At 70.4% G+C, this 56,213-nt stretch carries 51 protein-coding genes and 3 pseudogenes (2 of these 54 running past the window's edge); 30 read left to right on the top strand and 24 right to left on the bottom strand.

Annotated elements, in window-relative coordinates; all coding sequences use genetic code 11:
• On the top strand, positions 1 to 408 hold the final stretch of the coding sequence (locus OG322_RS24630; protein WP_123471209.1) for a dihydrodipicolinate synthase family protein. Its footprint begins 738 nt before the window's first position; the window shows 408 of its 1,146 coding nt (coding positions 739–1,146); its start codon lies beyond the left edge, outside the window; the stop codon is at positions 406 to 408.
• The gene (locus OG322_RS24635; protein WP_123471208.1) at positions 405 to 1,247 is read left to right on the top strand and encodes a sugar phosphate isomerase/epimerase family protein; all 843 of its coding nucleotides are present in this window, start codon (positions 405 to 407) and stop codon (positions 1,245 to 1,247) included. Before OG322_RS24630 ends, OG322_RS24635 begins: the two co-directional genes overlap by 4 nt.
• Before the next feature lie 210 nt (positions 1,248 to 1,457).
• On the opposite strand, the gene OG322_RS24640 is transcribed toward OG322_RS24635, so the two are convergent.
• From OG322_RS24640 to OG322_RS24650, 3 genes are all read right to left on the bottom strand, one after another.
• Entirely contained in the window at positions 1,458 to 2,582 is a 1,125-nt protein-coding gene (locus OG322_RS24640) for a carotenoid oxygenase family protein (protein ID WP_329306934.1), read from the bottom strand.
• Between the two features lie 134 nt (positions 2,583 to 2,716).
• Positions 2,717 to 2,944, bottom strand: a complete 228-nt coding sequence (locus tag OG322_RS24645; protein WP_329306935.1) for a DUF397 domain-containing protein — start codon at positions 2,942 to 2,944, stop codon at positions 2,717 to 2,719.
• Positions 2,916 to 3,755 (bottom strand): helix-turn-helix domain-containing protein, encoded by an 840-nt coding sequence (locus OG322_RS24650; protein WP_329306936.1) that lies wholly within the window; start codon positions 3,753 to 3,755, stop codon positions 2,916 to 2,918. The genes OG322_RS24645 and OG322_RS24650 overlap by 29 nt, the downstream gene beginning before the upstream one ends.
• 193 nt (positions 3,756 to 3,948) lie before the next feature.
• Here OG322_RS24650 and OG322_RS24655 point away from each other — a divergent pair, with 193 nt between their 5' ends.
• Positions 3,949 to 4,251, top strand: coding sequence for a hypothetical protein (locus OG322_RS24655; protein WP_329306937.1), 303 nt, complete (start codon positions 3,949 to 3,951; stop codon positions 4,249 to 4,251).
• The gene (locus OG322_RS24660; RefSeq protein WP_329306938.1) at positions 4,248 to 4,583 is read left to right on the top strand and encodes a hypothetical protein; all 336 of its coding nucleotides are present in this window, start codon (positions 4,248 to 4,250) and stop codon (positions 4,581 to 4,583) included. The genes OG322_RS24655 and OG322_RS24660 overlap by 4 nt, the downstream gene beginning before the upstream one ends.
• Here the strand turns inward: OG322_RS24660 and OG322_RS24665 are convergent.
• Positions 4,524 to 4,946, bottom strand: a complete 423-nt coding sequence (locus OG322_RS24665) for a winged helix-turn-helix transcriptional regulator (protein ID WP_329306939.1) — start codon at positions 4,944 to 4,946, stop codon at positions 4,524 to 4,526. The two genes, OG322_RS24660 and OG322_RS24665, sit on opposite strands and share 60 nt — an antisense overlap.
• Positions 4,947 to 5,047: 101 nt before the next feature.
• Here OG322_RS24665 and OG322_RS24670 point away from each other — a divergent pair, with 101 nt between their 5' ends.
• Complete coding sequence (locus OG322_RS24670; RefSeq protein ID WP_329306940.1) at positions 5,048 to 5,704, top strand: NAD(P)-dependent oxidoreductase; 657 nt, start codon at positions 5,048 to 5,050, stop codon at positions 5,702 to 5,704.
• Between the two features lie 29 nt (positions 5,705 to 5,733).
• On the opposite strand, the gene OG322_RS24675 is transcribed toward OG322_RS24670, so the two are convergent.
• Positions 5,734 to 6,318, bottom strand: a complete 585-nt coding sequence (locus OG322_RS24675; RefSeq protein WP_329306941.1) for a choice-of-anchor C family protein — start codon at positions 6,316 to 6,318, stop codon at positions 5,734 to 5,736.
• Between the two features lie 258 nt (positions 6,319 to 6,576).
• On the opposite strand from OG322_RS24675, the gene OG322_RS24680 reads away from it, so the two are divergent.
• From OG322_RS24680 to OG322_RS24695, 4 genes are all read left to right on the top strand, one after another.
• On the top strand, positions 6,577 to 7,221 hold the full coding sequence (locus OG322_RS24680) for an RNA polymerase sigma factor (protein ID WP_329306942.1): 645 nt from the start codon (positions 6,577 to 6,579) through the stop codon (positions 7,219 to 7,221).
• Positions 7,218 to 8,240: a CU044_5270 family protein gene (locus OG322_RS24685; protein ID WP_329306943.1), complete on the top strand. Its 1,023-nt coding sequence runs from the start codon at positions 7,218 to 7,220 to the stop codon at positions 8,238 to 8,240. The genes OG322_RS24680 and OG322_RS24685 overlap by 4 nt, the downstream gene beginning before the upstream one ends.
• Before the next feature lie 85 nt (positions 8,241 to 8,325).
• Positions 8,326 to 10,626, top strand: a complete 2,301-nt coding sequence (gene recD2, locus OG322_RS24690) for an SF1B family DNA helicase RecD2 (protein ID WP_329306944.1) — start codon at positions 8,326 to 8,328, stop codon at positions 10,624 to 10,626.
• 129 nt (positions 10,627 to 10,755) lie between these two features.
• Positions 10,756 to 12,054 carry a citrate synthase gene (locus tag OG322_RS24695; RefSeq protein WP_123471197.1) on the top strand — a complete coding sequence of 433 codons (1,299 nt, stop codon included), beginning with the start codon at positions 10,756 to 10,758 and terminating at the stop codon, positions 12,052 to 12,054.
• 529 nt (positions 12,055 to 12,583) lie between these two features.
• On the opposite strand, the gene OG322_RS24700 is transcribed toward OG322_RS24695, so the two are convergent.
• The 3 genes from OG322_RS24700 to OG322_RS24710 form a co-directional block, all read right to left on the bottom strand.
• Positions 12,584 to 14,923 (bottom strand): heavy metal translocating P-type ATPase, encoded by a 2,340-nt coding sequence (locus OG322_RS24700; protein WP_329306945.1) that lies wholly within the window; start codon positions 14,921 to 14,923, stop codon positions 12,584 to 12,586.
• A 113-nt stretch (positions 14,924 to 15,036) separates the two neighbouring features.
• Complete coding sequence (locus tag OG322_RS24705; RefSeq protein WP_123471195.1) at positions 15,037 to 15,345, bottom strand: heavy-metal-associated domain-containing protein; 309 nt, start codon at positions 15,343 to 15,345, stop codon at positions 15,037 to 15,039.
• Between the two features lie 131 nt (positions 15,346 to 15,476).
• Positions 15,477 to 16,274 carry a TetR/AcrR family transcriptional regulator gene (locus tag OG322_RS24710; RefSeq protein WP_124284051.1) on the bottom strand — a complete coding sequence of 266 codons (798 nt, stop codon included), beginning with the start codon at positions 16,272 to 16,274 and terminating at the stop codon, positions 15,477 to 15,479.
• Positions 16,275 to 16,457: 183 nt separating this feature from the next.
• Between OG322_RS24710 and OG322_RS24715 the strand changes: the two genes are divergently transcribed.
• Positions 16,458 to 18,683 (top strand): MMPL family transporter, encoded by a 2,226-nt coding sequence (locus OG322_RS24715; protein WP_124284050.1) that lies wholly within the window; start codon positions 16,458 to 16,460, stop codon positions 18,681 to 18,683.
• 88 nt (positions 18,684 to 18,771) lie between these two features.
• The gene (locus OG322_RS24720; RefSeq protein ID WP_123471192.1) at positions 18,772 to 19,818 is read left to right on the top strand and encodes a zinc-dependent alcohol dehydrogenase family protein; all 1,047 of its coding nucleotides are present in this window, start codon (positions 18,772 to 18,774) and stop codon (positions 19,816 to 19,818) included.
• 112 nt (positions 19,819 to 19,930) lie between these two features.
• On the opposite strand, the gene OG322_RS24725 is transcribed toward OG322_RS24720, so the two are convergent.
• On the bottom strand, positions 19,931 to 20,128 hold the full coding sequence (locus OG322_RS24725; RefSeq protein WP_123471191.1) for a helix-turn-helix transcriptional regulator: 198 nt from the start codon (positions 20,126 to 20,128) through the stop codon (positions 19,931 to 19,933).
• Between the two features lie 308 nt (positions 20,129 to 20,436).
• On the opposite strand from OG322_RS24725, the gene OG322_RS24730 reads away from it, so the two are divergent.
• Together OG322_RS24730 and OG322_RS24735 are read left to right on the top strand one after the other, a co-directional pair.
• Positions 20,437 to 20,781: a hypothetical protein gene (locus tag OG322_RS24730; protein ID WP_123471190.1), complete on the top strand. Its 345-nt coding sequence runs from the start codon at positions 20,437 to 20,439 to the stop codon at positions 20,779 to 20,781.
• A 167-nt stretch (positions 20,782 to 20,948) separates the two neighbouring features.
• Positions 20,949 to 21,836 (top strand): DUF3626 domain-containing protein, encoded by an 888-nt coding sequence (locus tag OG322_RS24735; RefSeq protein ID WP_329307764.1) that lies wholly within the window; start codon positions 20,949 to 20,951, stop codon positions 21,834 to 21,836.
• Between the two features lie 92 nt (positions 21,837 to 21,928).
• Here OG322_RS24735 and OG322_RS24740 read toward each other — a convergent pair whose 3' ends face one another.
• Positions 21,929 to 22,300, bottom strand: coding sequence for a peptidoglycan-binding domain-containing protein (locus tag OG322_RS24740; protein ID WP_241199968.1), 372 nt, complete (start codon positions 22,298 to 22,300; stop codon positions 21,929 to 21,931).
• 124 nt (positions 22,301 to 22,424) lie between these two features.
• On the bottom strand, positions 22,425 to 23,351 hold the full coding sequence (locus tag OG322_RS24745; protein ID WP_123471504.1) for a sugar phosphate isomerase/epimerase family protein: 927 nt from the start codon (positions 23,349 to 23,351) through the stop codon (positions 22,425 to 22,427).
• 147 nt (positions 23,352 to 23,498) lie between these two features.
• Between OG322_RS24745 and iolC the strand changes: the two genes are divergently transcribed.
• From iolC to OG322_RS24770, 5 genes are read left to right on the top strand one after another with little or no spacing between them, the layout of a single operon-like run.
• Positions 23,499 to 24,629 carry a 5-dehydro-2-deoxygluconokinase gene (iolC, locus tag OG322_RS24750; RefSeq protein WP_124284047.1) on the top strand — a complete coding sequence of 377 codons (1,131 nt, stop codon included), beginning with the start codon at positions 23,499 to 23,501 and terminating at the stop codon, positions 24,627 to 24,629.
• Positions 24,626 to 25,555 carry a Cgl0159 family (beta/alpha)8-fold protein gene (locus OG322_RS24755; protein ID WP_124284046.1) on the top strand — a complete coding sequence of 310 codons (930 nt, stop codon included), beginning with the start codon at positions 24,626 to 24,628 and terminating at the stop codon, positions 25,553 to 25,555. The genes iolC and OG322_RS24755 overlap by 4 nt, the downstream gene beginning before the upstream one ends.
• Positions 25,552 to 26,433, top strand: coding sequence for a 5-deoxy-glucuronate isomerase (gene iolB, locus OG322_RS24760; RefSeq protein ID WP_124284045.1), 882 nt, complete (start codon positions 25,552 to 25,554; stop codon positions 26,431 to 26,433). Before OG322_RS24755 ends, iolB begins: the two co-directional genes overlap by 4 nt.
• Positions 26,430 to 28,310: a 3D-(3,5/4)-trihydroxycyclohexane-1,2-dione acylhydrolase (decyclizing) gene (gene iolD / locus OG322_RS24765; protein WP_329306946.1), complete on the top strand. Its 1,881-nt coding sequence runs from the start codon at positions 26,430 to 26,432 to the stop codon at positions 28,308 to 28,310. The genes iolB and iolD overlap by 4 nt, the downstream gene beginning before the upstream one ends.
• 12 nt (positions 28,311 to 28,322) lie before the next feature.
• Complete coding sequence (locus tag OG322_RS24770) at positions 28,323 to 29,822, top strand: CoA-acylating methylmalonate-semialdehyde dehydrogenase (protein ID WP_123471186.1); 1,500 nt, start codon at positions 28,323 to 28,325, stop codon at positions 29,820 to 29,822.
• A 179-nt stretch (positions 29,823 to 30,001) separates the two neighbouring features.
• Here the strand turns inward: OG322_RS24770 and OG322_RS24775 are convergent.
• A pseudogene (locus OG322_RS24775) lies at positions 30,002 to 30,496 on the bottom strand (VC0807 family protein); the annotation flags it as partial.
• A 659-nt stretch (positions 30,497 to 31,155) separates the two neighbouring features.
• Here OG322_RS24775 and OG322_RS24780 point away from each other — a divergent pair.
• The 3 genes from OG322_RS24780 to OG322_RS24790 all read left to right on the top strand — a co-directional run bounded on the left by OG322_RS24780 (position 31,156) and on the right by OG322_RS24790 (position 34,528).
• On the top strand, positions 31,156 to 32,460 hold the full coding sequence (locus OG322_RS24780) for an ice-binding family protein (RefSeq protein WP_329306947.1): 1,305 nt from the start codon (positions 31,156 to 31,158) through the stop codon (positions 32,458 to 32,460).
• Positions 32,461 to 32,577: 117 nt separating this feature from the next.
• Positions 32,578 to 33,327 (top strand): DUF5819 family protein, encoded by a 750-nt coding sequence (locus OG322_RS24785; protein WP_260147594.1) that lies wholly within the window; start codon positions 32,578 to 32,580, stop codon positions 33,325 to 33,327.
• A 103-nt stretch (positions 33,328 to 33,430) separates the two neighbouring features.
• On the top strand, positions 33,431 to 34,528 hold the full coding sequence (locus OG322_RS24790; RefSeq protein WP_123471184.1) for an HTTM domain-containing protein: 1,098 nt from the start codon (positions 33,431 to 33,433) through the stop codon (positions 34,526 to 34,528).
• Between the two features lie 210 nt (positions 34,529 to 34,738).
• Here OG322_RS24790 and OG322_RS41620 read toward each other — a convergent pair.
• Positions 34,739 to 34,927 (bottom strand): annotated as a pseudogene (locus OG322_RS41620) (hypothetical protein); the annotation flags it as partial.
• A 621-nt stretch (positions 34,928 to 35,548) separates the two neighbouring features.
• On the opposite strand from OG322_RS41620, the gene OG322_RS24800 reads away from it, so the two are divergent.
• The 8 genes and pseudogenes from OG322_RS24800 to OG322_RS24835 all read left to right on the top strand — a co-directional run bounded on the left by OG322_RS24800 (position 35,549) and on the right by OG322_RS24835 (position 43,963).
• Positions 35,549 to 35,917, top strand: coding sequence for a DUF2750 domain-containing protein (locus tag OG322_RS24800; protein ID WP_124284041.1), 369 nt, complete (start codon positions 35,549 to 35,551; stop codon positions 35,915 to 35,917).
• Positions 35,918 to 36,153: 236 nt separating this feature from the next.
• Positions 36,154 to 36,825 (top strand): hypothetical protein, encoded by a 672-nt coding sequence (locus OG322_RS24805; protein WP_185095717.1) that lies wholly within the window; start codon positions 36,154 to 36,156, stop codon positions 36,823 to 36,825.
• A 59-nt stretch (positions 36,826 to 36,884) separates the two neighbouring features.
• A pseudogene (locus OG322_RS24810) lies at positions 36,885 to 37,295 on the top strand (DUF4291 family protein); the annotation flags it as partial.
• 169 nt (positions 37,296 to 37,464) lie between these two features.
• Positions 37,465 to 37,881: a hypothetical protein gene (locus OG322_RS24815; RefSeq protein WP_123471182.1), complete on the top strand. Its 417-nt coding sequence runs from the start codon at positions 37,465 to 37,467 to the stop codon at positions 37,879 to 37,881.
• A gap of 211 nt (positions 37,882 to 38,092) precedes the next feature.
• Entirely contained in the window at positions 38,093 to 40,753 is a 2,661-nt protein-coding gene (locus OG322_RS24820) for an alpha/beta fold hydrolase (RefSeq protein WP_329306948.1), read from the top strand.
• Positions 40,750 to 41,628, top strand: a complete 879-nt coding sequence (locus OG322_RS24825) for an ABC transporter permease (RefSeq protein WP_123471179.1) — start codon at positions 40,750 to 40,752, stop codon at positions 41,626 to 41,628. The genes OG322_RS24820 and OG322_RS24825 overlap by 4 nt, the downstream gene beginning before the upstream one ends.
• A 132-nt stretch (positions 41,629 to 41,760) precedes the next feature.
• On the top strand, positions 41,761 to 43,374 hold the full coding sequence (locus OG322_RS24830; RefSeq protein ID WP_329306949.1) for a vWA domain-containing protein: 1,614 nt from the start codon (positions 41,761 to 41,763) through the stop codon (positions 43,372 to 43,374).
• Between the two features lie 103 nt (positions 43,375 to 43,477).
• Positions 43,478 to 43,963 (top strand): anthrone oxygenase family protein, encoded by a 486-nt coding sequence (locus OG322_RS24835; RefSeq protein WP_124284038.1) that lies wholly within the window; start codon positions 43,478 to 43,480, stop codon positions 43,961 to 43,963.
• On the opposite strand, the gene OG322_RS24840 is transcribed toward OG322_RS24835, so the two are convergent.
• The 9 genes from OG322_RS24840 to OG322_RS24880 all read right to left on the bottom strand — a co-directional run bounded on the left by OG322_RS24840 (position 43,960) and on the right by OG322_RS24880 (position 54,267).
• Entirely contained in the window at positions 43,960 to 45,108 is a 1,149-nt protein-coding gene (locus OG322_RS24840) for a hypothetical protein (RefSeq protein WP_124284037.1), read from the bottom strand. The genes OG322_RS24835 and OG322_RS24840 overlap by 4 nt on opposite strands.
• 227 nt (positions 45,109 to 45,335) lie before the next feature.
• Complete coding sequence (locus OG322_RS24845; protein ID WP_123471171.1) at positions 45,336 to 45,650, bottom strand: L-rhamnose mutarotase; 315 nt, start codon at positions 45,648 to 45,650, stop codon at positions 45,336 to 45,338.
• Positions 45,651 to 45,700: 50 nt separating this feature from the next.
• Entirely contained in the window at positions 45,701 to 46,786 is a 1,086-nt protein-coding gene (gene rhaS, locus OG322_RS24850) for a rhamnose ABC transporter substrate-binding protein (protein WP_123471169.1), read from the bottom strand.
• A gap of 50 nt (positions 46,787 to 46,836) precedes the next feature.
• Positions 46,837 to 47,808 carry an ABC transporter permease gene (locus tag OG322_RS24855; protein ID WP_185095743.1) on the bottom strand — a complete coding sequence of 324 codons (972 nt, stop codon included), beginning with the start codon at positions 47,806 to 47,808 and terminating at the stop codon, positions 46,837 to 46,839.
• Positions 47,809 to 47,872: 64 nt separating this feature from the next.
• The gene (locus tag OG322_RS24860) at positions 47,873 to 48,928 is read right to left on the bottom strand and encodes an ABC transporter permease (protein ID WP_073738966.1); all 1,056 of its coding nucleotides are present in this window, start codon (positions 48,926 to 48,928) and stop codon (positions 47,873 to 47,875) included.
• Complete coding sequence (locus tag OG322_RS24865) at positions 48,925 to 50,466, bottom strand: sugar ABC transporter ATP-binding protein (protein WP_123471164.1); 1,542 nt, start codon at positions 50,464 to 50,466, stop codon at positions 48,925 to 48,927. The genes OG322_RS24860 and OG322_RS24865 overlap by 4 nt, the downstream gene beginning before the upstream one ends.
• A gap of 687 nt (positions 50,467 to 51,153) precedes the next feature.
• On the bottom strand, positions 51,154 to 53,115 hold the full coding sequence (locus tag OG322_RS24870; RefSeq protein WP_123471160.1) for an FtsX-like permease family protein: 1,962 nt from the start codon (positions 53,113 to 53,115) through the stop codon (positions 51,154 to 51,156).
• Positions 53,115 to 53,882 carry an ABC transporter ATP-binding protein gene (locus OG322_RS24875; protein WP_123471158.1) on the bottom strand — a complete coding sequence of 256 codons (768 nt, stop codon included), beginning with the start codon at positions 53,880 to 53,882 and terminating at the stop codon, positions 53,115 to 53,117. The genes OG322_RS24870 and OG322_RS24875 overlap by 1 nt, the downstream gene beginning before the upstream one ends.
• A gap of 64 nt (positions 53,883 to 53,946) precedes the next feature.
• Positions 53,947 to 54,267 carry a hypothetical protein gene (locus OG322_RS24880; RefSeq protein WP_241199965.1) on the bottom strand — a complete coding sequence of 107 codons (321 nt, stop codon included), beginning with the start codon at positions 54,265 to 54,267 and terminating at the stop codon, positions 53,947 to 53,949.
• Positions 54,268 to 54,357: 90 nt separating this feature from the next.
• Here OG322_RS24880 and OG322_RS24885 point away from each other — a divergent pair, with 90 nt between their 5' ends.
• Complete coding sequence (locus OG322_RS24885; RefSeq protein ID WP_124284033.1) at positions 54,358 to 54,768, top strand: hypothetical protein; 411 nt, start codon at positions 54,358 to 54,360, stop codon at positions 54,766 to 54,768.
• A 120-nt stretch (positions 54,769 to 54,888) separates the two neighbouring features.
• On the opposite strand, the gene OG322_RS24890 is transcribed toward OG322_RS24885, so the two are convergent.
• The gene (locus OG322_RS24890) at positions 54,889 to 55,542 is read right to left on the bottom strand and encodes a DUF4097 family beta strand repeat-containing protein (protein ID WP_329306950.1); all 654 of its coding nucleotides are present in this window, start codon (positions 55,540 to 55,542) and stop codon (positions 54,889 to 54,891) included.
• A 384-nt stretch (positions 55,543 to 55,926) separates the two neighbouring features.
• On the bottom strand, positions 55,927 to 56,213 hold the final stretch of the coding sequence (locus tag OG322_RS24895; protein WP_329306951.1) for a hypothetical protein. Its footprint extends 427 nt past the window's final position; only the last 287 of its 714 coding nucleotides appear in the window; its start codon lies beyond the right edge, outside the window; it ends in the stop codon at positions 55,927 to 55,929.

Here is a 56,213-nt window from a genome sequence, read left to right on the forward strand (position 1 = left end):
GGCGACGACTTCAACTACCCCGAGCTGATCGCGGGCGACGACCGCGGCTTCAGCCACGCGCTGCTCGGCATCTTCGACCCGCTCGGCCCGCTGGCCGCCCACGCGGTCCGGGTCCTGGACACGGGCGACACCAAGGGTTTCCGTGAACTCCTCGACCCGACCGTCGAGTTGTCCCGGCACCTCTTCCAGACCCCGACCCGCTACTACAAGACGGGCGTCGTCTTCCTCGCCTGGCTGGCCGGCCACCAGGACCACTTCACGATGGTCGGCGGCCTCCAGTCGGCCCGCTCGCTGCCGCATCTGGCGAAGGCGTACGAACTCGCCGACCGGCTCGGCCTGTTCCCCGACCCCGAGCTGGCCGAATCCCGGATGCGCGCCCTGCTCACGGTCCAAGGAGGCTCCCGATGACCGATACCCGTAACGACCTCTCCCGGCTCTCCATCAACCAGGAGACCATCAAGCAGTGGTCGCTGCCCGAACTCGCCGAGGGCTGCGCGAAGGCGGGCATCGGCAAGGTCGGCCTGTGGCGGGCCCCGGTGCAGGAGTACGGCGTCGAGCGCACGGCCCGGCTCCTCGCCGACTCGGGCCTGTCCGTCACCAGCCTCTGCCGGGGCGGCTTTCTCACCGCCACCGACCCGGCCGAGCGGGCCCGCGCCCTGGACGACAACCGCGCGGCGCTCGACGAGGCGGCGGGCCTGTCCACGGACACCCTGGTCCTGGTCTCGGGCGGCCTCCCGGCCGGGAGCAAGGACCTGTACGGCGCCCGCGAGCGGATCGCGGACGCCCTGGGCGAACTGGCCCCGTACGCGGCGGAGCGCGGCGTGCGCCTGGCGATCGAACCGCTGCACCCGATGTTCGCCTCGGACCGCTGCGTGGTCTCCACCCTGTCCCAGGCCCTGGACATCGCGGAACGCTTCCCGGCCGACCGGGTCGGGGTCGTCGTCGACACCTACCACCTCTGGTGGGACGACCAGGCGCCCGACCGGATCGCCCGCGCGGGCGCGGCCGGCCGCATCCACTCCTTCCAGCTCGCCGACTGGATCACCCCGCTCCCGGCGGGCGTCCTGGTCGGCCGGGGCCAGCTCGGCGACGGCTGCGTGGACTTCCGCGCCTTCCGTACGGCAGTTGAGGCCACCGGCTTCGACGGCCCGGTCGAGGTGGAGATCTTCAACGAGGACCTGTGGGCGCGCGACGGCTCCGAGGTGCTGGCGGAGGTAGCGGCCCGCTACGTGGAACACGCCTGCTGAACCCGTATCCGGCGCGTCCTGGCCCTTGAGGCAAAGAGATTGCCAAGCCGCGCAACCCTTGGGCACCCCGGCGGGTCATATCTGCCGTCGGACGCTTCCGGGGAGGGATCCGGGGGGATTGGGAAGCTCCGGCCGAGGGGGATAGCGAGTGGGGTCCGGTCGAAAGACCGGGCCCCGTTTCGCTGTGGCCACGGGCTTTGCGCGCAGCGGTCACCACCGCTCAGGCGTCCGGAATCCAGCTTCCGCGGAAGCCGAGCGGCACCCGTCCGGGCAGCTGGATCCGGGCGACCGGCTCCACCGTTCGAGCCGCCCGGTGCCTGCCCCGTACGGCGCGCCCGAGCCGTTGCCGGCGACGAGGAAGGGCGCCGGGAACGCCGTCAGGTCGACGACGATGTCCGACCCCTCCTCATACGCGTTCAGGGTGTGCGAGTAGTAGACCGGGTCCACCTCGAACCACCGCACCGCACCGCCCGCCCGCGGCAGGACACCGACCCGCGCCGGGTGCTTCCGGTTCCAGACGTACGGCACCGGGGCGCCCCGCTCCGCCCCCGCCGGGTCGAAGGTGACCGGCATGTCGAAGACCACCACGTAGTTCTCGGTGAGCGCGAAGTCGTGGATCATCGGCGCGTCGGCGACCGGAATCCGCGTGGTGCGCGAGACCCGCCCCGCCGGGTCCACGACCAGGTGCCGCACGTGGTCCCAGGTCGGGTAGTACGTGATCGCGTGCAGTTCACCGGCGTGCGCGTCGAGCTTGGTGTGAGCGGTGAACGCGCCCTCCAGCGTGCCCCGGAAGTCATGGGTGCCCACGGTGTTCAGCTCGTCGTCGAGCTCGTACGGCAGCGGCCCGCTCTCCTGGAGCGCGAGAATCCGCCCCCGGTACGGGATGACATGGGTGTTGCTGGGGAAGTCGTCCGGCGGCACGGGCCCGGGATACGGCTCGCCCAGCTTCTCCGCGACCTGGGAGGAGCGCACCCAGCGATTGCGGTACCACTCGGCGCGTCCGTCGCGCAGCCGGACCCCGTGCACCATGCCGTCGCCGAGCATTGAGTGATGGGCGCGCGGGTCCTCAAGGCCGAGGACATTGGGCCCGTTGCGCAGATAGCGCCCGTTCAGCTCGCGCGGGATGCGCCCGGTGACCGGCAGATCGAATGCGGTCAGCTCCTCGGTGACCGGCTCGAACGCCCCCTCCAGGAACGGGAAGCGCCGCGTGGCAGTCCCGTCGGACTGTGCGGCGCCGGCGGCCGGCTGCGAGCCGGGCCCGGCGGCGACGAGCCCGCCCGCGGCGGCCAGCGCCGCCGCCCCGCGCAGTACGTCGCGCCGTGTGTGTCGCGCCATGTGCCTTACTCCTGAACGGTGTTGTCGTGAACCACGGTCATGAGTCTGCGACGGTCGGCGGCCCGGCGGAGGAGGGGTGGACACCGCCCCGGGGTGGCGTCAGGCCCCCTGTTCCTTACGTGGGCAGGGCCGGGTCAGACCGTGAACCGGCCTCCCTTGACCGCGGTGACGAAGGAGGTCCAGCCCTCTGCGGAGAAGACGACGGCCGGTCCGGACGGGCCCGCCTTGCTGTCGCGTACGGGGACGGAGGCGTAGCCGCCGGCGACCTCAAGGCAATCGCCGTTGCCGCCACCGCTGTAGCTGGACTTGAACCAACCGACCGGCGTCGTGGCATCAGCGACGGTGTGGTTGATGCGGTGCATGTTCGTGCTCCTCTGCGATGGCTCTGACGAGGGCCACAGAACTCTGTTGGGAGGCCGCCTCGCTCAGGGCGAGAGTGTAGGACGCGTGACAGGCCTCTACCAGCGCGGGATCATCCATCAGATTTCCGGTGCGAAGGGCCTCGACGTACGCGAGCGGAGCGGCGTCCGCGAAATTCAGCAGATAGAGCGAGCTCTCCAGGAGTGCGTGTGCCCCCGACGCGAAAGTCAGCACGTGCAGACGCAGACGACCCGACTCCGCCATGTCCGCTACTTTGCGCAACTGCTCTGCCATGGCCTGCGGGCCGCCGATGCACCGACGGAGCGCGGCCTCGTCAAGAAGAGTCCAGGTGACGGGAGTAGCCGACTCCGTGAGCAACCGGCCGCGTTCCATGCGGTTGACAATGAATTCGTCAAGCTCCTCCGTGCGGTAATTGGGGCGATACGCCTGGAACACGGCACGAGCGTACGCAGCCGTCTGGAGTAGACCGGGGATGAGGGACGCGCCGTACTGACGAATCTCCGTGGTCTCACGCTCCAACTCGGCCACCGCTGTGAAGTACCGGGCGAACTTCGAGTCCAGGTCGGCCAGCCAGCGGACGAAGAAACCGTCAGTGTTCAGCGCGATATCGATGCGCCGGGCGTCGTCCGGCTTCGGCAGCCGCCGCCCCGCCTCCCAATGACTGATCAGCGTGGGGGAACAGACCACCTGCTCACTCAGGGCCTCCTGCGTCAGCCCGGCGGCGATCCGCCGTAACCTCAGCTCCTCCCCGTACTTCTCCCGCGGCGTACGCGGCTTCCGGCTGATATCCATGCGGCCTCAACTCCCTGACCTGACCTGCGCTCTGTCATCCCCCACCCCCTGGCAGCGTAGCCACTTCCGACCCCACTCTGTGATGGGTTCGCTACAGAGCGCAGTGAACTCCCCATCGGGATCGAGAGACGAAGACCCCCGCGACCGATGCGATCGGTCCGGGGGCATGGCCACCCTGAGAAAGCAGGCTGACATGAAGCACGCTATCGCCCGGCTACTTGAGTCGCTGGTGCGGTGCCGAAACCGGCGCAAGCGGAAGCGGGACCTCTACCTGTACCCGTACTCCTGCGACTACGTGAGCGGGCCGACCGCGTACCGCACGGGTGAGCGTCCCCCGCGAGGCGAGGACAGTCCTCTGGTACGCCCGTACCTCGTCGCGCACGAGAGGCGCATGGCCGAGGAGCGGCGCCGGTGTGCGCGCCGCAGGGCGCTGTGGATCTCCGTGCGTGAGGCGGACGGACCCCGGTTCATCCGTGGAGCCGAGGCCACGGCATGAGCGGGGGACGGTGCGAGGGCGACGGGATCAGGCTGTTGCCCTGGACGGAGCAGGGGGGCAAGCCGTGTTACGTCATCGGGGACGGCACCGGGTACGTGTCGCGGATGGCGGACGGCATCGAGGGCGTCCAGCTCGGCATGGCGGGCGATCTGATCGGGCATGCCACCAGCCTCCTGGCGGACCGGAAGGTCACCCGGGTCGAACTCCACTTCCTCGCGAGCCGGTTGACCGAGTCGTTGCGGGAGGTCAAACGGGTCGCGGAGAGCCGGGGCTCACGGCTGGGCGCGAGGGGTCGCGACCCCGGCGTCGACCCCGGCGTCGACACCCGGTGAGCCGAGGGAGTCGTGGGCGTCCCTGGCGTCCAGCAGTGTCGGCAGATGCTCCGCCGCCCACGCGCAGCAGGCGGCCATGGGCGCGAGCAGGGTGAGGCCGAGCGGGGTCAGTTCGTAGGTGACCGGGGCCGGGACGCCCGCGTGGACGGTTCGGGTGATCAGTGCGTCCCGCTCCATCGCGCGCAGGGTCTCGGTCAGGACCTTGGGGGTGATGGAGCGCAGCGGGATCTCCAGCTCGGAGAAGCGGCGGGGTCCAGGCTCCAGGCACCTGATGATCTGCGCGGTCCATTTGCCGCCGATCCGGAACGGTGAGGCCGTGTGGGAGCACCCGGTGAACATTTCGGGATCAAGTGGTTGGCTCACCCTGGCCAGCGTACGTAACTATCGTTGCGGAAACCATGGGGTGCGGGGCTAGCGTCCGCTGCATCGGCCGGCCGTTCGCCGGCCCTGTCGAGGGGACGCTCATGAGCAGCAGCATCGTCATCTTCGGAGCGGGTGGGCGTGCGGGCCGCCGTGCGGTCGCCGAGGCCGTGTCCCGTGGGCATCAGGTCACCGCGGTGGTGCGGGACTCGGGGTCGTACCAGGATCTGGCCGGTGCCGGCGTGAGCGTGGTCTCGGGGGACGTCGCCGACGCGGACAGCGTGGCGGCGGTCTCCCAGGGGCACGATGCGGCGATCAGCGCGGCGGGGCGGATGGACATGTCCTCGGAGGAGTTCTACGTGGGCGCGGCGCACGCCCTGCTGGACGGGCTGGCCCGCGCCGGGGTCGGCCGGCTGGTGCTGATCGGCATCGGCACCACGCTGGAGATGGCGCCGGGTGTCATGGTCCATGACGCGCCCGGCTTTCCGGCGGAGGCCCGGACCTTTTCTCTCGGGCACGCCGCGGAGCTCGATGTGCTCCGCGCCGCCGAGACCGAGCTGGACTGGCTGGTGGTCGCCCCGCCGCCCGTCATCCTGGACAACGAGGCTGCCCGGACCGGCCGTTACCGCATCGGCGGCGCGCAGTTGCTCCCCGCCGGTGACGGCGGGGAGGGCTTCTCGTACGCGGATCTGGCGGTGGCGCTGGTCGACGAGATCGAGACCCCGAAGCATCACCGTTCACTGGCCGCCGTGGCCGCCTGAGATGACCGGCCCCTGCGGCTGCCGCGACGTCAGCCGCAGGAGGGGCACGGTGGGCAGGCGACGACCGTGACGTCGTCGAGTACGGGCCCGTAGGCCGTGTTGACCGAACTGGCGAACCCCAGCGTCGTGGTGGACTTGGTGGCGACGAAGTTCACCTGCCGGTAGACGTAGCCCATGTCCGTGTACGTCTTGCCGGTGATGTCGAAGGTGAAGTCCTGGAAGTTCTGGCCGTTGACGAGGACCTTGCCCGATTTCACCGTCGGCGGGCCGGCGGGGTTGCCGGCCACGGCGTACGTCACCGTGTACTTCGTTCCGGGGACGGTGGTGAAGGTCTGCGACACCGACCCCGCCCTGACACCGCTGAGGTCCACCGACTGGTCGCCCTCGGCCGCTTGCCAGGACCCCGCGCCCATCAGGTCCACCGAGCCGCTGGTGACCTGCCACGGTCCGATGGACTGTCCCGCCACAAGGTCCTTGAACCCGCCCGGCGTCGAGACGGGGTACTCGAAACTGCCGTCGTCGAAGTGACTCGGTGCGGCCGCCGCCGTACCGGTACAGGCAAGAAGGACGGACGACGCGGCGGCGGCAGCGGTGAACGTGCGGGATACGCGCATGGGATTCCCCTCCCCGGACCATCGCCCCGATGCGATGCGTCTCGTGGCCAAGGCATTCCCGCGCAAGGGAACAGGCATGTGGGGAAATAAATAGTCATTCCATCTGACTTCGTCTCAAAATCACCGATCTGGGAGCTCTGGCAGTCCGGGCACGCGGCGTGCTGGACGCCCATGGCCCCCCTGCACTTGCGCACCGCACGCGGGTGCTGTGACGTGAGTCACGGGAACCGCCCCTAGCTCCCGGACAGGTCAAAGGTCATGGAGACACAACTGCGGGCCCGGATCCGGGACGGGGACGACGACGCCTTCGCGGAGCTGTTCGACCGGTATGCACGCTCCGTGTACAACCACGCGTTCCGGCTGACGGGGGACTGGTCGACCGCTGAGGACGTGGTCTCGCTGACGTTCCTGGAGGCCTGGCGGCTGCGGGGCCGGGTGGATGCCGAAGGGGGGTCGGTGCGCCCCTGGTTGCTGGGCGTCGCGACGAACGTCGTACGCAACACCCGGCGCGCCGCCGGCCGGCACGCCGCCGCGATCGCGCGGCTGCCCCCGGGCACCCCGGTGAGCGACTTCGCCGACGAGGTCGCGAGCCGGGTCGACGACGCGGAACTGCTGGGCGCGGTGCGGCTGGCACTGGACACCCTCCGACGTGGCGAACGCGAGGTGCTCGCGCTCTGTGTGTGGTCCGGGTTCGACTACGCGGCCGCCGCCGAGGCGCTCGGGATTCCGCGGGGCACGGTCCGCTCCCGGCTCTCCAGAGCCAGAAGGAAACTCGCGAAGGCCGCCGGGAATCAGACCGCCGGGAATCAGATCACCGCAAACAGGGAACCGCTCGGCCGCCCACGACAGGTGAGAGATGGCCGCACGAACGCGGCTCAGCCCATTCAGGAGGGAAACCGATGAACGACAACACGTCGCTCCCCGAGAAGGACCTTCGGCCGGGCCGCCACCGTCATCTCAAGGAGCACCTGATGCGAGAGATCCGGCAGACCCCCGTTCCGGAGGCAGAGGAGGCGAGGACCGCCCGCCGCCGCAAGTGGCTGCGGCCCGTCGTCGCAGGTCCGGCTCTCGCGGGAGCGCTGGCACTCGCGGTCGTCGCGGGGATCGCGATGACCGGGGCGGACGGTTCCGCGACACCGGTGGGGCGGGAGGGCAAGGCGACGTACGCCTTCGCGCCCAAGGTGAACGCGGACACCACCGGCGGTGCGGCCGAACTGCTCGACCGCATCGCGACGGTCGCGGCGCACTCCCCGGCGGGCGACACCATCCGCGACGACCAGTTCGTCTACATCCGCAGCAGGGTGGCCGCCGCGACCGTGGGGGAGGGCAGCGAGACGAAGCTCGCCGCCCTGCACCGGCGCGAGGTGTGGCTCTCCGTCGACGGGACGCGCCCCGGACTGCTCCGCGAACCGGGCGGCAACCAGGACAACGAGGTGCTGGAGCGCGATCCCGCGCCGGGCGAGCTCGGCTACGGGCAGAGCACCAACTACCGGCACCTCCAGACCCTGCCCACCGATGCGGACGCGATGCTGAAGTGGCTCCGCTCCCAAGGGGACTCGGGGGACACGGAGCGGAATCCCGACCAGGACGCGTTCGTACTCGTCGAGGGCCTCCTCAAGGAGTCCCTGATGCCGCCGGACGTCAGCGCCGCACTGTTCCGCGCCGCCGCGAAGATCAAGGGGGTGGTCGTGGTGCCCGACGCCGTGAACGCCGCCGGGCACCACGGTGTGGCCGTCGCCCGCTACGACGCGTACAACCCGGGACTCCGTGACGAGCTGATCTTCGACAGCAAGAGCCTGCAACTCATCGGCAGCCGCAGCGTCGCGACACAGGCCACCGACAGCATCGAGGCGGGACAGGTACTGTCCACGGCCGCCGTCCTCGAACGCGCGGTGGTCGACGCGAAGGGGCGGCGCCCCTGAGGGAGCAGGGAGGGAAGGGCCGGCGCCCACGGGGGAGGGCGGCCGGCCCGGACCGCTTGTCCGAGGGAACCGGTAGCGTCGGAGCATGTCCAACATGGCCGTCCTCGAAGGGGTCCTTGAGCGGATCACCTACGCCAACGAGGAGAACGGGTACACGGTCGCCCGCGTCGACACCGGACGCGGCGCCAACGATCTGCTCACCGTGGTCGGCTCGCTGCTGGGCGCGCAGCCCGGCGAGTCGCTGCGGATGGAGGGGCGTTGGGGCTCGCACTCGCAGTACGGCAAGCAGTTCACCGTCGAGAACTACACGACGATCCTCCCCGCCACCATCCAGGGCATCCGCCGCTACCTCGGCTCCGGCCTGATCAAGGGCATCGGCCCCGTCATGGCCGACCGGATCACCACCCACTTCGGCGTCGACACCCTCGACATCATCGAGCAGCAGCCCAAGCGGCTGGTGGAGGTACCGGGGCTCGGCCCGAAGCGGACGAAGATGATCGCCGCAGCCTGGGAGCAGCAGAAGGCGATCAAGGAGGTCATGGTCTTCCTCCAGGGTGTCGGCGTCTCGACCTCCATCGCCGTCCGTATCTACAAGAAGTACGACGACTCCTCGATCTCCGTCGTGAAGAACCAGCCCTACCGGCTCGCCGCCGACGTCTGGGGCATCGGCTTCCTCACCGCCGACAAGATCGCCCAGGCGGTCGGCATCCCGCACGACAGCCCGGAGCGGGTCAAGGCCGGACTCCAGTACGCGCTGTCGCAGTCCACCGACCAGGGGCACTGCTTCCTCCCCGAGGAGCGGCTGATCGCCGACGCGGTGAAGCTGCTCCAGGTGGACACCGGGCTGGTCATCGAGTGCCTCGCCGAACTCGCCGAGGACCCGGAGGGCGTCGTACGGGAGAAGGTGCCCTCGCCCGAGGGCGGCGAGCCGGTCACCGCCGTCTATCTGGTGCCCTTCCACCGCGCCGAGATCGCCCTTGCCGCCCAGGTGCGGCGGCTGCTGCGGACGCCGGAGGAGCGGATGCCGGCCTTCGGCGACGTGGACTGGGACAAGGCCCTGAAATGGCTCGCGGGCCGGACGGGCGCGACGCTGGCCCCCGAGCAGGAGGCCGCCGTGCGGCTCGCGCTCAGCCGGAAGGTCGCCGTGCTGACCGGTGGGCCCGGCTGCGGGAAGTCGTTCACCGTCCGGTCCATCGTGGAGCTGGCCCGCGCCAAGAAGGCCAAGGTGGTGCTCGCCGCGCCGACCGGCCGGGCGGCGAAGCGGCTTTCCGAGCTGACCGGGGCCGAGGCCTCCACCGTGCACCGGCTGCTGGAACTGAAGCCGGGCGGCGACGCGGCGTACGACCGGGACCGCCCGCTGGACGCCGATCTGGTCGTCGTCGACGAGGCGTCGATGCTCGATCTGCTGCTCGCCAACAAGCTCGTCAAGGCGGTGGCACCCGGTGCCCATCTGCTGCTCGTCGGGGACGTCGACCAACTGCCGTCGGTCGGCGCGGGGGAGGTGCTGCGGGATCTGCTCGCCGACGGCGGACCCGTACCGGCGGTCCGGCTGACCACCATCTTCCGCCAGGCCCAGCAGTCCGGCGTCGTCACCAACGCCCACCGGATCAACTCCGGCGTACCGCCGCTCACCCAGGGGCTCAGCGACTTCTTCCTCTTCGTGGAGGACGAGACGGAGGACGCGGGCGTGCTCGCGGTCGATGTCGCGGCCCGCCGCATCCCCGCGAAGTTCGGTCTGAACCCCCGCCGTGACGTGCAGGTACTCGCTCCGATGCACCGCGGCCCGGCGGGCGCCGGCCACCTCAACGGTCTGCTCCAGCAGGCCATCACGCCCGCCCGCCCCGATCTGCCCGAAAAGCGGTTCGGCGGCCGGGTGTTCCGGGTCGGCGACAAGGTCACCCAGATCCGCAACAACTACGACAAGGGCGAGAACGGCGTCTTCAACGGCACGGTCGGCGTGGTCACCGCCCTCGACGTGGACGAGCAGAAGCTGACCGTGCTCACGGACGAGGACGAGGAGATCAGTTACGACTTCGACGAGCTCGACGAGCTGTCCCACGCGTACGCCATGACGATCCACCGCTCCCAGGGCAGCGAGTACCCGGCCGTCGTCATCCCGGTCACCAAGAGCGCCTGGATGATGCTCCAGCGGAACCTGCTCTACACCGCTGTGACGAGGGCCAAGAAGCTCGTCGTGCTGGTCGGCTCCCGGCAGGCGATCGGGCAGGCGGTCCGCACGGTTTCCGCAGGCAGACGTTGTACAGCGCTGGATTACCGGCTTCAGGGAGGTACGGAAGGAGGATCCGTCGAAAAAATGATCGATCAAATCGGTGGGAAACATCACGGAGGTCTTCCGGAACCGCAGTCAAGGGGGCAGGATGAATAAGCTCGCGGCACTCAGTGCCGCGAGTAGGTCCAATGGACGACCCCGAGTGCACTCTCCTGAGCCAAATGGGGGAGGGTGGAGACAGTCAGGGAACCTCGAAGAAGAGGCACTACGTCGGTGAGGGATGACGTGAGCGAGCACACCAACAACGCTGTGGTACTGCGGTACGGCGATGGCGAGTACACCTACCCGGTGATCGACAGCACCGTCGGCGACAAGGGCTTCGACATCGGGAAGCTCCGGGCGAACACCGGCCTGGTGACGCTGGACAGCGGATACGGCAACACCGCTGCGTATAAATCGGCCATCACCTATCTCGATGGCGAGCAGGGCATCCTGCGGTACCGCGGCTACCCGATCGAGCAGCTCGCCGAGCAATCGACGTTCCTCGAGGTCGCGTACACGCTCATCAACGGTGAGCTTCCGAAGGTCGACGAGCTGTCGGCCTTCAAGAATGAGATCACCCAGCACACGCTGCTGCACGAGGACGTCAAGCGGTTCTTCGACGGCTTCCCGCGCGACGCCCACCCGATGGCCATGCTGTCCTCGGTCGTCAGCGCGCTGTCCACGTTCTACCAGGACAGCCACAACCCGTTCGACGAGGAGCAGCGTCACCTCTCGACGATCCGGCTGCTGGCCAAGCTGCCGACCATCGCGGCGTACGCGTACAAGAAGTCGATCGGTCACCCGTTCGTCTACCCGCGCAACGACCTCGGTTACGTCGAGAACTTCCTGCGCATGACCTTCTCGGTCCCCGCCCAGGAGTACGTGCCGGACCCGGTCGTCGTCTCGGCGCTGGAGAAGCTGCTCATCCTGCACGCGGACCACGAGCAGAACTGTTCGACCTCCACCGTGCGTCTGGTCGGCTCCTCGCAGGCGAACATGTTCGCCTCGATCTCCGCCGGTATCTCGGCGCTGTGGGGCCCCCTGCACGGTGGCGCCAACCAGTCGGTGCTGGAGATGCTCGAGGGCATCCAGGCCAACGGTGGCGACGTCGACTCCTTCATCAGCAAGGTGAAGAACAGGGAGGACGGCGTCCGCCTGATGGGCTTCGGCCACCGGGTGTACAAGTCCTTCGACCCGCGCGCCAAGATCATTAAGGCCGCGGCCCACGATGTGCTGTCCTCGCTCGGCAAGTCCGACGAGCTGCTCGACATCGCGCTCAAGCTGGAGGAGCACGCGCTCTCCGACGAGTACTTCGTCTCGCGCAACCTCTACCCCAACGTGGACTTCTACACCGGTCTGATCTACCGGGCCATGGGCTTCCCGAGCGAGATGTTCACGGTGCTCTTCGCGATCGGCCGGCTGCCGGGCTGGATCGCCCAGTGGCACGAGATGATCAAGGAGCCGGGTTCCCGCATCGGCCGCCCGCGCCAGATCTACACCGGCGAGGTCCTGCGCGACTTCGTCCCGGTCGAGGGCCGCTGAGCCCCGGACCGCCCCCGCACAACTCCTGCGTCACCCCGGGCCCTCTCGGCCGGTTGCCTTCGCCCCGACTGCCGCGCTTTCGCACAGAGCGCGGTGTCCGGGGCGATTTGCTTGCCCGGACGCGTCGCCGCCTGGGCGGGATGCGTCCGGACATGCGAGAAGCGCCCCGCCATCGATCCCCCCACGGGCCGACAGCGAGGCGCTTCCCATATCCCGGAGCGGATTCCCCCCACGGGATCCGGCCGGGCGTTCAGTGGGAGCCGAAGCTCCTGGGTTTCCCTCGGTACTGCGTGTCCTGCGCTTACCTCTCGTACGGCCTGCCTGCCGGCGGTCTGCCGGGGTACGTACCGACGGGAGGGCCGCTCAAAGCTCCCCGGTGCACGTGCCCCGGCCAACGCTTGCCCGGAGCGTCCCCCAAGACCCTCCGTCGGACGTCCCCCAAGACATCCTTTGGCATCGCACTCTTAGACTCGCGAACCCACCGAATGGTTACCCTGTAATCGGTGTGATCTGGATCTCTTTGTGGAAGTTACGTGAAGGACCTCAAGCGCAGGCTGTTCGTTACGACGAAGACCGATGAGAACGCCATCGCCGCTCCCGCAATCATAGGGTTGAGCAGGCCAAATGCCGCAAGGGGTAGAGCAGCAACGTTGTAACCGAATGCCCAGAAAAGGTTGCCCCTGATGATGGCCAGGGTGCGCCGGGAGAGTCGGACGGCATCGGCGGCCACCTTGAGATCTCCACGAACGAGCGTCAGATCGCTCGCCTCGATGGCCGCGTCCGTGCCGGTGCCCATCGCCAGACCGAGATCGGCGGTGGCCAGTGCGGCGGCGTCATTGATCCCGTCGCCGACCATGGCGACGGCCCGTCCCTCGGCCTGCAACCGCTCGATGACGTGCGCCTTCTCCTCGGGAAGCACCTCGGCCCGGACCTCGTCGATCCCGACCGCGCGGGCCACGGAATCCGCCACCGCCCGGTTGTCGCCGGTCAGCAGGATCGGTGTCAGGCCGAGTGCGCGGAGTTCGGCGACGGCCGCCGCGCTGGATTCCTTGACCGCGTCGACGATTTCGAGGACGCCCCGCGCCTCGCCGTCCCAGGCGACCGCGACCGCTGTACGTCCCTGGGCGGCCGCTTCCGTCAGGGCCGAGGAGAGCACGTCCGGTACGTCGATTCCTGCGTCGGTGAGCAACCGGGGGCGGCCGACGAGCACCTTGCGCCCCTCGATGACGCCCTGGACGCCGAGGCCGGGGACGTTGGTGAAGTCCTCGGGGGTGGGGAGGGGGGTGGTGGTGCGTTCGCCGGCTCCGGTGGCGACGGCCTGGGCGATGGGGTGTTCGGAGGCGTGTTCCAGGGCGCCGGCGAGGCGCAGTACGTCGGTCTCGGTGGCGTTGGGGGCGGTGTGGACGGTCTGGAGGGTCATCTTGCCGGTGGTGACGGTGCCGGTCTTGTCCAGCACGATCGTGTCGACGCGGCGGGTGGTCTCCAGGACTTCGGGGCCCTTGATCAGGATGCCGAGCTGGGCGCCGCGTCCCGTGCCGACCATGAGGGCGGTGGGTGTGGCGAGGCCGAGGGCGCAGGGGCAGGCGATGATCAGTACGGCGACGGCGGCGGTGAACGCGGCCGTCACGTCGTCGGTGGCCAGCAGCCAGGCGACCAGGGTGACCAGGGCGATCAGCAGGACCACGGGGACGAAGACCGCGGAGATCCGGTCGGCGAGGCGCTGGGCCGCCGCCTTGCCGTTCTGCGCGTCCTCGACGAGCCGCGCCATCCGGGCCAGCTGGGTGTCGGCGCCGACGCGGGTGGCCTCGACGACGAGCCGGCCGGAGACGTTCACGGTGGCGCCGGTGACGGCGTCGCCGACACCCACGTCGACCGGGACGGACTCGCCGGTGAGCATGGAGGCGTCCACCGCCGACGCGCCCTCGACGACGGTGCCGTCGGTGGCGACCTTCTCACCGGGCCGGACCACGAAGCGGTCGCCGACGGCGAGCCGGGCGACAGGGATGCGCACTTCGGCGCCGTTCCGCAGGACCGTGACGTCCTTGGCACCCAGATGCATCAGCGCCCGCAGGGCGGAACCCGCCTTCCGCTTGGACCTCGCCTCCAGATAGCGGCCCAGCAGGATGAACGTGACGACTCCGGCGGCGACCTCCAGATAGATCGTGGAGGAGCCGTCCGTGCGGGAGACCGTGAAGTCGAAGCCGTGCCTCATGCCGGGCATCCCGGCGTCGCCGAGGAACAGGGCCCAGAGCGACCAGCCGAAGGCGGCGAGGGTGCCGACCGAGACGAGCGTGTCCATGGTGGCCGCGCCGTGCCGGAGGTTGGTCCAGGTCGCCCGGTGGAAGGGCAGCCCGCCCCAGATGACGACGGGGGCGGCCAGGGTGAGGGAGAGCCACTGCCAGTTGTCGAACTGGAGGGCCGGGATCATCGCGAGTACGACGACGGGGGCGGCGAGGACGGCCGACACGATGAGCCGCTGACGCAGCGAGGCGAGGGCGGTGACGGGGCCGTCGGGGACGTCCGCGGAGTCCGGGGTGCTCAGGGACTCCGGGGCGCCGGTGGATTCTGAGGTTTCCGTGACCGGCGCCGGTGCGGGCGGTGTCGGAGGAGTCGGTGCGGGGCGGTGCACCGGCTCCGCCGTGTACCCCGTCTTGTGGACGGTCGCGATCAGATCCGCGACGCCGGTCTCCGGGCCGAAGACGACCCGGGCCTTCTCGGTGGCGTAATTGACGGTGGCGGTGACCCCGTCCATCCGGTTCAGCTTCTTCTCGACGCGGGCCGCGCAGGAGGCGCAGGTCATCCCGCCGATCGTGAACTCGGCCTCCGAGCTCTTCGCTGCCGGGGCTTCGGTCTCTGTCGCGCTGTGCATGTCCGAACTCCTGAAACGCCGACCGGGCCGTACCCCACCAGTATCTGCTGGTCGGTCCGGCCCGGCGGCGAAGGGTGGTGCGGGTGGAGTGGATCCCGTGGACCCCGGGGCGTTCAGGCCTGGCCGGTGAGCTCGTAACCGGCCTCGTCGACGGCGGCGCGCACGGCCTGCTCGTCCAGCGCCGCCTGGGAGGTCACCGTCACCTGGCCGGTGGACGCCACGGCCTTCACCGAGGTGACCCCTTCGATTTCGGAGATCTCGCTGGAAACGGCGCCCTCGCAGTGGCCGCAGGTCATGCCGGTCACCTGGTAGACCGTGGTCACGCCGCCCTGCTTCGCGTCGGCGCTCGCACCGTCGTGGCAGGAGCCGCTGGGCGAGCAGCAGGAGCCGGTCGCCTGGGGGAGCTGGGTCTCGGCGGTCATCGTTTTCTCCTCTTCGACGGGCACATGTGGGTGTGGAGGCAGGGGCCCAGGAGGGTTCCGGGAAGGCCGGTGCGCCTCCACACTCACCACACTATACCCCTAGGGGGTATCAACGCGAGCGGCCCGAGCCGCTAGCGGCCATCCGGGGGAGCGGGGGGAGGGGTGGCGTCGCAGACCATCGGTTCGAGATAGCGGAAGAGGACCGTCTTCAGTTCCTTGATGTACGCCTCCCGCTCCATGCCCTCGTGCGCCATGATCACGTCCAGCCCTGCCTTGAAGAGGATGAAGATCATCGTGGCGACGCGGGTGATCTCGGCCGGAGGGGCGCTCGGGAGGTAGCCGGTGAGGATCGTCTCGACCCGGTTGAGCATCGTCGTGTGGACGGCGTCGTGGTCCTGCGTGATCGTGCCGGGGATCTCGGATCCGTGCATCAGGACCGTGAAGGCCGGGTTCTCGCAGTTGAACTCGATGAGCGGATCGAGGGTGGCGTCGAGCATCCGGTCCAGCGGGAGTTCGAGGTGGTTCGGGAGGAGCGCTGCTCCGTACGTCTCCCGCCAGCGGCTCAGGAGCTGGTCGCCCAGCTCGACCGCGATGGCCTCCTTGTTGGGGAAGAACTGGTAGAGCGTGCCGGGTGAGACCCCGGCCTCCCTGGCGATGGCGTTGGTGCTCGCGGCGGTGTACCCGCTCGTGCAGAAGACGCGGGAGGCGGCCTTGAGGAGCTGGGCGATGCGCGCCTCGCCGCGTGCCTGGCGGCGGCGGGGGCGGGCGGTGCCGGCTGCCGTGCCCGCGGCTGCCGTACCTGTGGCTGCCGTGCCTGTGGTGGCTGCTGCTGTGCCTGCGGTGGTCGCTGTGCCTTCTGTGACCCCTGGGTCTTCTGCGGCTCCCGTGGCTCCTGCGCCTCCGGTGCCCTCCGTTCTGGCCTCCGACACGGTCTATCCCCAGCTTTCGTGCAAGGTTGACAAACACGAGTGGCCGCTCGCATTCTTATGGAACGCGAGCGATGGCTCGTATTTGCCAGTGTATGTGGCAACGACTGATCCATGCTGCCCTGTGGGGCCGCCGCGCGCTGCCGCCCGGGTGCCTGGATCCGGGGGAAAAGGGGACACCGCACCATGCCTCAAGTCAACAGCCCGGAGCGCGTCGGGGGCTGGACCCGCTTCGTCACCGCGCGGCCACGGCTCGCGCTGCTGGCGGCCCTGGTGATCACGGCGCTCGCGGTCTTCGCGGGCAGCGGGGTCGCCGACCGGATGGGCAGCGGTGGCTGGGAGTCCCCGAACGCCGAATCGACCTATACGACCAAGGCGCTGGAGCGCGAGTTCCCGGCGTCCCAGCCGAATCTGCTACTGCTCCTCGACAGCGGCGGCGTCTCCGTCGATGATCCCGCCGTGGCCGCCGAGGCAGCGCGCCTCACCGAGCGGCTGGCCGGCGAGAAGGACATCACGGGCGTCGGCTCGTACTGGCAGAGCAAGGCGCCCGCGCTGCGTGCCGAGGACGGGCGGGAGGCGCTGATCGCGGCCCGGATCGAGGGCGACGACAAGGCGGTGGGGGAGGTCCTGGACCGGATAGCTCCCACATACCGCGGTGCGCACGGGCCGGTCGAGGTCTCGGTCGGCGGCCCCGTCGCCGTCCGCCACGAGATGCAGACGATCATCCAGGACGACCTGCTGCGGGCCGAGATGATCGCCCTGCCGGTCACGCTCGTGCTGCTCGTCATGGTCTTCGGCAGCGCGATCGCTGCGCTGCTTCCGCTGGGTGTCGGCATCGTCGCGATCCTGGGCACCAACGCCGTGCTGCGCGGCATCACCGAATTCACCGATGTCTCGGTCTTCGCCCAGAACCTCACCACAGCACTCGGCCTCGGACTCGCCATCGACTACGCCCTGTTCATCGTGCGCCGGTTCCGAGAGGAGCTGGCGGCCGGGGCGGAGGTCCGGGCGGCGGTGGGCGCGACCCTGCGGACCGCGGGGCGGACGGTGCTGTTCTCCGCGCTGACCGTCGCGGTCTCGCTCGCCGCGATGCTGGTCTTCCCGCAGTACTTCCTGCGCTCCTTCGCCTATGCGGGGATCGCCGTGGTGCTGCTCGCCGCCGCTGCCGCGCTCATCCTCCTCCCGGCCGCGCTGATGCTGCTCGGCCCGAGGGTCAACGCCCTTGATCTGCGCAGGCTGCTGCGCCGGGGGCGTGCGGAGCCGTCCGCCGCGACCGAGTCCGGCAAGGGGTGGGGGCGGTTCGCCGCGCTGGTGATGCGCAGGGCGCCGCTCTTCGCGGTCGTCACGAGCGTGGGGCTCGTGCTGCTCGGGCTGCCGTTCCTGGGGGTGAAGTTCGGCACGGCGGACGACCGCCAGCTGCCGGCCTCCGCCGAGTCGCGCGTGGTCCAGCAGCACATCAGGGACGGGTTCCCCGGCAGCCCCGGCGGAGGTCTCGAAGTCCTCGCGGAAGGGGCCGCGACACCGGCCCAGTATGCCGAGTACCGCAGCCGGATCGCGGCGCTTCCCGACGCCCTGCGGGTCGACGGCCCGTTCGTCGAGGGAAGTTCGGCCTACTTCAGTGTGCTGCCGAAGGGCGAGTCGGTGGGGGAGCGGTCACAGGTCCTCGTGAAGGATCTCCGGGCCGAGCCCGCTCCCTTCGACACGTCGGTGACCGGCTCCGCGGCCGTACTGGTCGATTCGAAGACCGCCATCGCGGACCGGCTGCCCTGGGCGGTGGGCATCATCGCCGTGGTGACGCTGCTTCTGGTCTTCCTGCTCACCGGTAGTGTGCTGATCCCCCTCCAGGCGGTCGTGCTCAACGCTCTGAGCCTCACGGCGATGTTCGGAGCGGTCGTCTGGGTCTTCCAGGACGGGCATCTCTCCGGACTGCTCTCCTTCACCAGCACGGGGGACATCGAGACGACACTGCCGGTGCTGATGTTCTGCGTCGCCTTCGGGCTCTCCATGGACTACGGGGTGTTCCTGCTCTCCCGGATCAAGGAGGAGTACGACCGGACGGGCGATCACGAGCGGTCGGTCACCTTCGGGCTGCGGCACACGGGAGGGCTGATCACCGCCGCGGCCGTGATCCTGGCCGTGGTGATGGTCGCGATAGGCACGTCCCGGGTGACCAGCACGAAGATGCTGGGACTGGGCATCGCGCTGGCGGTGCTGATGGATGCCATGGTCGTGCGCAGTCTGCTGGTCCCCTCCGTGATGAAGCTGATGGGCCGGGCGACGTGGTGGGCCCCGGCGCCGCTGCGGGCGTTCCACCGGCGATTCGGCCTGAGCGAAGGGGAGCCCGCACAGTTGGCGGCCGAGGAGATACCGGAGCCCGCCGACGAGCGGGACAAAGTGACCAGCGGGGCGTAGGCGGGCGGACGGTGGCCCGCGGAGGGGCGGCCGGCGGAGCGTAGATTCGGCCGTCCGGAAGACGGGGCGCGGGCGAGGGGCGGAGCGTATGAGGGCAGTGGTGTTCGAGGAGTTCGGGAAGGAAGCCCGGGTCCAGGACGTGGTGGATCCCAGCCCCTCCCGTCGGGGGGTGGTGGTCCGGGTGGAGGCGACCGGGCTGTGCCGCAGCGACTGGCACGGCTGGATGGGCCACGATCCAGACATCACCCTGCCGCACGTGCCCGGCCATGAACTGGCCGGTGTGGTCGAAGCGGTGGGGCAGGACGTGGTCAACCGGCGGCCGGGCGACCGGGTCACCGTGCCCTTCGTCTGCGCCTGCGGCCGCTGCTCCGCCTGCGCGGCCGGGGCCCAGCAGGTCTGCGAGCGGCAGACCCAGCCGGGATTCACCCACTGGGGCTCGTTCGCCGAGTACGTCGCGCTGGAACAGGCCGACGTCAATCTGGTTCCCGTCCCAGACGGGATGTCGTTCGGTACGGCCGCCGGTCTGGGCTGCCGGTTCGCCACGGCGTTCCGGGCCGTGGTGGCCCGGGGCCGGGTGGCGCCGGGCGAATGGGTCGCCGTGCACGGCTGCGGCGGGGTCGGGCTTTCGGCCGTGATGATCGCTGTGGCCTGCGGCGCCCGGGTCGTCGCGGTCGACGTCTCGCCCGACGCCCTTCGGCTGGCCCGGACGTTCGGGGCGGTGGAGTGCGTGGACGCCTCCGCATACCCCGGAGGCGCCGACGAGGCGGTACGTGAACTCACGGGCGGCGGGGCCCAGCTGTCCCTCGACGCCCTGGGGTCGCCGGTCACCTGCGCCGCCTCGGTCCGGAGCCTGCGCCGCCACGGGCGCCATGTGCAGGTCGGGCTGCTCCCGTCGGTGGCCGGTGACCCCGTCGTACCCATGGCGAGGGTGATCGGTCTGGAGCTGGAGCTCCTCGGCAGCCACGGCATGGCCGCGCACGCCTACCCGCCGATGATGGACATGGTCCGGTCCGGCAGCCTGCGCCCCGACCTGCTGGTGACCGCAACCATCGGGCTGGACGCGGCCCCGGCGGCGCTCGCGGCGATGGGCGCGGCACCGGGAGCCGGAGTGACGGTCATCGAACCCCCGCGCTGACCGCCCAGGACGGTGCCGGCAGGGGGAGGCCCCGCACGGCGGCGGGTGGGGGCCGATCGCCGTACGGGGCGGGGGTGAAGAGAACCGGGGTGAAGAGACGGGGAGGGTCGGGTCAGTCCCGGCGGCCCCGGTTGCCGGGGCGGGCGGTGACCCAGGCACGGATGGTGTCCGCGTACCAGTAGGGCTTCCCACCCTCCACATGATCCGGTGACGGAAGGAGACCGTGTTTGCGATAGGAGCGGACGGTGTCCGGCTGCACCCGGATGTGCGCGGCAATGTCCTTGTAGGACCAGAGCCTTCTGTCCGTCATAAGTGACACCTCTCTGCATCGCAGCGGCAGCCTGGGGGCCGTCGGGAGAGCTGCGGCACGGACGCTGACGATCACTCAGCCTGTGTCCGGTGAACGAGGACAGTGAGGGGCGGGGAGGGGCTGTCGAGCAGCTGTGACGAAAAACCCACGTAATGGAGATATGTGTGACGAGGGGGTGATCTCTGTGACGGAAGGAGTGCACCGGGGCGAAGGGGCTGTGTTCCCTTGGGGCGGGGGTGCCGCCCTCCATACCTCAGGTGTGCCTCAACTCCAGTGAGACCGGGGCCGACACCGGGCAAGATCAGTCCATGACTGGTTTCGGGAAGCAGAACATGGCCGTCCTCGTACTGCGCGAGGCGGACGACATCAGCACCATGCTCCGGCGGGCTCTGGACACCGCGTCCGCCGAGGAGCGCCCCGGCCTGGAAAGGGCCATTGCTCTCACCGCCGAGGCCGGCGCGGTTCCGGACGCGGAACTGCGCGGCCGCTGGGCCCTGCGACGGATGGCGTCGACCGGGTACGACGGGCCGCCCCGCGCCGTGGCCGCGGTCAAGGCACTGCGCACGGCCGAGCAGGGGCTGAGCCTGCTCCAGGCGGTGAACCTGTCGAAGGACGCGGAGGCCGTCCGGGCGGCGGATCCTGCTGCCCCGTAAACCGGAGGCAATGGCGGGCCGCGCTGCGCCAGACTGCGCCCGTGACCGCTGACGCGCCGCCGCCCCTGCCCCTGCCGCCGCCCCTGCCGACCGCACCCATCTCACCGCCCCCAACACCATCGCCCCCGTCCCCGCCGGGCTCGGCGCAGGCGCGCGCCCTGAGGCACGTGGCGTCCCTCTCCTCCGGGCGGCCGCTGGACCGCTCCGTACCGCTGACGCTGAACTTCCACCCGGACCGGATGGCGGGCGACCACCCGATCCTGGCCGGGCTCGCCCAGGACGGTGTCTACCGTTCGCAGTTCGTCACCGGCACCAGCAACGGCGGGCTGACGGCCTATCCGGGCGGTGACCGGTGGCGCTGGGAGAGCCGGATCTTCGGTGGCGCGTACGACAGCGTGCCCGGCGAGCAGCGGCCGGTGTACGGGGCGTTGAACTTCCGGCGTCAGGAGACCGGGGCGGCGCCGCGGTTCGGCTCGGCGCACTTCAGGCTGACCGCGCAGACGCTGGAGCGCGCCACCTTCTGCTACCCGGACAGCGCTGCCGAGCCCTCGGACTTCGGCGTCGCCGACCGGATGCACCTCATCGAACTGGCGGAGTCCGACAGCCAGGACGCGCTCGACGACTACATAGAGGCGCAGGTGCACGGCCCGGTCCTGCTCGACCGCCATCTGGAGGCGCTGGTCCTCGACCCGAGTTTCCGCGGCACCGCCGTGGAGGAGGCCGCACGAAGGCTGCCCTGCCGCACGGAATGGCACGGCGGATTCCGTCTGACCGTGGCGGAGCTGCGCCGTCATGCGGACTACCGGGGGCAGGAGTTCGTCGACCTCGGCGCGGAGATCTCCCGGGGCGGTCTGCTCGATCCCCGGATCATCGGGGACGCAGCCCGCACGGGCCGCTATGCGACGCAGTCACTGAAGAGGGTCTGGCATTGCCTGGCTCGTTTCGGCGCCCCGGCGCCCCGGCGCCCCGGCGCCCCTGCTCCCCGGCGCCCGGGAGCCTGGCCCGCCCGGGAGCCGGGGAGCAGGGGCGCGGTGCGGGGCGGCGGCCGACCCTGAATCAAACTGTCTGCCCGACTGTCTGCCCACAGCCTGACCGACCGTCGGACCGACGGACTGGCCGACCGGCGCCCGGCCGCCGCCGGCAATTGTTATGCGTGCCAGAGCGCTGACCAGGTGTTCGGGCCGACGAGGCCGTCCGGCAGCAGGGGCGGGTGATCGGCCTGGAAGCGCTGGACGGCGGCGAGGGTCTGCGTGTCGAACGTGCCGTTCACCGCCTTCCACGGCAGGTAACGCCGGTTGGCCAGCATGCACTGCACCTGGAAGACACGATCGCCCTGTTCACCGAAGGCGGTCGGCCCGTCGCCGTCGTAGAAGGCGCAGACGGGGCTGGAGCCGGGCGGCGGTGCGTTGTTCTCGTCGGCCGCGGCGCCGGGGGCCGCGGCGAGGGCGGTGGCCAGGGCGAGTGCGGCGAGGGCCGAGGCCCCGGCCGCCCGGTACGACGGCGGCGTCTTGCGGATCACGGTGAGTTGCTCCTCGTGGAGTGTGGGGGCGGCGCCGGGGCGCGGTGATGACCGCGCTCCGGCTCTCTCACCGAGGACAACACCGCATACTGCCGTCACGTCACGTGCGGGGCCGCCCGGTGTGTCAGGAGGGCTGCCCCGGGCTGCCGCAGGAGCGCAGGAACTCCCGGGTCCGGCGGGCGATCGGGAACGGTTTATCGGGCGGACACGGGTACATGTCCTGCTCGACGATCGCGAACAGGTCGACGTCCAGCCGGCGGGCGGCGTCCAGCACGGGTGCCAGGGCGGGCACCCCGCCCGGCGGTTCGCACATCACCCCGCGTGCCACGGCGGGTCCGAACGGCACCTCGTTCGCGACCACTTCGGCCAGAATCTCCGGGTCGACCTGCTTGAGGTGCAGATAGCCGATCCGTTCACCGTAGGTCTCGATCAGTTTGACGCTGTCGCCGCCGCAGTAGGCGTAGTGCCCGGTGTCGAGGCAGAGCGAGACCAGGGCGGGATCGGTGGCGTCGAGGAAGCGGCTGACGTTCTCCTCGCTGTCGATGTGGGTGTCGGCGTGCGGGTGGACGACGATGCGCAGGCCGTAGCGATCCTGCACCTCGCGCCCCAGCCGCTCCGTCTGGGTGGTGAGGTCACTCCACTGTTCCGCCGTGAGGGTGCGGTCCTCCAGCACCTCGCCCGTCTTGTCGTCGCGCCAGAACGACGGGATGACCACGAGATGGTCGGCGCCCATCGCCCGGGTGAGTTCCGCGATGTCGGCGACATGCGCCCAGGTCCGTTCCCAGACGCCCGGACCGTGGTGCAATCCGGTGAAAACGGTGCCTGCCGAAACGGTGAGCCCGCGGCTGCGGGTCTCGTCGGTGAGGCGGGCCGGGTCGGTCGGGAGGTAGCCGTAGGGGCCGAGCTCGATCCACTCGTAACCAGCGGTGGAGACCTCGTCGAGGAAGCGGTGCCAGGGCACCTGCTGGGGATCGTCGGGGAACCACACCCCCCAGGAGTCGGGCGCGGAGCCGATGCGGATGCGGGCCGGAGCGGATGCGGAGGTGGTCATGCGGTCCAGCCTCACGGCCCGGGAAGATGAGTGTCAAGCATTAGTCCGTATGTCCGGACCAATCATTGACAGTGTTCGGGGGAGGGGTTAGACCGGGGGCGACAGCTGAGTCCGCCAGCTGCCGCACCGGCCGTCGAAGGGACACAGATGCCTGAGCCGTACGACGTGATCACCATGGGCCGGATCGGAGTGGATCTCTACCCTCTGCAGACGGGCCTGCCGCTCGCCCGGGTGGACGCCTTCGGGAAGTTCCTCGGCGGTTCGCCCACCAACGTCGCCGTCGCGGCGGCCCGCCTCGGCCGGCGCGCCGCGGTGGTGACCCGGACGGGGCAGGACGCGTTCGGGGAGTACCTCCACCAGCAGCTGCGGGAGTTCGGGGTGGACGACCGATGGGTGACGGCCGTCGGCGAGTACCCGACCCCGGTCACCTTCTGCGAGATCTTCCCGCCCGACGACTTCCCGCTCTACTTCTACCGGCAGCCCAAGGCCCCGGACCTGGAGATCCACGCGTCGGAACTGGATCTGGAGGCCGTCGGGTCCGCCCGGGTCTTCTGGATGACCGGCACCGGACTCTGTGCCGAACCCAGCTGCTCGGCGACGCTCGCCGCGCTGCGGGCCAGGAACCGTTCGGGCATCACCGTCTTCGACCTCGACTGGCGCCCGATGTTCTGGGAAGCACCGCCGGACGCCACAACGGACGCCACGACAAACGGCTCACCGGACGCCGCAACGGACGGTCCGCCGGGCAGGTCTTCGGCGGGCACCGCAGCGGCCGGCCCGCCCCACCCCGTCGCCTCCGCCCGCTACCGCGAGGCACTCGCCCACGCCACCGTCGCCGTGGGCAACCTCGACGAGTGCGAGATCGCGACCGGCGAGCGCGAACCGTACGCCGCGGCACGCGCCCTCCTCGCCGCCGGGGTCGAGCTCGCCGTCGTCAAACAGGGCCCCGGGGGCGTCCTCGCGGTCCATCGCGACGGCACGGTGGCCGATGTCCCGCCGCTTCCCGTCGAGGTGGTCAACGGCCTGGGCGCCGGTGACGCGTTCGGCGGCGCGCTCTGCCACGGACTGCTCGCCGGCTGGGAGACCGCCCGCATCATGCGGTACGCCAACGCCGCGGGCGCCATCGTCGCCTCCAGGCTCGCCTGCTCCTCCGCGATGCCGTTCCCGCACGAGGTCGAGGAGGCCCTCGCCGCGGGCTCCGTCACCGCCACGCCCCCACGTCCCGGCGCCACCGCCCCCGGCATCTCCGCCCCCACCGAATCCGGAGCGGCCTCATGACGGCCCCGGCCTCCTCCGTCTCCGACCTCGTCCACCTGCGCATGCACCACCCGGAAGCCGTCGCCGAGGCCGCCGCCCGGCGTCGCAGACGGCCGCTCGTCGGCAGCGGCGGACGGCTGATGATCATCGCCGCCGACCATCCGGCCCGCGGCTCGCTCGCCGTCGGCGAGCGTGAACTCGCCATGGCCAACCGGTTCGAACTGCTGGAGCGGCTCTGTCTGGCGCTCTCCAGACCCGGCGTCGACGGAGTCCTCGCCACCGCCGACATCCTCGACGACCTGCTGCTCCTGGGCGCGCTGGAGGACAAGGTCGTCGTCGGCTCGATGAACCGGGGCGGGCTGGCGGGTGCCGCCTTCGAACTGGACGACCGGTTCACCGGCCACCGTCCCGAGGACCTCGCCCGGCTCGGCTTCGACGCGGGCAAGCTCCTGCTGCGGATCGACTACCACGACCCCGGCTCCCTCGACACGATGCACAGCACCGCCCGCGCGATCGACGCCATGGCCGCGCACCGGCTGCCGGTCTTCGTCGAACCGTTCCTCTGCCGCCGCACCGGCGGCAAGGTCCGCAACGACCTGAGCGCCGCGGCGGTGAGCACCTCCATCGCCATCGCCTCGGGACTCGCCGGCACCTCCGCGTACACCTGGCTCAAGGTCCCTGTCACCGAGAAGCCCGAGGACATGGCGCGGGTCATGGAGAGCTCCACGCTGCCCGCCGTGCTGCTGGGCGGTGAGGTGGGCGAGGACCAGGACGGCGCGTACGAGAGATGGCGCACCGCGCTGCGGCTGCCGACCGTCCGGGGGCTGGTGGTGGGGCGGTCGCTGCTCTACCCGTCCGACGGGGACGTGGGCGCCGCGGTCGACACGGCCGTGTCACTGCTCGAACCGGGCGGGACGGGCGGGCAAGGGGGTAGGGAAGGGACATGACCATGCACGGAGAACCGAGATTCCACGTGGCCGCCGGCAGTGCGGCGCGCGGTCCCTACGCCCTCGACATCGGTCCGGAACAGGCCGGCTGGGAACGGTCGAGCCTGCGTGTGGTGGAGCTCGAACCGGGAGGTGTTCACACACTTGTCACCGGGGAGAGCGAGTGGATCGTACTGCCGTTGACAGGTGCCTGTACGGTGCACACCTCAGATGAGATCTTTGAACTGCTGGGCCGGAAAAGCGTGTTCAGCGGGGTATCCGACTTCGCGTACGTACCGCGTGACGCCCATGCACAGATCGCCTCCGGCGCAGGCGGCCGCTTCGCCCTGGCAGGAGCGAAGTGCGAGCGACGACTCCCCGCTCGCTACGGCCCCGCGCCGGAGGTACCCGTCGAGCTGCGCGGCTCCGGCAACTGCTCCCGCCAGGTCAACAACTTCGCCGCCGCCGACGCCTTCGAGTGCGACCGGCTGATCGCCGTCGAGGTCCTCACCCCCGGGGGCAACTGGTCCTCCTACCCGCCGCACAAGCACGACGAGCACCACCCCGGCGAGGAGTCCGTCCTCGAAGAGATCTACTACTTCGAGGTCGCGGACGACGGCCTCGGCTACCACCGGGTGTCCCCGTCCCGTCCCGGCGGTACGGATGTCCTGGCCGAGGTCCGCAGCGGCGACGCGGTCCTCATCCCGGACGGGTGGCACGGCCCGTCCATCGCCGCGCCCGGCCGCACCCTGTACTACCTGAACGTGATGGCGGGCCCGGGGGAGGAGCGGCAGTGGCTGATCCGCGACCACCCCGACCACGGCTGGATCCGCGACACCTGGCCGTCTCAGCCCATGGACCCCAGGCTCCCGTTCTACGGACCGGAGGATCACGCGTGAGTACGCGCCGTCTCACCACCGCCCAGGCACTGGTGGACTTCCTCGCCGTGCAGTACACCGAACGCGACGGCAGCCGCCACCGGCTGATCGGCGCCACCTGGGGGATCTTCGGCCACGGCAATGTCGCGGGCGTCGGCCAGGCGCTCCTGGAGGCCGGGGCCGCCATGCCCTACCTCCAGGGCCGCAACGAGCAGGCCATGGTGCACGCTGCCGTCGGATACGCCCGCCAGTCCGGCCGGCTCTCCGCGCACGCCGTCACCACCTCCATCGGCCCGGGGGCCACCAATCTCGTCACCGGCGCGGCCCTCGCCACCATCAACCACCTGCCGGTGCTGCTGCTGCCCGGCGACACCTTCGCGACCCGCCCCGCCGATCCCGTGCTCCAGCAGCTGGAAGTCCCCTCCCAGGGCGACATCTCGGTCAACGACTGCCTGCGCCCCGTCTCCCGCTACTTCGACCGGATCAACCGCCCCGAGGCCCTGATCCCGGCGGCGCTGAGGGCCATGCGGGTCCTCACCGACCCGGCGGAGACCGGTGCGGTCACGCTGGCGCTGCCGCAGGACGTCCAGGCCGAGGCGTACGACTGGCCGGAGGAGTTCTTCGCGACACGCGTCTGGCACGTACGCCGGCCGGTCCCCGACCCGGATGAGCTCGACCGGGCGGTGCGGGCGGTACGGGCCGCCCGCCGGCCGCTGATCGTGGCAGGCGGCGGCGTCCACCACAGTGCGGCCGAGGAGGCCCTGGCCGCGTTCGCCACCGCCACCGGGATCCCTGTCGCCACCACCCAGGCGGGCAAGGGCTCCCTGCGCCACGACCACCCCGCCGACGTCGGCGGCATCGGCCACACCGGCACCGCGACCGCCGACGCCCTGGCGCGTACCGCCGACCTGGTGATCGGGGTCGGCACCCGCTACTCCGACTTCACCACCGCGTCCGCCACCCTCTTCGCGAACCCGGACGTGCGCTTCCTCAACCTCAACATCACCGGCTTCGACGCACACAAGCTCGGCGCACTCCCGCTCGTGGCCGACGCCCGCGCCTCGCTCGAAGCACTCACCGCCGCGCCCGCCCTGAGCCACCACCGGACGGACGCCGGGTACGAGAGCGGGTACACCGACGCCAAGGCCCGCTGGGAGCAGCGCGTCGACGCCGCCTACGCCGCCCCCGACCCGGACGCCCGCCCCACCCAGGCCCAGGTCCTCGGTCTCCTCGACGAGCTGGTCACCGACGACGACATCCTGATCAACGCGGCCGGTTCGCTCCCCGGTGACCTGCACAAACTCTGGCGGGCCCGGTCACCGCGGCAGTACCACGTCGAGTACGGCTACTCCTGCATGGGATACGAGATCCCCGCAGCGATCGGCGTCCAGCTGGCCGCCCCGGGCAGCCCGGTCTGGGCGCTCGTCGGCGACGGCACATACCTCATGAATCCCACCGAGATCGTCACCGCGGTCCAGGAGAACCTGCCCGTCAAACTGGTCGTCCTGCAGAACCACGGGTACGCGTCGATCGGCGGTCTCTCCGAGTCCGTGGGCGGCGAACGCTTCGGTACGGCCTACCGCCACCGGTCGGCCGACGGCGGTTTCACCGGCCCGCCGCTCCCCGTCGATCTCGCGGCGAACGCCGCCTCCCTCGGTATGCGGGTGCTGCGTGCCGGGACCGTCCGTGAGCTGCGGGAAGTCCTCGCCCTGGCGCGCGACCAGGACCGTCCCACTTGTGTCTACGTCGAGACCGAAACGGCAGACACAGTGTCGGGGCCCCCTCCGGCACAGGCGTGGTGGGATGTTCCCGTAGCCGAAACGGCCACTCGCCCGTCGGCGGCAAGAGCCCGGGAAGAGTACGAACGTCACGTCACCGACCGACGCAGCCACCTCTGAAGGAGTCACAGCATGAAGACCGTCAACCACTGGATCGGTGGCAAGACCGTCGAGGGCGCGTCGGGCAACTACGGCCCGGTCACCGACCCGGCCACCGGCGCCGTCACCACCCAGGTCGCGCTTGCCTCCCCGGACGAGGTCGACGCCGCGGTGGCCGCAGCGAAGGACGCGTACGCGACGTGGGGCACGTCGTCGCTGTCCGCCCGCACCGCGATCCTGTTCCGCTACCGCGCGCTGCTGGACGCCCACCGGGACGAGATCGCCGCGCTGATCACCGCCGAGCACGGCAAGGTGCACTCCGACGCGCTGGGCGAGGTGGCCCGCGGCCTGGAGATCGTCGAGCTGGCCTGCGGCATCACCACCCAGCTCAAGGGCGAGCTGTCGACCCAGGTGTCCAGCCGCGTGGACGTCTCCTCGATCCGTCAGTCGATCGGTGTCGTCGCCGGCATCACGCCGTTCAACTTCCCGGCCATGGTGCCGATGTGGATGTTCCCGCTCGCCATCGCCTGCGGCAACACGTTCGTGCTCAAGCCCAGCGAGAAGGACCCGTCGACCGCCAACCTGCTGGCCGAGCTGGCCTCCGAGGCCGGTCTGCCGGACGGTGTCCTGAACGTCCTGCACGGTGACAAGGTCGCCGTCGACGGTCTGCTCAACCACCCGGACGTCTCCGTCGTCTCGTTCGTCGGGTCCACCCCGATCGCCCGCTACATCCATGCCACGGCCTCCGCCACCGGTAAGCGCGTCCAGGCGCTCGGCGGTGCGAAGAACCACATGCTGGTCCTGCCGGACGCGGACCTCGACGCCGCGGCCGACGCCGCCGTCTCGGCCGCGTACGGCTCCGCCGGTGAGCGCTGCATGGCGATCTCCGCGGTCGTCGCGGTCGGTTCCATCGCCGACGACCTCGTCGCCCGGATCAAGGACCGCGCCGAGAAGATCAAGATCGGCCCCGGCAACGACCCGGCGTCCGAGATGGGCCCGCTGATCACCGCTGTCCACCGCGACAAGGTGGCCTCCTACGTCACCGGCGCCGCGGCCCAGGGCGCCGACGTCGTTCTCGACGGCACCGGTTACACGGTCGAGGGCTTCGAGGACGGCCACTGGATCGGCCTCTCCCTCCTCGACAACGTCTCGACCGACTCGGACGCGTACAAGGACGAGATCTTCGGCCCGGTCCTGTGCGTGCTGCGCGTCGACACGTACGAGGAGGGCGTCGCGCTGATGAACGCCTCGCCGTACGGCAACGGCACCGCGATCTTCACCCGCGACGGCGGCGCCGCCCGCCGCTTCCAGCTGGAGATCGAGGCCGGCATGGTCGGCATCAACGTCCCGATCCCGGTGCCGGTGGGCTACCACTCCTTCGGCGGCTGGAAGGACTCGCTCTTCGGCGACCACCACATCTACGGCAACGACGGAGTGCACTTCTACACCCGCGGCAAGGTCACCACCACCCGCTGGCCGGACCCGGCCGACGCCCCGGCCGGCGTGGACCTGGGCTTCCCCAGCAACCACTGATCCAGCAGATCCGACAGATCCAGCAGATCCAGCAGATCGAGCAGATCCGGTAGATCCGGCCGGGACCGTATTCCTGGTCTGGCCCAGGAACATCGGTCTGGCCCCGGAACATCCGTCCGGGCCCGGACAGAACTGCAGGGCCGCTCCCCCGGGGCGGCCCTGCAGTGGTTTCTGACCGGTCAGCGCTCCGCGCCGGCCGCTTCCTCGATCATCCGCTCCATGGGGACGACCGCGATCCTCCCCGAGACGGCGAACGCCACCACCATCGCGGCCACCAGGACCACCTGGCCGGCCCACACCATCGTCTCGACCGGCACGGTGTACGCCCCCACGGCGCGCCCCACGCACTCACCGAGCAGCGCCACACCCCACACCACCGAGAACCGTGCCTCGGCCCGCCGGAACGCGTCCGTCCCCGAAAGCCGCTGCCAGGCAGCGGTCTTGGCCGCCTCGCCCCGGGTCAGCCACGGCCGCAGCCCCGCCGACATCATCGGCCGCCCCCGCAGCGCGGACACCAGGACCACCAGCCCGATGGTGCTGCTCACCCCGCTGTCCTCGAGCAGCATCGGCCGCGGGTCACCCGCCACCAGGCTCAGCAGCAGCCCGACCGCGTTGACCGCCACCATCAGCGCCGCGAGAGCGTTGAGCCGCCGGTCCCGCGCCACACCCCACACGATCCAACCGTACCCAAGTGAAACGGTGAGGCCAGAGAGCTCCGTGATCTCGGACGCCGCGCCTGTCACGTTCCGGGCCTCGCCGCTGTTACCTGACGGACCGCCATGAATAGAGGGTTATCCGACTCCACCGAAGCCCTGACGATACGGTTCGCACCATCTTCGCCGCGCCCGGAAGTCTGCCTTTCGCCGACGCTTCGAAGTGCCCGTTCGGCGGTGGTCGGATGATCAAGGTGAAAGGATTCTTCCCTTTCTGCTCACAGGCTTACGCAGGGAAGTGGCGCCGGCTCCCGCCCCGAGGACAGCTCCGGTAGTCCTGCTCCGCACCCGTGTCGCAAAACACGAACCGGTAGGGTCCGTTCCTGCGGCGCCTGAGGTAGCGGCTTCTCTTGAGGGCGTACGCGAATTCCGCTGATGTCCGTAGCTGTGACGACAGTACGCCTCGGGCATTTCCACGCCCTCACGTGCCCCTCTTCCGGTGACGCAGAAATGCACCCTCAAATGTCCAGCGCTCATCGAACAGTTGAGGGTCGAGAAAGAGACTGCACCATTCCCTACAGGAGTAGGCCCCCTCGATGAAACCGAACATCAGTGGCGCGTTTCCATGGCGTGCCATTACCACCTGGCTCACGGCGGCCGGTGTTGCGGCAGCTGCGGCCATGGCCCTCACCCCAGTGCAGGCCCTTGCGGTCGGGAGCCCCGTCCCTCTGGGAACGGCGGACAGCTACGCGGTGCTGGCCGGCCAGTCGGTCACCAACACCGGTCCGTCCGTGATCACCGGAGACCTCGGTGTGAGCCCGGGAACCGCCGTCAGCGGCTTCCCGCCCGGGATCGTGAACGGAGCCACCCACTCGGCGGACGCCCCCGCGCTCCAGGCCCAGACGGACCTGACCACGGCGTACAACAACGCCGCAGGACAGGCCCCCGACTCCAGCATCGCCGGTGACCTCGGCGGTCTGACCTTGACTCCAGGTGTCTACAAGGCCTCCAGCTCGATCGGCCTCACCGGCACGCTCAGGCTGGACGCGCAGGGCGATCCCAACGCGGTGTGGATCTTCCAGGTCGGCTCGACGCTGACGACGGCCTCGGCCAGCCGTGTGCTGCTGGTCAACGGCGCGGCGCCGTGCAACGTGTTCTGGCAGATCGGCAGTTCCGCGACGCTCGGGACCGACACCACCTTCGTCGGCAACATCCTGGCGTTGACATCGATCGGAGCCAACACCGGGGCGTCGATCGACGGCCGGGCGCTGGCCCGCAACGGCTCCGTGACCCTGGATACCAACCGGATCACCCGCTCGACGTGCGCCAACGGCACCACGGGCGGAACCACGACCGGCACCACCACGGGCACCACGACCGGCACCACCACGGGCACCACGACCGGCACCACCACGGGCACCACGACCGGGGCCTTGGGTGGCGTCCTCGGTGGCGTCCTCACCGGCGGCACCACGTCGGGCACCACGTCGGGCACCACGACCGGGGCTTTGGGTGGCGTCCTCGGAGGGGTCCTGACCGGCGGTACCACCGGAGGGGGCCTGATCGCAGGGACCACCGGCGGCACGGGCAGCACCACGGTGGGCAACACCTCGGGGAACATCGCCGGGAACACGGGGGGGATCACCTCCGGGAACACGGCGGGGAACACCTCCGGGAACACCGCGGGGAACACGACCGGCGGCGGTAACGGCGGCCACCCGGGGAAGCCCACCGGGCACCCGAAGCCGCACCACCACGCCAAGCCCACCGGGCACCACCACGCCAAGCCTGCCGGGCACCCGAAGCCCCACCACCACACCAAGCCCTGCACGTGCAAGAAGCACCCGGCGAAGCACCCCAAGCCGGTCAAGCACCACCCCGCCAAGCACGAAAAGACGCACAACAAGAAGCACACCGAAGAACACACGAAGAAGCACGACAAGAAGTGCTCCTCGTACGAGGAATGCAAGGCCGCCAAGGTTTAGTTGAATCGCAAGCCGCCCGGCGCGCAGTACATCCTTCTGCGCGCCGGGCGACCGTGCTCACCAGCCCCCGAAGACGCGAAAACCATGAGTCCCTAAGACCATGAAATACGGAACCCCATGAGCATCAAAGATTCCTGCTACGGAACAACGCCGGGCGCGAAAGGTGACAAGGGCGGAGAGGATCCGCAGATCACGAGAGAAGAAACCGGCGCACCGGAGATGATCACGGAGACTCCAAGGCGCACCAGAATCCTGAAGACGATTACCGCCGTCGCCACGCTATTTCTTCTGGCGGTCTCGCTGACCCACGTCCTTGTCGTATTTCTGCACGTGGCCCCGGCCAACAGCGTCTCGCAGCGCTACAACAAGCAGATCAATGCCTGGGTCTACCCCTTGTTCGAGCAGAACTGGCGTCTCTTCGCACCCAACCCCGAATCGGTCAACTACCGGATCTCGGCACGGACCATGCGGACGTCCGCAGACGGCACCCAGCAGGTCAGCGACTGGTTCGACCTGTCCGCCGTGGATGAATCCGCCGTCCGGCACAGTGTCTTTCCGAGCCATACGGAGCAGAACATGCTGCGCCGGGCGTGGTCCTCGTACCTCGAACTGCACGGCGGGGACGACCAGCCCCACTCGCGCCGTGCCTGGATGATGCAGCAGTACCTGAGCAACATCTCGGCCCAGCGCGTCGCCGCGCACCGGCACGGCTCGTTCGAGGACATCCAGCTACGGGTCACCGTGCGCCCCGTACCGACGTCCGCAGGGGGAGCAGGTTCTCGGCCCGCTGCCGCCCCCGCGCCGGACAACATCCGGTACCTGCCCTGGTGGAAGGCGACGTGGAAGGTGGCCCCGTATGCCGGCTGAACAGGGACTGCAGGCTCCGCGTACACCGGATCCGTACCCTTCTTCTCCGCCACCGGTCGACGCCGGCCGGCGGGTACGTGGGCAGGCGAGTGTCCTGCGCACAATGAACGCCCTGCGCACCGCCGTGACCGAGCAGCCCCGCTCGCTCCACGCGACCGCGGCACTGCGCATCGGGTACGGGTTCCTCTACCTCGCCTTCCTGTTGCGGGAGTTCCCGCACCGGGACGAGATCTGGGGGCCCGGCTCCCCCTGGACACCCGCGCTGGCCGGTGAACTCTTCAACCAGACCGGCTGGTCCAGCGTCCTCACACTGTCCGACAGCCGGCCGTACTTCGAGGTCTGCTACCTCCTCGCCGTGGTGACGTCCGCACTCTTCCTGCTGGGATGGCGAACCCGGGTCGTGTCCGTGGTCTTCGCGGTCGTCGTGGCGTCCTTCCACGCGCGTTCGATCTTCATGACGGACGGTGGGGACAACCTCATCCTCCTCATGGCCCTCTACCTTTGTTTCACCGCCTGTGGACGCCGTTGGTCCCTCGACGCCCGCCGGGCCGGGAAACGGGGAACGCCGAAGGCGGTTGCCGCCCCGACGCGGCGCCCCGTACCGGGCCTGTTGCGCGATCTCGACCTCGCGCGGCGGCAGTTGGCGACGGTGCTGCACAACTGCGCCCTGTTCGTCATCGCGGCCCAGGTCTGCCTGCTGTACGGATCCGCCGGGCTGTACAAGGTCCAGGGCAGCCTCTGGGGCAACGGAACCGCGATCCACTACGTACTCAACCTCGACCTGTTCCGGCCGTGGCCGACGCTCTCCGTCCTGGTGGACCGGCTTCCGATGCTGATCGCCGTCGCCAGCTACCTGACCGTCCTGCTTCAGGTGGCCTTCCCGTTCGTACTGTTCAGCCGGGTCAAGTACGTCGTGCTGCCCCTGCTCATCGGCATGCATGTGGGCATCGCCGTGCTCATGGGCCTGCCGCTCTTCTCCGGCGCCATGGTCGTCGCCGACGCCGTGTTCCTTCCCGACCGGTTCTACGGGTTCCTCGGGCGGGGGCTGAGCCGCACGTTCCGGCGGGCCGATCCGGTAGCCGCACCGACCGCTGACGCGCCGTCCACTTCCGTTCCGCAGCCGCGCCCGGAGGACAGTCACCCCGAGCACCGCCCCCGCAAACCGGTACTCGCCCTCGAAGGGGCGGACGAGCATCCTTGACCGGACCTCGCCGACCAGCGCGGCAGCACCCATCGCGCACCAGCCACCGCCGGTACGGGGTCGAACGGGCACGTCTGGACCGCGGCCGCGCAGAGAAGTTGCGCAAGCACGGCGCGCTCGCGGTCTCGGCGCTGCCCGCGTCCGGCCGGGAGCGCAAGGGGTGAGGTGACCGGTCATACGTCCTTGTTTCGCTCCGGGTGCTCCGTCCGACCCGGGAGCGCAAGAGGTCCACCTACAGCCCGAGGTGGCCACGAAGATGACCGCGGCCAGAACTTCACGGTCACCAGCCCAACGTCGGCCCCCGCCCTGCGGACGCCTCACCTCCGGGGGCGACACCACCCGCCGGAACAACACCCACAAGCCACCCGGCACCAACCGCTCACCAGATCCGTCATGCACAGCTCAATGAGCGATCACGCCATAAGAAGCGACGTCTCAGAGGCCACCAGTCGACGCCGGAGCAATAGATTTCCTTCAGCCCAACATGGCACGAATTCGATGCTCTTGTCTGACCATGTCGCATGCTCCGCCTATCAGTACTTGGGCCCACAGGCGGTGGTGTTCGCAGGGTCGCAATCGCCGCTGTCGTCCGGCGGGCAGGCGCTCCGGGCAGGCAGCGGAATCCGCGCCGCGAGGTCAGCCCAAGCCTCTCCGCCGAGCAGTTCCGCTAACCGGTTGTCGCGTACGTTCCCCGCCGGGAAGTCCCGTGCCGGCACGCACCCTGCAAGATCACCGTTCGGAAGGACGGCGTCACGCCCGCGTGTGCACCTCCCGCACACCTCATCCAGCGTCGGCGACTGCCCCGGCAACAGCGCCCGGCCGACCGCCCGCGCCCTGTCCACGTTGATCCGGGTCACGCCCATGAATCGCAGTTCGGCACACGCTTCGGCGACACGTTGCCCCCCGGTGGTTGTGTCAGCAGGTGAGGCGGGGGGCGTCGCACGGTGACGGTGTAGGCGTGCCCGCCGGCCAAAAGCAGGCGGGCGGGCACGCACAATGAGCGTTGGGGAACGGTAGGCCATGAGTCAGAGCGGTTCGCAAGCGGCGGCATTTTTCGGAGACGTCCGCCAAAGTGGAGTGGTCTGGCTTGTCCGGGATGACGACGGAAGCCCCACGCACCTCACTGTGGACGGCACGCGAAGTCTTCCCTTCTGGTCGACCTCGGCCCGTGCCCAGAGGGCGGCGAAGATCTGGGGGCGTGGGCTCCGCGTTGAGTCCATGCCCTTGGATACCTGGTGCGATGGCGTACTGCCCAATGCCGACCGGGATGGACTCGTGATCGGCATCAACTGGAGCGGGCCACGCCTGGTCGGCTGGAGCTTCACCGCCGAGGAAGCCCTTAGCCCACGCCATCGGTCGCCAGGGTGCCCAGTCGCCGCCAGTAGATGAGCGCGCATCCGAGGGTGACCTGCCACGGCTTCGGCCTGGCCACCTCGCACCGCCGGTTCAACGGTTCCGGAGTGATCCGACTACCTCGAAGATCATTTCGTCAGGAGTTCTAAAGGCTGTGGACACGGCTTGACATGGGTCATCAAGCGACGTTCACAGCCGACAAGAAGCGTGTCTGAAGACTGGTCTGCATCAACTCCGCTGGGTAGGCCGACCGAAACACGGATCATGAAGGCGTGACGAAACCGACGAAGAAGGCCGCCCCGGTCGAGCGACAAGATCTTGAGCCGAAGCTCTCCGCGTACCAACAGGCCCTGCGGGAACGGCTCCTCGCCGCTCCTGTGATGTCGGCGCCCGAACCCTGGCGGCCCGTCTTCGAGTGCGAGTACGGCGTCCCTGTCGGCGGACTTCTCGGGATCGGTTTCGCGGCGCACCCTGAGGGCGGCCATGACCTGGTGATGGTCGTCTCTCACGACGGTCACGGACTCTTCGACGCCGTCACCGGGGAGAAGATCGCCAGGGATCGCGACCCCGACCCAGAGGACAGCACCCCCGACGCGGTTGCCGACCTTTCCTGTCCCGGGCTGGGGCCGCTCAGTCGTATACGCGTGCGCATTGCGGGGCTTTTCGGCGGAGGACTGCACACCACCACCGCGGACGGCTGGACTCTGGAGGTCGTCACCCCGGCCTGGCCGAACGACCGTGTCCTGCTCTCTGCCGACGGCGGACTCCCCCACTCCGGTCCCCACGGAGAGAAGTGGTGGCATATCTTCCACTCCACATACTCGGAACTTCGAGCCTTCGGCTTCTCTCCCTCCGGGGAAACCATCGCCGTCGCGACGAGCAGTGATGTATCTCTGTGGACCCGCCGCCCTGAGCACCGCAACGGCAGCGACGCTCAGCGCTGACCAGCCCGCGACGCGGGCCCGCAACCACACGGAGCAAAAGGGTGTGTGAACGCGGCTTGGAGGGTCAGGAGACCGTCCTGGCGGTCGAGATCACCCGCGAGGGCTTCGACTGGGCGCTCTCGAACGCCGAACTCTCGCACTACGAACGGGGTGTGCACTCCGATCTCGCCACCTGGCAGCGCACCCTGCGCCGCGCCCCGGCGCGCGTCCAGTGGGACCCCGAGCGTGATCTGCACCTGAACCGGCTGCCGTACCGCTCCCTCCAGCTCGGCCTCGCGGGTGAGGCGGCGCGGCGTTACGCGGACGAGTGGACGGTGTCCGTCCGCGACGTCACCCCGCTGGCCCGGGAGATCCACGAGCTGGTCCGGGCGGGCCGCAACGACACGGCGGCCCGGCTCCTGCCGGAGGAGTCGCCGTACGCCGCACCCGTCGCACCGACCGTCCTCGGGTCGACACGAGCGGGCTGCTGACCGGACCGTGAATCCCTCGAGGGGGTCCGAGGGCGGCTTCTCCATGCCGAGGTCATGGGATGGAGACCCTGCGAAAACGCCTTGACCGCTCGTTCCGGCCCCCTGGTAGGAAGATCACTGCCGGTGCGTTGCACCGGCTCACAGCGGCACATGAGCACGGAGGAACCAGATGAACAAGCGCATCCTCGTTCGCATGGGCGCCACGGTGGTGACGGCTCTGGGGCTCACCCTCACCGCGGGTGCCGGCACGTCCAGCGCCGCGGCCAAGCCCAATACGGTCGACTACTTCTACGCGGGCGGCAAGAAGGTGGCCGGGGTCGTGTTCGAGCCGCGCGACTCGGCGAAGGACGCCGAGCGGGTGGACGTCGACGACCTGCGCGCGGACAACCACTACATCTGGACCGAGGTCTACGACGTCACCGCGGAGAAGAAGAAGGGCACCTGCCAGACGAGCACGTTCAAGTCCTGCGCGTTCAGCATCCCCGAGGGCCACAAGGTCCGGATCAACGTGTACCGGATGAACTCGAAGGACGTCGAGTTCCTCGACGAGGTGCACACCAAGAGCGGCAAGCTGCCCACGGCGTAGCCCGCGCGGAGAACGGATACCGCGACGGCGCGACGCGATGACCCGGACGTTGGGGACGTGCCGGACGTCCGCGCCGGTGCGGTGGGCCGGGCCGTGCGGCGGGCATACCGCAGGCGGAGTACGCCCGCGGAGCGCCGTACGCCCTGAGGAGGCCGGGTACCTCCCCCTGGCGGCTGCGTGGACGGGGTGTTGGCCCGCTTAGGCTCAACACATGGAGACCCCTCACGCGCGTACGTCCCGGTGGCGGCGCCTGCTGCCCCGCAGCCGCGGCCGGTGGGCCGCCGGCATCGCCGCACTCGTCGTGCTGGCCGGGGCGGGCACCTGGACCGCCGCGGCCGACGACAGCGCACCGGCCGTGCACCGTCAGGACCGGATGATGCGCATCGACGGGGTGTCCATCGACACCTCGTACTTCACCACCGGCGGCTCGCAGCGCCGGCCCGCGGTGCTGATCGGGCACGGTTTCGGCGGCAGCAAGGCCGACAACCGGGCGCAGGCCCAGCAGTTGGCGGCGGACGGGTACGCGGTGCTGACCTGGTCCGCCCGCGGCTTCGGCCGGTCCGGCGGGAAGACCTCGCTCAACGCACCCGGCGCCGAGGTGAAGGACGTCTCCCGGCTGATCGACTGGCTGGCGGACCGGCCCGAGGTACAGCTCGACGCCGCGGGCGATCCGAGGGTCGGGGTCACGGGCGCCTCCTACGGCGGAGCGGTCTCGCTCCTGGCCGCCGGGTACGACCGGCGCGTCGATGCCATCGCCCCGGAGATGACGTACTGGAACCTCGCCGACGCGCTGTTCCCCGACGGGGTGTTCAAGAAGCTCTGGTCCGGGCTCTTCGTCACCACCGGCGGCGGCTGCGAGAACTTCGAGAAGCAGCTCTGCGCGATGTACGAGAGGGTCGCCGTCAACGGGAAACCGGACGCCGCCGCCCGTGCGCTGCTCACCGAGCGGTCGCCGAGCGCCGTGGCCGACCGCATCAAGGTGCCCGCGCTGATCATGCAGGGGCAGACCGACTCCCTCTTCCCGCTCGATCAGGCCGACGCCATGGCCAAGGCCGTCAAGGCGAACGGTGCGCCCGTCGCCGTCGACTGGGTCGCCGGCGGCCACGACGGCGGCGACAAGGAGTCCCACCGGGTGCGGCAGCGGGTCACCCACTGGTTCGACCGCTACCTGAAGGGCGACAAGGGCGCCGACACCGGCCCCGCCTTCCGCGTCACCCGGACCGGAGGCATCGACTCCACCGACGGGGCCGCCCTCACCCGCGGCGCGAGCGGCGACACCTACCCCGGGCTGAACAGCGGGGGAGTACCGGTCCGGCTGCGAGGCGGGACGCAGACGTTCAACAACCCCGCCGGGGCCGGCCCGCCCGCCATCTCCGCCGTTCCCGGCACCGGCGGCGGTCTCGCCCAGCTGTCCACCCTCGGCGTCGGGCTCTCCGTCGACTTCCCCGGGCAGAACGCCCGCTTCGAATCCGCCCCGCTGAAGACCGCGCGGCGCATCACCGGCTCGCCGACCGTGCGCGTGAACGTGAAGGCGGGGAAGGGCGACGCGGTGCTGTTCGGCAAGGTGTACGACGTGTCGCCGGACGGCAAGCAGCAGGTGCTGCCCTCCCAGCTCGTCGCCCCCTACCGGATCACCCCCGAGCAGCAGGGCAGGCCCCTGGAGCTGACACTGCCCGCGGTCGACCACGAACTCGACTCCGGACACCGGCTCCGGCTCGTGCTGGCCGCCACCGACCTCGGCTACGCGTCCCCGGCCGCGCCGACCACGTACACCGTCTCCCTCGACGGCCCGCTCACCATCCCCACCGCACCCGGCCTCACGACCGCCTCGGCCGCCCTGCCCTGGTGGACCTGGGGGCTCCCGGCCGCCGCCGTCGTGATCGCCGCCGCCCTGCTGCTCACCATGCGGCGCCGGACCGCCACCCCCGCCCCGGACCCCGCACTCACCGACGTACCGCTCCAGATCACCGGCCTGTCGAAGAAGTACGCGAAGTCCGCCGACCGGTACGCGGTCCGGGAGCTGTCCTTCCGGGTCGAGAAGGGCCAGGTGCTCGGGCTGCTGGGCCCCAACGGCGCGGGGAAGACCACCACGCTGCGCATGCTGATGGGGCTCATCACACCCGACGACGGAGAGATCCGGGTCTTCGGGAGGGCCATCCGGCCCGGGGCGCCCGTGCTGTCACGCGTCGGGTCCTTCGTCGAGGGCGCCGGATTCCTGCCGCACCTGTCCGGCCGCGCCAACCTGGAACTGTACTGGCAGGCCACCGGGCGGCCCGCCGCGGACTCGTACATCGAGGAGGCCCTGAAGATCGCCGGGCTCGGCGACGCACTGGCCCGAGCGGTCCGCACCTACTCGCAGGGCATGCGGCAGCGGCTCGCCATCGCCCAGGCCATGCTGGGAATGCCGGACCTCCTCATCCTCGACGAACCGACCAACGGCCTCGACCCGCCGCAGATCCGCGAGATGCGCGACGTGATGATCCGGTACGCGGCCGGCGGCCGGACCGTCATCGTCTCCAGCCACCTCCTGTCCGAGGTCGAACAGTCCTGCACCCACCTGGTGGTCATGGACCGGGGCAGGCTCGTCCAGGCGGGCCCGGTCGCCGAGATCACCGGCTCGGGCGACATGCTGCTCGTCACCACGGCGGAGGAGCTCACCGAACCCCTCGTGGAGAAGACCGCCGCGCTCCCGGGCATCGGCTCCGCCGTCCGCACGGACGACGGGCACGGGCTCCTGGTCCGGCTCGACGGGGCGACGTCCGCACAGCTGATCGCCGAACTGGTCCGGCTGGACGTGCCGGTGACCGGTGCCGGGCCGCACCGCCGCCTGGAGGACGCGTTCCTCACCCTGATCTCCGGAGGCTCCGCATGAGTACCGCAGCCGAAGTCACCGAGGCCCCGGAAGCCCCCGGATACCGCGCCCGGCGCACCCTCCCCCTGCGCGTGGAGGCCGCACGGCAGCTGCGCAGGCGGCGCACCCTGCTCATGGGCGGGGTGCTGGGCGCGCTGCCGTTCATCCTGATCATCGCGTTCGCGATCGGCGGCACCCCGGACGGCGGGCCCGGCGGCGGTGGCCGGCTCACCCTGATGGACACCGCGACCGCGTCCGCCGCGAACTTCGCCGCGACCTGTCTGTTCGTCTCGGCCGGATTCCTGCTCGTGGTCCCGGTGGCGCTGTTCTGCGGCGACACCGTGGCCTCCGAGGCCAGTTGGTCCTCGCTGCGCTATCTGCTGGCGGCGCCCGTGCCCCGGGCGCGGCTGCTGTGGAGCAAGCTCGTCGTGGCGCTCGGTTTCAGCCTGGCCGCGATGGTGCTGCTGCCGCTCGTCGCGCTGGCCGCGGGAGCCGCCGCGTACGGCTGGGGGCCGCTCGAACTGCCCACCGGCGGCGCGCTCGCGACCGAGGACACCGTGCCGCGGCTCGCGCTCGTCGTCGCGTTCATCTTCGTCTCCCAACTCGTCACCGCCGGGCTCGCGTTCTGGCTGTCGACCAGGACGGACGCCCCGCTGGGCGCGGTCGGCGGCGCGGTCGGGCTGACCATCGTCGGCAATGTGCTGGACGCCGTCACCGCGCTCGGCTCCTGGCGCGACTTCCTGCCCGCCCACTGGCAGTTCGCCTGGGCGGACGCGCTCCAGCCCGACCTGGAGTGGGGCGGCATGGTGAAGGGCGCGGCGGTCTCGGTGACGTATGCCCTGATCCTGTTCGCCTTCGCCTTCCGAGGGTTCAGCCGTAAGGACATCGTGTCCTGACCCTGATGTTCCGCTGAACTCCCGCCCACCGTTGCCGCATCGAGATCCATCCGCAACATCCTCGCGGGCTCCCCGGCCCCCGCTCGCACGTCACATGCACACGTGGGACACGACGACGCAGGGGGTACGGGGATGGAACGCCGGACACGGACGCACGGCCGGGCACGGATGTGCCGAGGGGTGCTGGGGCTGCTCCTGGCGGGCGGGGTGCTGCTCACGGGCTGCTCGGGGGAGGGGACCGGCAGCAAGAGTTCCGCCTCGGACCGCCGGGGAGCGCCCGCCCCCGCCCCGGCCGCCACCGGCCCAGCCGCCGAGAGCGGTGCGAAGGACGGCGCGAAGGAGCCGGACGACGCGAAGAAGGGGGACGGGCTGAAGGAGTCCGCACCGCCCGACTACCTGTCCACCTTCGCCCTGGACGTGGACACCGCGTCCTACGGATACGCGCGCCGCACGCTCGCCGACGGCAGGCTGCCGGGGCCGCGGACCGTACGGCCGGAGGAGTTCGTCAACAGCTTCCGCCAGGGCTACCGGCGCCCGGCGGGCAACGGCTTCACCGTCTCCGTCGACGGGGCACGGGCCGGTGCCGGGGGCGGCGACTGGTCCTTGGTGCGGGTCGGCCTGGCGACCAGAGCCGCACCGAGCAGTGCCGAACGGCCGCCCGCCGCCCTCACCTTCGTCGTCGACATCTCCGGCTCGATGGCCGCCTCCGACCGGCTCGGCCTGGTGAAGACCTCACTCGGCATCCTCACCGACGAACTGCGCGACGACGACTCGGTCTCCCTGGTCACCTTCAGCGACGAGGCGAAGACCGTGCTGCCGATGACCCGGCTGCGGGACCACCGCGGAAGGATCCACGACGCCGTCGACTCCATGGAACCCGCCGACTCCACCAATGTGGGGGCAGGCGTCCGGCGCGGCTACGAGGAGGCGGTGGACGGCCACCGCGAGGGCGCGAGCAACCGGGTCGTCCTGCTCTCCGACGCACTCGCCAACACCGGCGAGACCGACGCCGACGCGATCCTCGAACGGATCGGCTCCGCCCGCCGCGAGTACGGCATCACCCTGTTCGGCGTCGGGGTCGGCAGCGACTACGGCGACGCGCTGATGGAGCGGCTCACCGACAAGGGCGACGGCCACACCACGTACGTCGCCGACGAGGAGCAGGCCCGCAAGGTCTTCGTCGACCAGTTGCCCGCACACCTCGAACTGACGGCGCGCGACGCCAAGGCGCAGGTGGCCTTCGACCCGAAGACCGTCGAGAAGTTCAGGCTGATCGGTTACGAGGACCGCAAGGTCGCCGACGAGGACTTCCGCGACGACAGTGTGGACGGCGGCGAGGTCGGCCCCGGGCACACGGTGACGGCGCTCTACGCCGTGCGTCTGCGGGACGGCGCCTCGGGCCATGTGGCCACCGCGACGGTGCGCTGGCTGGACCCCACGTCCCGGGCCGCGCACGAGGAGACGGGTGCGGTGGAGACCGGGGCGGTCGAGGGGAGGCTCTGGGGCGGCCGCAGCACCCGGCTCCAGGTGACGGCGGTGGCCGCCTACTTCGCCGACGCCCTGCGCGGCGGCGGCCTTCCGGGCGCGCCGGGACTCGGTGAACTGGCCTCCAGGGCCAAGACGCTGGCCGCGAGCACGGAGGACGAGTCGGTGGCGAAACTGGCCACCGCGATCGGTCGCGCGGACCGGCTCAGGGGCGGCCGGGGCGACACCGGAACGGGTACGGGAGAGGGCGAGATGGACTGACCCGGGCCGCCCGCACCGAGGACGGAGCCGGGCGAGGCCCATTCGATCGCACGAGCGTACGAATGAAGGCTGCGCGGCCGGGGCTGCTGCGCCATGATGAGCCATGGCCTCCCTGTTCCTCACTCTCGCCGTGATCACGACCGGCCTCTACGCGGGCTTCCTGCTGACCTTCCTGATCGCGGTCATGCCCGGCCTCGCGGCCCTGCCGGACGACGGTTTCACGGCAGCGATGCGCCGCTTCAACGAGAAGGTCCCCGGACCCGTGTTCCTCGTCGTCTTCCTCGGAGTGATCGCCTTCCCGGCCGTCGCGCTCGTCGCCGGGCGGGACGCATGGGGGTGGCCGCCGGTGGCCGCCGCGCTGGTCTGCACCGTCGGCTCCCACCTGGTCACGATCGCGGGCAACATACCGCTCAACAAGGCGCTTGCGGCATCGGAATCACCCGCAGAAGCGAGGACAGCCGGGACAGCGGGCGAGGGCGGCGACAGCGCGGCCCGTACGGCGTTCGAGGCCCGCTGGAACATCTTCCACCAGATCCGGACCGCGCTCTCGCTCACCGCCTTCGTCCTGCTGACCGTCGCCGCGAACTAGACTCTGTCGCCGTCCCGGCGTCCGTGCCCCTCCCGCCCCCGGGAAGCCGCAGGGGGCTCCCAGCCCGGACCCGGGCGGTCGGCGAGCCGCCGGGTGAACCCGTACACCCCGCGGACGCCGGTACCGGCGGCGACCAGGGCCAGGCACCAGGACAACGCGTCGGGTCCCACGCCGCGTTCGGCGACGACCAGGGCGAGGAGCGTCACCGCGGCCATGGCCAGCGCGTACCTGTGCACATCCGGGCGGTAGAGGGACGCACGCGGGGCCCGGCGCACGCGCCGGGGTGCCGTGGGGTGGGAGTGCTCCGGCGCGTACGCCGCCTCGGCGACATGGCGGTCGGTGGACCCCCAGACCACGTAGCCGTCGTCGGTGACCAGCGCGGCGCCCATCTGCTCCACCGGATCGCCCCAGGAACCGCCGGCAGCCGCCCAGCACAGCCATCCCTCACGGCCCTCCAGGACAGCAGCCGACTCCAGGTCCAGCCACGGGAACTGGGCGCTCTCCTCGTCCGCGGTCCGCAGGGCGATCTGCCTGTCCTCGGCCGACACCATCAGCCGGCGCGACGCACTCCAGCGCCCGTCGCCCTCACCGGTCCACACGGCGCTCCCCACCCGTACCCGGCGGGCGGCGACAGCCCCGGCGGCGGCGTCCCTGCGCAACTCGGCCGGCCCGGAGTGGGCCGACCCGCCGATCAGACCGCTCAGCCAACCGCGCAGCAGGAACAGTGAGATCAGGGCGGCGACGGCGAGGAACAGCGGCATCACGGGCTCCAGCGGACCGGCGTGGGCGCCGATCGTGCGCACCACGACGAGCGGGAGCACGGACATGAACAGCGAGGGCAGGAGGGTCGCCCGTGTCATCCGGCGACGGGGCAGCCGTTCGGGGACGGAGGCGGAGCCCGGACCGTCCGAGAGCGCCGGGGCGGTCAGCGGCGGGGCGAGCAGCGCGCCGGCCCACCACAGTGCGGTCAGCAGCGCCGTCAGGACCGCGTAGATGACCGAACTGTCGCCCAGGAGCCGGTTCTCCGGGGCCGGGAAGAGCAGATTCAGTGCGGTGACAGCACCTGTCACCAGCGCCGCGGTGCCGGTGACGCGGCACCACCCGGTCGCACGTCTCAGCCGTACCGCATCGTCCTTGTGTGCCACGGTTCCCCCTTCGGGCCGTGTGCGGGGCGGTGCGTGCGGAACCCGGACGGACCGGTCCCGAGCCGCACCCCTTGCCCCCCTCGGCCCGGTGACGCGCACCGACCCCACCACGGCGTTTCCAGAATCGATTCGCCCGGATACTACGCCGGGGCCCGTAGGCGGCGAACGGCGTTTCGAAGGGTGACGGTACGCACGCCCGCGATCCGACCGGGCCTGCCCGCCGTGCCTCACGCCAGGTGGAACACCTCGATGAGCGGCACCATCGCGTCGTCCGCCGCCTCCGGCTGCTGGAAGAAGTCCGCCATGTCCCGCTGCCACCGCTCGTTCACCTCGGTGGCGGCCATCGCCTGACGTGCCGCGTCGAAGTCCTCCGTCTCCAGATAGCCGACGAGCAGCCCGTCCTCGCGCAGGAAGAGCGAGTAGTTGTGCCAGCCCGCCGCGGAGAGCGCGGCGAGCATGTCGGGCCAGACCGCGGCGTGACGCTCGCGGTACTCGCCGATCCGGTCCTCGCGTACGTTCAGCAGGAAGCAGACACGCTGCATGACGGGGTCTCCCGGTAGGTGGAGCGGTCGGCGATCAGGGCTGCGGCTGCTCAGAAGTCGAACGTGTCGATGTTCTTCTTGTCGAAGACGGTCGGCTTGCCGAGGATGACCTCGCCGTCCTTGCCGATCGTGTACTCGCCGAGCTTGCCCGCCTTGAACTTCTCACCCTGCGCGCCCGTGATCTGACCGGACGCCAGCGCCGCGGCGGCGTACGAACCGAGGTACCCCAGCTCCTCCGGGTTCCACAGCGAGAACTGCTCGACGGTGTCGTCCTTGACGTACTTGCGCATCTGGTTCGGCGTGCCCAGGCCGTTCAGCACGACCTTGCCCTTGTACGAGGAGTCGCTCAGGTAGCGGGCGGCCGCCGCGATGCCGACGGTGGTGGGCGAGATGATGCCCTTCAGGTCGGGGTAGGCCTGCATCAGGCCCTGGGTCTGCTGGAACGACTTCTGGTCCGCGTCGTCCCCGTACGCCACCTTCACCAGCTTCATGTCCTTGTACTTGGGCAGCTTCAGCTCGTCCTTCATGAACTCGATCCAGGTGTTCTGGTTCGTCGCGTTCTGGGTGGCCGAGAGGATCGCGATCCTGCCCTGGTAGCCGATCTGCTCACCGAGGTGCTGGACCAGGCTGCGGCCGATCTCCTCGGAGCTCGCCTGGTTGATGAAGAGCTGGCGGCACTCCTTCGCGGTGTCCGAGTCGTACGCCACGACCTTGATGTTCTTCTTCATGGCCTGCTTCAGCGGACCGCACACCGCGTTCGGGTCGTTGGCGGCGACCAGGATCGCGTCCTGGCGCTGCTGGATCAGCGTGTTGATGTAGCTGACCTGCGAGGAGGCGCTGGCGTCGGACGGGCCGACCTCCTTGCCCGTGCCGCCGTACTCCTTGGCCGCCTCGATCCCCGCGTCGTCGACGATCTTCTCGTACGGGTTGTTGATCTGCTTGGGCAGGAAGGCGAGCTTCAGCCCCTTCTTCAGCGCCGCACCCGGATCGGCCTTCGCCGTGGCCCCGGCCTTCGTGGACTCCTTGTCGGAACTGTCCTTCGTGGTGCCGGAACAGGCGCTGAGGGCGAGGGCGAGCGAGAGCGCGGTGGCGGCGGTGGCGACGGCGCGGCGCCCAGCGGCATTGCGGAGCATCATGGCGGCGGTGTGCCTTTCGAGGAGTGCGGACGAGGACGGAGCAGGGGGGATCAGGGGCGGGCGTCGGCGGCGCGCCGGTGGCGTCGTTCGACCACGGCCGCGATGACGCGTGGGGTGAGGACGGATGCCACGAGCAGCAGACCGGTCACGATGACCTGCACCTCGTTGGCGATGTCGTTGAGGGTCAGCAGGTTCTTCAGGACACCGATGAGCAGCACCCCGGCGACCGCGCCGAAGAGCGTGCCCTTTCCGCCGTCGAAGTCGATGCCGCCGAGCAGTACGGAGGCGATGACGAGCATCTCGAAGCCGAGCCCGTTGTCGGCGCGGGCACTTCCGTAGCGGAGCGTGAAGACGATCCCCGCGAAGGCGGAGAACAGCCCGGTGGTGACGAACAGCAGCAGCTTGATCCGCTTGACCCGGATGCCCGCGAAGTACGCGGCCTCCTCCTGCGCCCCGATCGCGAACAGGGAACGCCCCAGGCCGGTCGCGTGCAGCACGATCGCGGTGATCACGGCGAGCACGATGAACAGCAGGACGGGGTACGTGAGGAAGGTGCCGGGCACCGTGGTCGTGTCGACGGCCCAGTCGGTGTACGTCCGGGGGAAGTCGGTCACCGCGTCGCTGCCGAGCGCCACCGAGGCCAGGCCCCGGTAGAGCGCGAGGGTGCCGATGGTGACGGCCAGCGACGGCAGTCCGACCCGGGTGACCAGCCAGCCGTTGAGCAGCCCTCCGGCGACGCCCGCCAGCAGCACCACCGGCACGATCGTCTCGAACGCCCACCCCGCGTCCCACAGCGCACCGGTCAGCGCACTGCCCAGGCCCAGCATCGAGGCGACCGACAGGTCGACCTGTCCGGCGACCACCAGAAGCGTCATCGGCAGGGCGATGAGGGCGACTTCGGCGATGTCGTTGAAGGCGAACGCGAGGTTCTCGCCCGAGCCGAAGCCGTCGGTGGTGCCGAGTCCGGCCACGACGACCGCCACCAGGAGCGCCCCGACCGCGGTGTCCCAGCGCAGTGCCAGGCCGCGCAGCGAACCCTTCGTCCTGGCGGACCCCTGCGGGGCGGTGGGCACCGCCTTCTCGGTCTCAGGCGCCATTGCCATGCCGGGCGCTCCTCTTCCTCAGTGCGGCGGTCATCCGCAGGTTGACGATTCGGTCGATGCTGATGGCCAGGAGCAGCAGAGCGCCGGTGATGGCGCCCTGCCAGAACGAGTCGACCTTCAGGACCACCAGCACGCTGCCGATGGTGGTGAGCAGCAGGGCGCCCAGCGCGGCGCCCCAGACCGTTCCCGTGCCGCCGGTGATGGCGACACCGCCGACGACGACGGCGCTGACGACCGTCAGCTCCCAGCCGTGCGCGTTGTCCGCGACGACCGTGCCGAACCGGGCGAGCCACAGGGTGCCGGCGAAACCGGCGACGGCCCCCGAGAAGGCGTACGCGGCCAGGATCCGGCGCCGGATCGGCACCCCGGCGAGCACTGCGGCCTCCGGGCTCGACCCGATCGCGTACAGCTCGCGCCCCGAGCGGTAGCTGCGCAGGAAGTAGGCGGTCGCGGCGAGCAGCACCACGGTGATCAGCGGCAGATACGGCACGCCCAGGAGGCTCCCGCTGCCGAGGCCGAGGATCTGGTCGGGGACCTCGGCGGCGCCGATCTGGTCGCCCTGCGCCCACCAGTAGTCCACGCCCTGGATGATGTAGAGCATGCCGAGCGTCACGACGAGCGCGGGCACCTTGCCGAAGCTGACGAGCGCGCCGGAGACCAGCCCGCAGACCACCCCGATGGCGATGCCCAGCAGCATGACGGTGAGCACGCCGTGATCGGTTCCGGCCACGAACTTGCCGCAGGCGAAGGCGGAGAGGCCGACGACCGAGCCGACCGACAGATCGATGTTGCGGGTGATGACGACGGCCGACTGGCCGACCGCGAGCAGCACCAGGATCGAGGAGTTGAGCAGCAGGTCCTTGATGCCCTGGTCGGACAGGAAGCGCGGATTGGCCAGATAGGTGCCGAGGATCAGCAGGATCAGCGCCCCGGCGATGGATATCTCGCGGGCCCGGAAGACCGTGTCCACGAGCGAGGCCGCGCTGCGGGCCGGTGCCTTCGGGCCGCTGTCCGGCGGGCTTGCGACGGTGGTGGTCATGCCGCTGTCCTTTCGCCGAGTCCGGTCGCCGCCGCCATGACCGTCTCCTCGGTGGCCCGCGCGCGCGGGAGTTCGGCGACGAGCCGGCCCTCGTGCATGACGAGCACCCGGTCGGCCATGCCGATCACCTCGGGCAGGTCGGAGGAGATCATCAGCACGGCGAGCCCTTCGGCGGCCAGGGCGGAGAGCAGCCGGTGGACCTCGGCCTTGGTGCCGACGTCGATGCCGCGGGTGGGCTCGTCGACGATGAGTACGCAGGGTCCGGTGGCCAGCCACTTGGCCAGCACGACCTTCTGCTGATTGCCGCCGGACAGGACACCGACGGTGTCGGCCAGCCGGTTGTACTTGAGCTGGAGGCGCAGGGCCCAGTCGGCGGCCCGGTCGTGCTCCAGGGCCCGGCTGACCAGTCCGCCGCGGCGGACCTCGCCGAGCCCGGTGAGGCCGATGTTGCGTTCGATCGACATCTCCATGACGAGCCCGCGCTGCCTGCGGTCCTCGGGCACGAGGGCGAGCCCGGCGGCCATCGCGGCGGTGGGCGAACCGGCGCGCAGCGCGGTGCCGTTCACCCGGACCTCACCCGCGTCGGCGCGGTCGACGCCGAAGACGGCCTGGGCCACCTCGGTGCGGCCGGCCCCGACGAGCCCGGCCAGTGCGACGATCTCGCCCCGGCGCACCTCGAACGACACGTCGTGGAAGACGCCCTCCCGCGTCAGCCGCCTTACGGAAAGGGCGACTTCGCCGACGGCGGCGTCCTGCTTCGGGTAGAGGTCGTCGAGTTCGCGGCCGACCATGAGCCGCACGAGACCGTCCTGGGTGAGCCCGTCCAGCGGCTCGGAGGAGATCCACCTGCCGTCGCGGAGGGTGGTGACGCGCTGGCACAGTTCGAAGATCTCGTCGAGCCGGTGCGAGATGAACAGCACGGCCGCACCCTCGGCGCGCAGCGCCCGTACGACGGAGAACAGCCTGGCCGTCTCGCTGCCGGTGAGTGCGGCCGTCGGCTCGTCCATGATCAGGACACGGGCCTCGAAGGAGAGCGCCTTGGCGATCTCGACGATCTGCTGGTCCGCTATGGAGAGCCCGCGGGCCGGCCGGTCGGGGGCCAGATCCACACCGAGCCGGCGCATCAGCCCCGCGGTCGTGTCGTGCACGGCTCTGCGGTCGATCCGGCCGAGGGAGCGCCGGGGCTGGCGGCCCATGAAGATGTTCTCGGCGATCGACAGATCGGGAAAGAGCGTCGGCTCCTGGTAGATGACGGCGATACCGGCATCGCGGGCGGCGGCCGGGCCGTTGAAGACGACGGGCTTCCCGTCGAGCAGTACGACACCGTTGTCAGGGCGGTGCACCCCGGCGAGCGCCTTGATGAGGGTGGACTTTCCCGCGCCGTTCTCCCCGGCGAGTGCGTGCGCCTCACCGGGGAAGAGTTCGAGGGACACGTCCTGCAGGGCCCGTACGGCACCGAAGGATTTGCTCACACCCTTCAGCGCCAGAACCGGGGCCGGCTCCGGGGCCGAGTCCGGGCCCTTGGCGGACTTGTTCATGAGGGGCTCCTGAGCGGTGGACCGAGCCGGCGGGAGGCCGCAGGGGCCCACCCGTCGTGAAAGGTTTCAATCGGGCTCCTCGGAAGCTAGACGGGGTGCGTGGGCGTAGTCAATGGGTGCGCAGTGGGAATCTACTGAGGTTGGGGGGAGGGGTGCGGGGGAAATGAACAGCGTCGACTCGCGTGCGTGCGGGCCCCCGGTGGCGCCTTGGTGGGAGGATTGCCCAGCCTGGTGGTGAATCGATTCATGTTGAGTGACGTCCGCGCGGAGCGGCCGCGGCCCTGTGAAGCCCGTACGAGCGGCAGGACACGGTCCAGCCGGCGGCGGCCGGGGCGGGCCGGGACAAGCGCGACGCGCCAGGCCGGGGCCGCTCCCGCCGGACCCTCAGGCGCCGTGCAGCCGGCGCAGGTACTCGTGGGCGTTGGGCTTCGGCGAGCGCGGCCAGGAGCGCGCGCCGGTCGGTTCCGTCGACGTGCCGTACCTCGACATCCGTGCCGAGGGCCTCCACGGTCGCCGGGGACAGTTCCTCCGCGAGCAGTACGACGGGACGGTCGACGGGTCTTGCCGGTAGCGGGTCGGCCGGCTCGGAGCCGGTGAACAGGGCAGGCGCGGCGGTGGTCGTGGACAGCCTTCTCTCGGGAGACATCGGTCGGGAAGGTGCGGCGGGTCGGGTGACCCCGGCAGGTGCTACTGCCGGGCGCCGGCCAGGTCCAGTGCGCGGGCGCGCAGTGCCAGCCTGGCCGGGAGAACGCTGGAGAGGAGCGCGAGGGCGAGCGCCGCGAGCGCGCTGCCCCCGATCGCCGTCCACGGCAGGCTCAGCGAGAGCGCCGAACCGGCGTCCAGGACGCGGCGGTTGATCAGCATCAGGCTCGCGGCCTGGGTGCCGGTGGTGACGAGCACGGCGAGCACGGTGGCGGTCGCGGCGGTGAGGACGGCCTCCACCGCGACCATGGACAGGACCTGTCGGTCGTTGCCCCCGGTCAGCCTGAGCGTGGCGAAGTCCCGCAGCCGGTCGCCCGTGGACATCATCATGGTGTTGATGATGGCGATGAGCGCGTAGAGCAGGGCCGGACCCAGGATGGCGATCATGGTGATCCAGTCGCTGCGGGCCCGCGGGTCGTCGTCGCCGCTGCCCCACTGTCCGGTGGGAGTGATCCTCGCTCCGTCGGTGGCGCCCAGTGCCGGGGCGGCGGCGCCCGCGGCGGTGGAGACGAACGCCGCGGTGGGCTGCTTGCCGCCGGTCAGATGCGCCGCCACCGTGTCGTACGGGAGCAGCACCTCGGAGAGGTTGAGCGGTGTCCTGACCAGGGCGACCACCTTCACGGTGAGGGAGGCGCCGTCGGCCAGGGTGGCGTCGAGCCGGTCGCCGACCCGCCAGTCGTTGGACTCGGCGAGGCCGCTGGAGACGGCGACGGCCGATCCCTTCAGCGCGTCGAGCGAACCCGCCTTCGTCTTCAGCTTCCAGGTCCTGGCCGCGTCACCGTCGACGGCGGTGGCGGCGGTCGTACCGCCGGTCATCCCGCCGCCCAGGTCCGAGACGAGGGTGGGGTGGATGGTGGTGGTCCGGCTGCCGGGCAGCTCCCGCAGGTGCCGCACCGCGGCGGCGGAGAGCCCGGACCCACCGTCCGGCTCGACCACGTACTGCGCGCTGAGCGCCGCACGTGACTGCTGGGCCCTGGCCTCACCGAAGGCGAGCGTGGAGCCCACCACCGTCGCGGTCAGGCCGATCACCAGGAAGACCGGGGTCGCGGTGGAGACGGTACGGCGCACCGCGGCCAGCGCGTTCTGCCTCGCCAGCATCCCGACCGCGCCCGCCGCCAGCGGCACCGGCAGGGTCAGCAGCCGGACCAGCGGAGGGACGACCACCGGGGCGAACAGCGCGAGCGCCATGATCGCCATGACATCGATCAGCAGCGACCAGACCGGCAGGTTCTGCGGGTCACGCAGCTGCGGGTCCTGCTGCATGCCGGGGGGCATGGCGGTGAACAGGGCCACCACCGTGCCGAAGAGCGCGAGATAGGCGACGGCCCACACCCAGCGCCCGGGTGTCATCACCTTGCCGTCCACCGCCGCGGCGCTCAGCGCCTCGACGGGGCGTACCCGGCCGGCCCGGCGGGCCGCCGCGTAGGCACCGAGCACCGCCACCCCCACCTCGATCGCCGAGGCGATCAGCAGGGGCCCCGCCGAGAACTCCACGGTGAAGCCCTCCGGGGCGGCACCGCGGTCGACCAGCCACCGGGCGAAGAGCGGCGCGAGTGCCGGGCCGAGCAGCGAGCCGGCGACCGAGGCGATCAGCGAGACCACCACCGACTCACCGATCACCAGCAGCCTGATCTGCCGCGGGGTGGCGCCGACGGCCCGCAGCAGGGCCGTTTCGCGGCGCCGCCCGGCGACGGCGAAAGCGAACGTCGACGCCACGACGAACAGCGATACGAAGCCGGACATCCCGGCCATGAAGGTGAGGAGCTTCTTCAGGGAAGGTGCCGACGGATCGTTGTTCTCCAGCCCCGCCGACGTCACGACGAGCAGGCCGGAGGCGGCGATGAGGGCCACGCCCAGGGTGAGGGCGACGAACGAGCCGATGAAGCCGAGCCACCGCTTGCGCAGGGTGGCCACCGCGACGGGGACCAGGAGGGAGAACTTCCCCATCACTCGCCACCGCCCACACGTGCGGGCGCCGTGTCCGCTTCCAGCAGGGCCATGTGCTCGGCGACGCCCTGCGCGGTCGGCTGCCGCATCTCGTCGGTGATGCGGCCGTCGACGAGGAAGACGACCCGGTCCGCGTACGAGGCGGCGACCGGGTCGTGAGTCACCATGATCGTGGTCTGTCCCTGCTCGTCCACCAGGGTCCGCAGCAGCTTCAGCACGGTCCGGCTGCTGCTGCTGTCCAGGGCGCCGGTGGGTTCGTCGGCGAAGAGGACCTTGGGCCTGGTGATCAGCGCGCGGGCGATCGCCACCCGCTGCTGCTGGCCGCCGGACATCTGGGAGGGCAGATGTCCGGCGCGCTCGCCGAGTCCGACCTGGGCGAGGGCGGCGCGGACCTCGGCGGAGTCGGGCCGGCGCCCCGCGAGCCGCAGCGGAAGCCCCACGTTCTGTTCGGCACTCAGCGCGCCGAGGAGGTTGAACGCCTGGAAGATGAAGCCGATCCGGTCCCGGCGCAGTTCGGTGAGGGCCTTCTCGCTGAGCGGTCCGAGATCGATGTCGTCCACGACCACCCGGCCCGAGTCGGGCCGGTCGAGTCCGGCCGCGCACTGCAGAAGAGTGCTCTTCCCCGAGCCGGACGGGCCCATGATCGCGGTGAAGGTGGTGCGTTCGAAGACCACGGAGATCTCGTCGAGGGCGCGCACCGCCGCGGAGGTAGCGGCCGCGTAGCACCTGCTGACCTGTTCGAGCCGGACCGCCTGATTGTCTGCCATGCGTCAACGCCTATCAAGTGATGTCGTGCTGGTCGGATGAACTCGCCGCGCTCATTGAGTCAGATCAGTAGCCGCCCCATTGGGCCAGCAGATCCTTTTCGGTCTCTGCTGGGGCCGGGTCCAGCTCCCCCACCGGGGTGTCCGGACTGTCGGCCACGGCTTCGAGGAGCCGGACCATCCGGTCCAGCACCCCTTGGGCCTCATCGGGTTGATAGACGTCCGGCAGATATCCCAGGTGCAGTTCGAGGGTGGTGGTATCGAGTCCGGGTACCGCCTGCATGCGCAGGGGATAGTGCGTGGCGTCCTCGCTGTCACCCCCGACGAGCCGCAGACCGTCCGTCTGTGCGAGCAGACGGCCCGCGTCGAGTGGCGTGTTCTTGACCACGGTCGTGGTGTCGAAGAGCGGCCCGGCGCCGACCAGCCGCTGGATGTCGGCCTGCCGGCCTACCGGGGCGGCGACTCACCGGTGGCCGGGATGAAGTGGATCGCCTCCTTCCCCGGCAACGTCGCGGCGGGCCTGGAGCGGGCGAGCGCGAGCATCACCCTCAACTCTCCGGTGACCGGGCAGCCTTCGGCCTTCATCGAGGGCTCCGTCATCTCCGCGAAGCGCACCGCGGCGAGCGCAGCGCTGGCCGCACGGGTCCACACCGAGCAGGACCCGCCGGCCGGAGTCGTCCTGATCGGCTGCGGGGTGATCAACCTGGAGATCCTGCGGTTCCTGGCCGCCGCGCTGCCCGGACTGCGCGAGGCGGTGCTGTACGACACCGATCCGGCGCGCGCCGAGGCCTTCGCCCGGACCTGCGCGCCGCACGTGGTGAGGGGCAGCACGTGGTGTACTCCCCGTTCGGTCTCGGCGTGCTCGACATCGCGCTCGCCGAGTTCGTGAGGCAAGAGGCGGGACGGCTGGGACTCGGTGTCCGGGTGGACGACTTCCTGGAGTCGTGACCCCACCGGCTGTACGCGGGTGTGGCCCCCTCCTCGGAGGGGGCCACACCCATGCGACCGCTCAGTTGTTCGGCAGGACGGAGATGCCGCCTCCGTCCGACCGGGCGCGAATCCTGTGGGCGGAGCCGGGGTCGGTCCGCACCTTCACCTGCTGGCTGCCGCCGTCCGTCGCGGCGTCCACCGTGTATCCGCTGTCCGGCACCCGGATGGTGACGTTGCCGCCGGAGCTGGTGACATCCACGGCCTCGGGCGCCTCGGCGAAGCCGGCCTTCACGCTGCCCCCGTCGGAGCGCGCGGTGAGCCGGCCGGCCACGCCCCGGTCCACCTCGATGTCCCCGCCGTCGCTCTCCAGGCTGGCGGCGAGCGCCTTGGGCACCTCCACCCGGAAGTTCACCTCGCAGGTCCCGCCGCCGAAGCCGCCCCCGCAGTCGGAGGGCGCGCTCAGCGTCAGCTCCCCGCCCCGGGTGGAGTGCTTGGTCGCCGGCTTCTCGTCGTCGTACCGGAGCTCCTCGGTCACCTTGACCGAGCGTCCCGAGCCGACCACCACCGCGATCCGGCCGCCCGAGGTCTTGACCCGGAGCGAGGTGACGTGGCCGTCGACGGTGTAGGAGGCGGACTCCTCGCTGGTTTTGCCCGTGCAGCCGGAAGCGAGGCCCCCGGACATCACGGCGGCGACGACGTACACCGCGGTCTTCGTGCGGAAGGGGCGCTTCATCGAATCTCCCTTGAGACGGTTACCCGGCCAGTACCGCCAGATTCACCCGCACATCTATGACGCCCCTACATTTCGCGTGACACTGGCCTCCTCCGGCGCTTACGTGCTCGCTACGCCGCTCTCGCTACCGTGCTGTGACCTGCGAAAAAAGGCCCTCCCGAAGGAGGGCCTGATGAGGTACGGGCTGTGCGCCCCCGGCAGGACTCGAACCTGCGGCCAAGCGCTTAGAAGGCAACGTTACTAGCCAAGACTCTAACCAGGGATGATGCACTCTCGCCACCCCCTGACCCCCTGCTAGGCACCTTGCGTAGGAACCCTTAGTGCAGGCGCCTAGCTTCCCCAGGATCGATTCTAAGGACGGGACCCGGCTACGGGGACCGGACGCTAGGCCGTGAGTGCCAGGGCTTCCCTGATCTCCTTGTAGATCTTCGAGACGTAGGGATGGGACTTGCCCACCTTCTTCGCCGCCTCCGTAACCGAGAGCCCTTGAAGGAACGCATCCTTGATTCCTTGCTTAGTACTGGAGAGCTCCCCTTTCGGTCCGCTCTCCGTAACCTCTTTCTCCTCCGTCGTAACCAATGGCCCCGTAACCGTAACCAGGGGAACCGTAACCTTCTGCGTAACCTTCTTGGGCGTAACCACCTTCGTAACCCGTTCCTCCGTAACCAGAG

The organism is Streptomyces sp. NBC_01260, assembly GCF_036226405.1.
In the GTDB taxonomy this organism is placed as follows: Bacteria; Actinomycetota; Actinomycetes; order Streptomycetales; family Streptomycetaceae; genus Streptomyces; species Streptomyces laculatispora.

Excerpts from the sequence above, each read along its gene's own strand:
- OG322_RS24635 (WP_123471208.1), top strand. The coding sequence starts at position 405 with ATGACCGATACCCGTAACGACCTCTCCCGGCTCTCCATCAACCAGGAG.
- OG322_RS24640 (WP_329306934.1), bottom strand. The coding sequence starts at position 2,582 with ATGGCGCGACACACACGGCGCGACGTACTGCGCGGGGCGGCGGCGCTG.
- OG322_RS24645 (WP_329306935.1), bottom strand. The coding sequence starts at position 2,944 with ATGCACCGCATCAACCACACCGTCGCTGATGCCACGACGCCGGTCGGT.
- OG322_RS24650 (WP_329306936.1), bottom strand. The coding sequence starts at position 3,755 with ATGGATATCAGCCGGAAGCCGCGTACGCCGCGGGAGAAGTACGGGGAG.
- OG322_RS24655 (WP_329306937.1), top strand. The coding sequence starts at position 3,949 with ATGAAGCACGCTATCGCCCGGCTACTTGAGTCGCTGGTGCGGTGCCGA.
- OG322_RS24660 (WP_329306938.1), top strand. The coding sequence starts at position 4,248 with ATGAGCGGGGGACGGTGCGAGGGCGACGGGATCAGGCTGTTGCCCTGG.
- OG322_RS24670 (WP_329306940.1), top strand. The coding sequence starts at position 5,048 with ATGAGCAGCAGCATCGTCATCTTCGGAGCGGGTGGGCGTGCGGGCCGC.
- OG322_RS24675 (WP_329306941.1), bottom strand. The coding sequence starts at position 6,318 with ATGCGCGTATCCCGCACGTTCACCGCTGCCGCCGCCGCGTCGTCCGTC.
- OG322_RS24680 (WP_329306942.1), top strand. The coding sequence starts at position 6,577 with ATGGAGACACAACTGCGGGCCCGGATCCGGGACGGGGACGACGACGCC.
- OG322_RS24685 (WP_329306943.1), top strand. The coding sequence starts at position 7,218 with ATGAACGACAACACGTCGCTCCCCGAGAAGGACCTTCGGCCGGGCCGC.
- recD2 (WP_329306944.1), top strand. The coding sequence starts at position 8,326 with ATGTCCAACATGGCCGTCCTCGAAGGGGTCCTTGAGCGGATCACCTAC.
- OG322_RS24700 (WP_329306945.1), bottom strand. The coding sequence starts at position 14,923 with ATGCACAGCGCGACAGAGACCGAAGCCCCGGCAGCGAAGAGCTCGGAG.
- OG322_RS24705 (WP_123471195.1), bottom strand. The coding sequence starts at position 15,345 with ATGACCGCCGAGACCCAGCTCCCCCAGGCGACCGGCTCCTGCTGCTCG.
- OG322_RS24715 (WP_124284050.1), top strand. The coding sequence starts at position 16,458 with ATGCCTCAAGTCAACAGCCCGGAGCGCGTCGGGGGCTGGACCCGCTTC.
- OG322_RS24720 (WP_123471192.1), top strand. The coding sequence starts at position 18,772 with ATGAGGGCAGTGGTGTTCGAGGAGTTCGGGAAGGAAGCCCGGGTCCAG.
- OG322_RS24725 (WP_123471191.1), bottom strand. The coding sequence starts at position 20,128 with ATGACGGACAGAAGGCTCTGGTCCTACAAGGACATTGCCGCGCACATC.
- OG322_RS24730 (WP_123471190.1), top strand. The coding sequence starts at position 20,437 with ATGACTGGTTTCGGGAAGCAGAACATGGCCGTCCTCGTACTGCGCGAG.
- OG322_RS24745 (WP_123471504.1), bottom strand. The coding sequence starts at position 23,351 with ATGACCACCTCCGCATCCGCTCCGGCCCGCATCCGCATCGGCTCCGCG.
- iolC (WP_124284047.1), top strand. The coding sequence starts at position 23,499 with ATGCCTGAGCCGTACGACGTGATCACCATGGGCCGGATCGGAGTGGAT.
- OG322_RS24755 (WP_124284046.1), top strand. The coding sequence starts at position 24,626 with ATGACGGCCCCGGCCTCCTCCGTCTCCGACCTCGTCCACCTGCGCATG.
- iolB (WP_124284045.1), top strand. The coding sequence starts at position 25,552 with ATGACCATGCACGGAGAACCGAGATTCCACGTGGCCGCCGGCAGTGCG.
- OG322_RS24770 (WP_123471186.1), top strand. The coding sequence starts at position 28,323 with ATGAAGACCGTCAACCACTGGATCGGTGGCAAGACCGTCGAGGGCGCG.
- OG322_RS24780 (WP_329306947.1), top strand. The coding sequence starts at position 31,156 with ATGGCCCTCACCCCAGTGCAGGCCCTTGCGGTCGGGAGCCCCGTCCCT.
- OG322_RS24785 (WP_260147594.1), top strand. The coding sequence starts at position 32,578 with ATGAGCATCAAAGATTCCTGCTACGGAACAACGCCGGGCGCGAAAGGT.
- OG322_RS24790 (WP_123471184.1), top strand. The coding sequence starts at position 33,431 with ATGAACGCCCTGCGCACCGCCGTGACCGAGCAGCCCCGCTCGCTCCAC.
- OG322_RS24800 (WP_124284041.1), top strand. The coding sequence starts at position 35,549 with ATGAGTCAGAGCGGTTCGCAAGCGGCGGCATTTTTCGGAGACGTCCGC.
- OG322_RS24815 (WP_123471182.1), top strand. The coding sequence starts at position 37,465 with ATGAACAAGCGCATCCTCGTTCGCATGGGCGCCACGGTGGTGACGGCT.
- OG322_RS24820 (WP_329306948.1), top strand. The coding sequence starts at position 38,093 with ATGGAGACCCCTCACGCGCGTACGTCCCGGTGGCGGCGCCTGCTGCCC.
- OG322_RS24825 (WP_123471179.1), top strand. The coding sequence starts at position 40,750 with ATGAGTACCGCAGCCGAAGTCACCGAGGCCCCGGAAGCCCCCGGATAC.
- OG322_RS24830 (WP_329306949.1), top strand. The coding sequence starts at position 41,761 with ATGGAACGCCGGACACGGACGCACGGCCGGGCACGGATGTGCCGAGGG.
- OG322_RS24835 (WP_124284038.1), top strand. The coding sequence starts at position 43,478 with ATGGCCTCCCTGTTCCTCACTCTCGCCGTGATCACGACCGGCCTCTAC.
- OG322_RS24845 (WP_123471171.1), bottom strand. The coding sequence starts at position 45,650 with ATGCAGCGTGTCTGCTTCCTGCTGAACGTACGCGAGGACCGGATCGGC.
- rhaS (WP_123471169.1), bottom strand. The coding sequence starts at position 46,786 with ATGATGCTCCGCAATGCCGCTGGGCGCCGCGCCGTCGCCACCGCCGCC.
- OG322_RS24860 (WP_073738966.1), bottom strand. The coding sequence starts at position 48,928 with ATGACCACCACCGTCGCAAGCCCGCCGGACAGCGGCCCGAAGGCACCG.
- OG322_RS24865 (WP_123471164.1), bottom strand. The coding sequence starts at position 50,466 with ATGAACAAGTCCGCCAAGGGCCCGGACTCGGCCCCGGAGCCGGCCCCG.
- OG322_RS24870 (WP_123471160.1), bottom strand. The coding sequence starts at position 53,115 with ATGGGGAAGTTCTCCCTCCTGGTCCCCGTCGCGGTGGCCACCCTGCGC.
- OG322_RS24875 (WP_123471158.1), bottom strand. The coding sequence starts at position 53,882 with ATGGCAGACAATCAGGCGGTCCGGCTCGAACAGGTCAGCAGGTGCTAC.
- OG322_RS24885 (WP_124284033.1), top strand. The coding sequence starts at position 54,358 with ATGAAGTGGATCGCCTCCTTCCCCGGCAACGTCGCGGCGGGCCTGGAG.
- OG322_RS24890 (WP_329306950.1), bottom strand. The coding sequence starts at position 55,542 with ATGAAGCGCCCCTTCCGCACGAAGACCGCGGTGTACGTCGTCGCCGCC.